The 55,159-nt window shown below is 73.3% G+C and carries 56 protein-coding genes (2 of these 56 only partly in view); 34 read left to right on the forward strand and 22 right to left on the reverse strand.

Going from position 1 to position 55,159, the window contains the following annotated elements; all coding sequences use genetic code 11:
* The 3 genes from ABZ479_RS07275 to ABZ479_RS07285 form a co-directional block, all read left to right on the forward strand.
* On the forward strand, nt 1-590 hold the end of the coding sequence (locus ABZ479_RS07275; RefSeq protein ID WP_500460486.1) for a cytochrome P450 family protein. Its footprint begins 622 nt before the window's first position; only the last 590 of its 1,212 coding nucleotides appear in the window; its start codon lies off the left edge, out of view; its stop codon occupies nt 588-590.
* Nucleotides 591-647: 57 nt separating this feature from the next.
* The gene (gene aroA, locus ABZ479_RS07280; protein ID WP_500460487.1) at nt 648-1,883 is read left to right on the forward strand and encodes a 3-phosphoshikimate 1-carboxyvinyltransferase; all 1,236 of its coding nucleotides are present in this window, start codon (nt 648-650) and stop codon (nt 1,881-1,883) included.
* A 223-nt stretch (nt 1,884-2,106) separates the two neighbouring features.
* Nucleotides 2,107-2,844: an SAM-dependent methyltransferase gene (locus ABZ479_RS07285; protein ID WP_500460488.1), complete on the forward strand. Its 738-nt coding sequence runs from the start codon at nt 2,107-2,109 to the stop codon at nt 2,842-2,844.
* Nucleotides 2,845-2,854: 10 nt separating this feature from the next.
* Here the strand turns inward: ABZ479_RS07285 and ABZ479_RS07290 are convergent, their stop codons facing one another.
* From ABZ479_RS07290 to ABZ479_RS07320, 7 genes are all read right to left on the reverse strand, one after another.
* The gene (locus tag ABZ479_RS07290) at nt 2,855-3,523 is read right to left on the reverse strand and encodes a hypothetical protein (protein ID WP_500460489.1); all 669 of its coding nucleotides are present in this window, start codon (nt 3,521-3,523) and stop codon (nt 2,855-2,857) included.
* Nucleotides 3,524-3,640: 117 nt separating this feature from the next.
* The gene (locus ABZ479_RS07295) at nt 3,641-4,678 is read right to left on the reverse strand and encodes a Gfo/Idh/MocA family protein (protein WP_500460577.1); all 1,038 of its coding nucleotides are present in this window, start codon (nt 4,676-4,678) and stop codon (nt 3,641-3,643) included.
* 106 nt (nt 4,679-4,784) lie between these two features.
* On the reverse strand, nt 4,785-5,804 hold the full coding sequence (locus ABZ479_RS07300; protein ID WP_499601447.1) for a Gfo/Idh/MocA family protein: 1,020 nt from the start codon (nt 5,802-5,804) through the stop codon (nt 4,785-4,787).
* A gap of 31 nt (nt 5,805-5,835) precedes the next feature.
* Nucleotides 5,836-6,747, reverse strand: coding sequence for a sugar phosphate isomerase/epimerase family protein (locus tag ABZ479_RS07305; protein ID WP_500460490.1), 912 nt, complete (start codon nt 6,745-6,747; stop codon nt 5,836-5,838).
* Nucleotides 6,748-6,941: 194 nt separating this feature from the next.
* A complete protein-coding gene (locus ABZ479_RS07310) occupies nt 6,942-7,820 on the reverse strand; it encodes an ATP-binding cassette domain-containing protein (protein ID WP_500460491.1) in 879 nt (292 codons plus the stop codon).
* 5 nt (nt 7,821-7,825) lie between these two features.
* Nucleotides 7,826-8,908 (reverse strand): ABC transporter permease, encoded by a 1,083-nt coding sequence (locus tag ABZ479_RS07315; protein ID WP_500460493.1) that lies wholly within the window; start codon nt 8,906-8,908, stop codon nt 7,826-7,828.
* The gene (locus ABZ479_RS07320; protein ID WP_500460494.1) at nt 8,905-9,918 is read right to left on the reverse strand and encodes a sugar ABC transporter substrate-binding protein; all 1,014 of its coding nucleotides are present in this window, start codon (nt 9,916-9,918) and stop codon (nt 8,905-8,907) included. The genes ABZ479_RS07315 and ABZ479_RS07320 overlap by 4 nt, the downstream gene beginning before the upstream one ends.
* A gap of 274 nt (nt 9,919-10,192) precedes the next feature.
* Here ABZ479_RS07320 and iolC point away from each other — a divergent pair, with 274 nt between their 5' ends.
* The 13 genes from iolC (at nt 10,193) to ABZ479_RS07385 (ending at nt 23,542) form a co-directional block, all read left to right on the forward strand.
* Nucleotides 10,193-11,140, forward strand: a complete 948-nt coding sequence (iolC, locus tag ABZ479_RS07325) for a 5-dehydro-2-deoxygluconokinase (RefSeq protein WP_500460495.1) — start codon at nt 10,193-10,195, stop codon at nt 11,138-11,140.
* A 32-nt stretch (nt 11,141-11,172) separates the two neighbouring features.
* Nucleotides 11,173-12,051, forward strand: coding sequence for a Cgl0159 family (beta/alpha)8-fold protein (locus ABZ479_RS07330; RefSeq protein ID WP_499601441.1), 879 nt, complete (start codon nt 11,173-11,175; stop codon nt 12,049-12,051).
* Between the two features lie 37 nt (nt 12,052-12,088).
* Entirely contained in the window at nt 12,089-12,994 is a 906-nt protein-coding gene (gene iolB, locus ABZ479_RS07335) for a 5-deoxy-glucuronate isomerase (protein ID WP_500460497.1), read from the forward strand.
* Nucleotides 12,994-14,865 (forward strand): 3D-(3,5/4)-trihydroxycyclohexane-1,2-dione acylhydrolase (decyclizing), encoded by a 1,872-nt coding sequence (gene iolD, locus ABZ479_RS07340; protein ID WP_500460498.1) that lies wholly within the window; start codon nt 12,994-12,996, stop codon nt 14,863-14,865. The genes iolB and iolD overlap by 1 nt, the downstream gene beginning before the upstream one ends.
* 192 nt (nt 14,866-15,057) lie before the next feature.
* On the forward strand, nt 15,058-15,777 hold the full coding sequence (locus ABZ479_RS07345) for a GntR family transcriptional regulator (protein WP_499601991.1): 720 nt from the start codon (nt 15,058-15,060) through the stop codon (nt 15,775-15,777).
* Nucleotides 15,778-15,911: 134 nt separating this feature from the next.
* Nucleotides 15,912-16,874 carry a sugar ABC transporter substrate-binding protein gene (locus tag ABZ479_RS07350; RefSeq protein WP_500460499.1) on the forward strand — a complete coding sequence of 321 codons (963 nt, stop codon included), beginning with the start codon at nt 15,912-15,914 and terminating at the stop codon, nt 16,872-16,874.
* Nucleotides 16,871-17,893, forward strand: coding sequence for an ABC transporter permease (locus ABZ479_RS07355; protein ID WP_500460500.1), 1,023 nt, complete (start codon nt 16,871-16,873; stop codon nt 17,891-17,893). Before ABZ479_RS07350 ends, ABZ479_RS07355 begins: the two co-directional genes overlap by 4 nt.
* The gene (locus ABZ479_RS07360) at nt 17,890-18,669 is read left to right on the forward strand and encodes an ATP-binding cassette domain-containing protein (RefSeq protein ID WP_500460501.1); all 780 of its coding nucleotides are present in this window, start codon (nt 17,890-17,892) and stop codon (nt 18,667-18,669) included. The genes ABZ479_RS07355 and ABZ479_RS07360 overlap by 4 nt, the downstream gene beginning before the upstream one ends.
* Nucleotides 18,670-18,867: 198 nt before the next feature.
* Complete coding sequence (locus tag ABZ479_RS07365) at nt 18,868-19,986, forward strand: ROK family glucokinase (RefSeq protein WP_499601435.1); 1,119 nt, start codon at nt 18,868-18,870, stop codon at nt 19,984-19,986.
* A 5-nt stretch (nt 19,987-19,991) separates the two neighbouring features.
* On the forward strand, nt 19,992-20,513 hold the full coding sequence (locus tag ABZ479_RS07370) for a hypothetical protein (RefSeq protein ID WP_500460578.1): 522 nt from the start codon (nt 19,992-19,994) through the stop codon (nt 20,511-20,513).
* 85 nt (nt 20,514-20,598) lie between these two features.
* Nucleotides 20,599-21,903: a bifunctional 3-oxoadipate enol-lactonase/4-carboxymuconolactone decarboxylase PcaDC gene (gene pcaDC / locus ABZ479_RS07375; protein WP_500460503.1), complete on the forward strand. Its 1,305-nt coding sequence runs from the start codon at nt 20,599-20,601 to the stop codon at nt 21,901-21,903.
* Nucleotides 21,904-22,030: 127 nt separating this feature from the next.
* Nucleotides 22,031-22,678, forward strand: a complete 648-nt coding sequence (locus ABZ479_RS07380; protein ID WP_500460504.1) for an MBL fold metallo-hydrolase — start codon at nt 22,031-22,033, stop codon at nt 22,676-22,678.
* Between the two features lie 84 nt (nt 22,679-22,762).
* A complete protein-coding gene (locus ABZ479_RS07385; RefSeq protein ID WP_500460505.1) occupies nt 22,763-23,542 on the forward strand; it encodes an exodeoxyribonuclease III in 780 nt (259 codons plus the stop codon).
* Here the strand turns inward: ABZ479_RS07385 and ABZ479_RS07390 are convergent.
* Nucleotides 23,467-24,324 carry a hypothetical protein gene (locus ABZ479_RS07390; protein WP_500460507.1) on the reverse strand — a complete coding sequence of 286 codons (858 nt, stop codon included), beginning with the start codon at nt 24,322-24,324 and terminating at the stop codon, nt 23,467-23,469. The two genes, ABZ479_RS07385 and ABZ479_RS07390, sit on opposite strands and share 76 nt — an antisense overlap.
* Before the next feature lie 108 nt (nt 24,325-24,432).
* Between ABZ479_RS07390 and ABZ479_RS07395 the strand changes: the two genes are divergently transcribed.
* On the forward strand, nt 24,433-24,771 hold the full coding sequence (locus ABZ479_RS07395; protein WP_500460509.1) for a cupin domain-containing protein: 339 nt from the start codon (nt 24,433-24,435) through the stop codon (nt 24,769-24,771).
* Between the two features lie 5 nt (nt 24,772-24,776).
* Entirely contained in the window at nt 24,777-25,217 is a 441-nt protein-coding gene (locus tag ABZ479_RS07400; RefSeq protein WP_499601428.1) for a DUF6278 family protein, read from the forward strand.
* Nucleotides 25,218-25,244: 27 nt separating this feature from the next.
* Here ABZ479_RS07400 and ABZ479_RS07405 read toward each other — a convergent pair whose 3' ends face one another.
* A complete protein-coding gene (locus tag ABZ479_RS07405; protein ID WP_500460510.1) occupies nt 25,245-26,102 on the reverse strand; it encodes a helix-turn-helix domain-containing protein in 858 nt (285 codons plus the stop codon).
* Nucleotides 26,103-26,243: 141 nt separating this feature from the next.
* On the opposite strand from ABZ479_RS07405, the gene ABZ479_RS07410 reads away from it, so the two are divergent.
* Both ABZ479_RS07410 and ABZ479_RS07415 read left to right on the forward strand, forming a co-directional pair.
* Nucleotides 26,244-26,765 (forward strand): ATP-binding protein, encoded by a 522-nt coding sequence (locus tag ABZ479_RS07410; protein ID WP_500460511.1) that lies wholly within the window; start codon nt 26,244-26,246, stop codon nt 26,763-26,765.
* Nucleotides 26,766-26,794: 29 nt separating this feature from the next.
* On the forward strand, nt 26,795-27,079 hold the full coding sequence (locus ABZ479_RS07415; RefSeq protein WP_326571765.1) for a TfoX/Sxy family DNA transformation protein: 285 nt from the start codon (nt 26,795-26,797) through the stop codon (nt 27,077-27,079).
* A 49-nt stretch (nt 27,080-27,128) separates the two neighbouring features.
* Here the strand turns inward: ABZ479_RS07415 and ABZ479_RS07420 are convergent, their stop codons facing one another.
* Nucleotides 27,129-27,875 carry a GntR family transcriptional regulator gene (locus ABZ479_RS07420; protein WP_500460513.1) on the reverse strand — a complete coding sequence of 249 codons (747 nt, stop codon included), beginning with the start codon at nt 27,873-27,875 and terminating at the stop codon, nt 27,129-27,131.
* Between the two features lie 75 nt (nt 27,876-27,950).
* The gene (locus ABZ479_RS07425) at nt 27,951-28,217 is read right to left on the reverse strand and encodes a CocE/NonD family hydrolase (protein ID WP_500460514.1); all 267 of its coding nucleotides are present in this window, start codon (nt 28,215-28,217) and stop codon (nt 27,951-27,953) included.
* Nucleotides 28,218-28,670: 453 nt separating this feature from the next.
* On the opposite strand from ABZ479_RS07425, the gene ABZ479_RS07430 reads away from it, so the two are divergent.
* Nucleotides 28,671-29,585, forward strand: coding sequence for an SGNH/GDSL hydrolase family protein (locus ABZ479_RS07430; RefSeq protein WP_500460516.1), 915 nt, complete (start codon nt 28,671-28,673; stop codon nt 29,583-29,585).
* A gap of 51 nt (nt 29,586-29,636) precedes the next feature.
* Here ABZ479_RS07430 and ABZ479_RS07435 read toward each other — a convergent pair whose 3' ends face one another.
* The gene (locus ABZ479_RS07435) at nt 29,637-30,392 is read right to left on the reverse strand and encodes a hypothetical protein (protein WP_500460517.1); all 756 of its coding nucleotides are present in this window, start codon (nt 30,390-30,392) and stop codon (nt 29,637-29,639) included.
* An 88-nt stretch (nt 30,393-30,480) separates the two neighbouring features.
* Here ABZ479_RS07435 and ggt point away from each other — a divergent pair, with 88 nt between their 5' ends.
* A complete protein-coding gene (gene ggt, locus ABZ479_RS07440) occupies nt 30,481-32,295 on the forward strand; it encodes a gamma-glutamyltransferase (protein ID WP_500460519.1) in 1,815 nt (604 codons plus the stop codon).
* Here ggt and ABZ479_RS07445 read toward each other — a convergent pair.
* Complete coding sequence (locus ABZ479_RS07445) at nt 32,277-33,023, reverse strand: metallophosphoesterase (protein ID WP_500460520.1); 747 nt, start codon at nt 33,021-33,023, stop codon at nt 32,277-32,279. The genes ggt and ABZ479_RS07445 overlap by 19 nt on opposite strands.
* 91 nt (nt 33,024-33,114) lie before the next feature.
* On the opposite strand from ABZ479_RS07445, the gene ABZ479_RS07450 reads away from it, so the two are divergent.
* The 4 genes from ABZ479_RS07450 to ABZ479_RS07465 all read left to right on the forward strand — a co-directional run bounded on the left by ABZ479_RS07450 (nt 33,115) and on the right by ABZ479_RS07465 (nt 37,550).
* Complete coding sequence (locus tag ABZ479_RS07450) at nt 33,115-33,708, forward strand: CGNR zinc finger domain-containing protein (protein WP_500460522.1); 594 nt, start codon at nt 33,115-33,117, stop codon at nt 33,706-33,708.
* Nucleotides 33,709-33,902: 194 nt separating this feature from the next.
* Entirely contained in the window at nt 33,903-35,258 is a 1,356-nt protein-coding gene (locus tag ABZ479_RS07455; RefSeq protein ID WP_500460523.1) for a hypothetical protein, read from the forward strand.
* Nucleotides 35,259-35,388: 130 nt separating this feature from the next.
* Entirely contained in the window at nt 35,389-36,234 is an 846-nt protein-coding gene (locus ABZ479_RS07460; protein ID WP_500460524.1) for a nitrilase-related carbon-nitrogen hydrolase, read from the forward strand.
* 8 nt (nt 36,235-36,242) lie between these two features.
* A complete protein-coding gene (locus ABZ479_RS07465; protein ID WP_500460525.1) occupies nt 36,243-37,550 on the forward strand; it encodes an aspartate aminotransferase family protein in 1,308 nt (435 codons plus the stop codon).
* 63 nt (nt 37,551-37,613) lie between these two features.
* Here ABZ479_RS07465 and ABZ479_RS07470 read toward each other — a convergent pair whose 3' ends face one another.
* Together ABZ479_RS07470 and ABZ479_RS07475 are read right to left on the reverse strand one after the other, a co-directional pair.
* Entirely contained in the window at nt 37,614-38,453 is an 840-nt protein-coding gene (locus ABZ479_RS07470) for an endonuclease/exonuclease/phosphatase family protein (RefSeq protein WP_500460527.1), read from the reverse strand.
* Complete coding sequence (locus ABZ479_RS07475) at nt 38,450-39,193, reverse strand: hypothetical protein (RefSeq protein ID WP_500460528.1); 744 nt, start codon at nt 39,191-39,193, stop codon at nt 38,450-38,452. Before ABZ479_RS07475 ends, ABZ479_RS07470 begins: the two co-directional genes overlap by 4 nt.
* A gap of 303 nt (nt 39,194-39,496) precedes the next feature.
* Here ABZ479_RS07475 and hydA point away from each other — a divergent pair, with 303 nt between their 5' ends.
* The 6 genes from hydA (at nt 39,497) to ABZ479_RS07505 (ending at nt 46,845) form a co-directional block, all read left to right on the forward strand.
* Nucleotides 39,497-40,903, forward strand: a complete 1,407-nt coding sequence (hydA, locus tag ABZ479_RS07480; RefSeq protein WP_500460529.1) for a dihydropyrimidinase — start codon at nt 39,497-39,499, stop codon at nt 40,901-40,903.
* 17 nt (nt 40,904-40,920) lie between these two features.
* A complete protein-coding gene (locus tag ABZ479_RS07485; RefSeq protein ID WP_500460530.1) occupies nt 40,921-41,940 on the forward strand; it encodes a TIGR03842 family LLM class F420-dependent oxidoreductase in 1,020 nt (339 codons plus the stop codon).
* A gap of 17 nt (nt 41,941-41,957) precedes the next feature.
* Nucleotides 41,958-43,496, forward strand: a complete 1,539-nt coding sequence (locus ABZ479_RS07490; protein WP_500460532.1) for an NCS1 family nucleobase:cation symporter-1 — start codon at nt 41,958-41,960, stop codon at nt 43,494-43,496.
* Between the two features lie 57 nt (nt 43,497-43,553).
* Entirely contained in the window at nt 43,554-44,372 is an 819-nt protein-coding gene (locus ABZ479_RS07495; RefSeq protein WP_500460533.1) for an inositol monophosphatase family protein, read from the forward strand.
* Nucleotides 44,369-45,799, forward strand: coding sequence for a phytoene desaturase family protein (locus tag ABZ479_RS07500; RefSeq protein WP_500460534.1), 1,431 nt, complete (start codon nt 44,369-44,371; stop codon nt 45,797-45,799). The genes ABZ479_RS07495 and ABZ479_RS07500 overlap by 4 nt, the downstream gene beginning before the upstream one ends.
* A 62-nt stretch (nt 45,800-45,861) precedes the next feature.
* On the forward strand, nt 45,862-46,845 hold the full coding sequence (locus ABZ479_RS07505; RefSeq protein WP_500460535.1) for an aldo/keto reductase: 984 nt from the start codon (nt 45,862-45,864) through the stop codon (nt 46,843-46,845).
* A gap of 60 nt (nt 46,846-46,905) precedes the next feature.
* Here ABZ479_RS07505 and ABZ479_RS07510 read toward each other — a convergent pair whose 3' ends face one another.
* Both ABZ479_RS07510 and ABZ479_RS07515 read right to left on the reverse strand, forming a co-directional pair.
* Nucleotides 46,906-47,652 carry an SIR2 family NAD-dependent protein deacylase gene (locus ABZ479_RS07510; protein ID WP_499601407.1) on the reverse strand — a complete coding sequence of 249 codons (747 nt, stop codon included), beginning with the start codon at nt 47,650-47,652 and terminating at the stop codon, nt 46,906-46,908.
* Between the two features lie 53 nt (nt 47,653-47,705).
* Entirely contained in the window at nt 47,706-48,485 is a 780-nt protein-coding gene (locus ABZ479_RS07515; protein WP_500460579.1) for a DUF4037 domain-containing protein, read from the reverse strand.
* Between the two features lie 80 nt (nt 48,486-48,565).
* On the opposite strand from ABZ479_RS07515, the gene ABZ479_RS07520 reads away from it, so the two are divergent.
* Nucleotides 48,566-50,365, forward strand: a complete 1,800-nt coding sequence (locus ABZ479_RS07520) for a gamma-glutamyltransferase family protein (protein ID WP_500460537.1) — start codon at nt 48,566-48,568, stop codon at nt 50,363-50,365.
* Nucleotides 50,366-50,406: 41 nt separating this feature from the next.
* Here the strand turns inward: ABZ479_RS07520 and ABZ479_RS07525 are convergent, their stop codons facing one another.
* Genes ABZ479_RS07525 through ABZ479_RS07535 form a run of 3 tightly spaced genes read right to left on the reverse strand, consistent with a single transcriptional unit; the run spans nt 50,407 to nt 52,971 of the window.
* Nucleotides 50,407-50,907, reverse strand: a complete 501-nt coding sequence (locus tag ABZ479_RS07525; RefSeq protein WP_499601405.1) for an NUDIX domain-containing protein — start codon at nt 50,905-50,907, stop codon at nt 50,407-50,409.
* Complete coding sequence (locus ABZ479_RS07530; RefSeq protein WP_500460539.1) at nt 50,904-51,896, reverse strand: ketopantoate reductase family protein; 993 nt, start codon at nt 51,894-51,896, stop codon at nt 50,904-50,906. Before ABZ479_RS07530 ends, ABZ479_RS07525 begins: the two co-directional genes overlap by 4 nt.
* Nucleotides 51,897-51,906: 10 nt before the next feature.
* Nucleotides 51,907-52,971 carry an ADP-ribosylglycohydrolase family protein gene (locus ABZ479_RS07535; protein WP_500460540.1) on the reverse strand — a complete coding sequence of 355 codons (1,065 nt, stop codon included), beginning with the start codon at nt 52,969-52,971 and terminating at the stop codon, nt 51,907-51,909.
* Nucleotides 52,972-53,065: 94 nt separating this feature from the next.
* Between ABZ479_RS07535 and ABZ479_RS07540 the strand changes: the two genes are divergently transcribed.
* Nucleotides 53,066-54,169 carry a glycerate kinase gene (locus ABZ479_RS07540; RefSeq protein WP_500460580.1) on the forward strand — a complete coding sequence of 368 codons (1,104 nt, stop codon included), beginning with the start codon at nt 53,066-53,068 and terminating at the stop codon, nt 54,167-54,169.
* Nucleotides 54,170-54,233: 64 nt separating this feature from the next.
* Here the strand turns inward: ABZ479_RS07540 and pssA are convergent, their stop codons facing one another.
* Together pssA and ABZ479_RS07550 are read right to left on the reverse strand one after the other, a co-directional pair.
* On the reverse strand, nt 54,234-55,085 hold the full coding sequence (pssA, locus tag ABZ479_RS07545; protein ID WP_499601402.1) for a CDP-alcohol phosphatidyltransferase family protein: 852 nt from the start codon (nt 55,083-55,085) through the stop codon (nt 54,234-54,236).
* Nucleotides 55,072-55,159: the final stretch of a phosphatidylserine decarboxylase gene (locus ABZ479_RS07550; RefSeq protein ID WP_499601401.1), read on the reverse strand. 569 nt of this gene lie beyond the right edge of the window; the window shows 88 of its 657 coding nt (coding positions 570-657); the start codon falls outside the window, past its right edge; its stop codon occupies nt 55,072-55,074. The genes pssA and ABZ479_RS07550 overlap by 14 nt, the downstream gene beginning before the upstream one ends.

Raw genomic sequence — 55,159 nt, forward strand, 5'->3', positions numbered from 1 at the left:
CCACCTCCGAGGACGGCGACCGGCTCTCGCGCCCCGAGCTCAGCGGCATGGCCTTCCTGCTGCTGATCGCCGGACACGAGACCACGGTCAACCTGATCTCCAACGGTGTCCGCGCACTGCTCACCCATCCGGACCAACTGGCGCTGTTGCGTGCCGACATGAGCCTCATCGACGGCGCCGTGGAGGAGATGCTCCGCTACGACGGCCCCGTCGAGACCGCCACCTTCCGCTTCACGACGGAACCGGTCGACGTCGCGGGCACCGTCATCCCGTCCCGCGAACCCGTCCTCGTCGCACTGGCCTCCGCCGACCGCGACCCCGGCCGCTTCGCCGAGGCGGACCGCTTCGACATCCGGCGCGACAGCCGGGGGCACGTCGCCTTCGGGCACGGTCTGCACTACTGCCTCGGCGCCCCGCTCGCCCGCCTCGAAGGACGCATCGCCGTCCGCGCGCTCCTGGAGCGCTGCCCCGACCTCGCCCTCGACGCCGATCCGGCGAAGCTGGACTGGCTCCCCGGCATGCTCATGCGCGGTGTGCGCCGCCTCCCCGTGCGCTTCACGCCCGCCGGGCCCGGCACGCCCGCCGCCTAGAATGGGCCTGCCCCTCACCAGGGCGTCCCCGCACGTCAGGCAGCACAGGAGAGCACCGTGACCGTCGTCGCCGTCCCCGGATCGAAGTCCGTCACCGCCCGGGCGCTGTTCCTGGCGGCGGCGGCCGAGGGGACGACGACACTGCGGCGGCCGCTGCTCTCCGACGACACCGACGGCTTCGCCGAAGGACTCGTCCGGCTCGGCTACCGCATGGACCGCGGCCCGCAGGAGTGGCGCGTCGAAGGACGCCCCGCCGGGCCCGCGCTCCCCGAGGCCGACGTCTACTGCCGCGACGCCGCCACCGCCGCCCGCTTCCTCCCGGCCCTCGCCGCGGCCGGGCACGGCACCTACCGCTTCGACGCCTCCGCCCAGATGCGCCGGCGTCCCCTCGCCCCGCTGACCACCGCGCTGCGGACGCTCGGTGTCGACCTGCGCCACGATGAGGCGGAGGGCCACCTGCCGCTGACCGTCACCGCCGACGGCATCGCGGGCGGCGCACTCGACCTCGACGCGAGCCTTTCCTCGCAGTTCCTCACGGCGCTGCTCCTCGCCGGCCCCCTCATGCGCGACGGACTGCGCATCAACGTCACGGGACTGGTCTCCGTCCCCTACGTCGAGATCACCATCGCCATGATGCGCTCCTTCGGCGTCGAGGTCGGCCGCGAGGGCGACGTGCTCGTCGTCCCGCCCGGCGGCTACCGCGCCGCGGACTACACCGTCGAGCCCGACGCCTCCACCGCCGGCTACTTCTTCGCCGCCGCCGCCCTGACCGGCCGCGAGGTCACCGTGCCCGGCCTGGGCACCGGCGCGCTCCAGGGCGACCTCGCCTTCGTGGACGTACTGCGCCGCATGGGCGCGCGCGTCGAGACCGGCACGGACGCCACCACCGTCTCCGGCACCGGCACGCTGCGCGGGATCACCACCACGATGCGGGACATCTCCGACACGATGCCCACGCTCGCGGCGATCGCGCCCTTCGCCGACGGCCCGGTGCGCATCGAGGATGTCTACAACACGCGGGTGAAGGAGTGCGACCGCCTCGAGGCCTGCGCCGCCAACCTGCGCCGCCAGGGCATCCGGGTGGAGACCGGCCGCGACTGGATCGAGATCCACCCCGGCACCCCCGCCCCGGTCGAGGTCGCCTGCCACGGCGACCACCGCATCGCGATGAGCTTCGCCGTCGCCGCACTCCGCACGGAGGGGGTCACCTTCGACGAGCCGGGCTGCGTGAAGAAGACCTTCCCCGAGTTCCACGAGGTGTTCGGCGAGCTGCGCGAGGAGTGGGGCCTGTAGGGCCGGGGCCGGAGAATACCGCCCCGCCGTCCCGACGATCGTCCTGTCCATGCCGTTCGTGTCCCTTCCCCCGGTGGTGTCCGTCGTGGCCGTGACGGCCCCGACGGCCGTGCTGCCTCGATGTCCCTTCGACCCGGGAAACCGCCACCGCCACCGATCGCGTTGCACGTCCGCGCCGAATTAACCGGATGCGGTGAACCCCCTGCCCTGCGAAGCTGCGCCGATGGAACGACGCCGCATCTCACGCATCGCGCACACCCACCACCCGATCGCCGCACCGCTCGACGACGCGGTGGTGCGCCACCTCCTCGGACGGGCGCTGCGCCGGGGGGACGAACGCGTCCTCGACCTCGGCTGCGGGGAGGGCGCCTGGCTGCTGCGGGCCCTCGACGGCCGCCCGAAGGTCACGGCGGAGGGCGTCGACCTGGACACCGGCGCACTGGAGAAGGCGGCCCGTGAGGCCACCGCGCTCGGCGTCGGCGACCGGCTGACCCTCCACGAAGGGGACGCCGGCGGCTTCGCCCCGCCGTACCTCTTCGACGTCGTCCTCAGCGTCGGCGCCGCACACGCCTTCGGCGGCCTCCTGCCGACCCTCGCCGCGGCCCGGGAGCACCTCGCCCCCGGCGGCACCGTGCTCATCGGCGACGGCTTCTGGGAGCGCGAACCCACCCAGGACGTCGTCGACATGCTGGGGGAGTACGAGGACCTGCCGAGCACCGTGGACCGGATCGTCGCGGACGGCTGGACCCCGGTCCTCGCCCACGTCAGCAGCATCCGTGAGTGGGACGACTACGAGTGGTCCTGGACCGGCTCCCTCGCCGAGTGGGCCCTGGACCACCCCGGCGACCCGGACAGCGGCGCCGCCCTCGAAGCCGCCGCCGTCCACCGCGCCGAGTGGCTGCACGGCTACCGCGGCACGTTCGGCTTCGTCACGCTGCTGCTGCGGCGCACGACCTCCTGACCGTCGGCGCTCAGCCGCCCGGAAGCCCCGTCGGACGGGAACGGAAGCTCGCCACCACGATGTGGAGGCTGACGACCAGCGCCCACAGCGGGAAGACCAGCTCGGCCAAGGGCACGTTCGGGACCACGAACAGCAGCGTGACGCCCACGAGGTAGCCCAGCAGCACCAGCCAGCGCGGGAAGGACCCCAGCCGCAGCCCGACGGTGGAGGCCGACAGCACGAACACCGCGGCCATCCGCATCGAGTACGTCGTCAGCAGGCTGTAGGTGAGGTGCTGGCCGAAGTAGGCCAGCTCGGTCCGCGGGGTCCCGGGCGAGGCTACCTGCGTGGTGGCCAGCAGGCTGCCGGCCGCCGCGGCGGCGCCGAAGAGCGTCGCGACGAACACCAGACCGCTGCCGAGGAACACCGTCGAGAGGAACTTGTCCTCGCCCGGGCCGACGTGCGCGCGCACCGCGCCGATGAACCACAGGAAGAAGATGCCGGCGAAGGGGATGAGGGCCAGTGCCGTCTGCACCCCGCTGCGCGAGGAGAGACTGAGCGGCGACTCGGTCAGCGCGCCCTCACCGCTGGGGATGGAGGCCCGGACCAGCACGATGGCGGCGCCGATCAGCACCGCGAACGCGATCCCCACGAGTCCCGCCGCACGCGGCGTGCGCAGCGCCTGGACCTTCATCGCCATGAAAGGTCCTTCCCTCGTGGACCGCCCGGACCGCCTCGTCCCAGCAAGCACCGCCCCGGGTGATCACGCCACCCGGGGCGGACCGCGGGGGTGACGTGCCCGCGGCGCCCCGCGGGGTCACCGCACGCGCGTGCCGGCGTGCTCCGCGACGTCGGCCATCTCGGCGACCGTGACCGGCCGCCGCTCCCGGCGCGAGACCTCGCACGCCTCCGCCACCAGCAGCGCGTCGAGCGCCTCGCGCCCGTCGCAGGGGTTCTCCGAACGACCCGTCACGACCTGCAGGAAGGCGTCGATCTCCGCCCGGTACGCGTCCCCGAAGCGGTCCACGAACCCGGTCCACGGGTCGGGCACGCCCGGGGCCGCGCCCGGTTCCACGGACGTGACCGGCGTACGGGGGCCGACGCCGACGGCGATCTGGTCCAGCGACCCGGCGAGTTCCATGCGGATGTCGTAGCCGGCGCCGTTGTAGCGGGTGGAGGTGGCGGTGGCGAGGGTTCCGTCGTCGAGGGTGAGGAGCGCCGCCGCGGTGTCCACGTCGCCCGCGTCGCGGAAGAAGGCGGCCCCGCCGTTGGCGCCCGTGGCGTAGACCTCGGCGACCTCACGGCCGGTCACCCACCGGACCGCGTCGAAGTCGTGGATCAGGCAGTCCCGGTAGAGCCCGCCGGACAGCGGCACGAACTCCGGCGGCGGGGGCGCCATGTCGGAGGTCAGCGCCCGCACGGTGTGCAGCCGCCCGAGCCGTCCGGCCCGGACGGCCTCCCGGGCGGCGCGGTAGCCGGGGTCGAAGCGGCGCTGGAAGCCCATCTGGAGGACGGCGCCGGCCTCCTCGACCTCGCGCAGCGCGGTGACCGTCGACTCCAGGTCGAGGGCGACCGGCTTCTCGCAGTAGACGGGGAGCCCGGCCCGCACCGCGCGGGAGATCAGCTCCGCGTGGGCGGAGGTCGCCGAGGCGATGACGACCGCGTCCGCGCCGCCGGCGAACGCCGCGTCGACGGAGGACGCGGCCCGCGCGCCGGCGCCCAGCCGCGCGGCGGCCCCGGCGGCCCGCGCGGCGTCGGCGTCCGCGAGGACCAGTTCGGAGACCTCGGGATGGGCGTGCAGGGTGGCCGCGTGGAAGGAACCGAGGCGCCCGACACCGAAGAGGACGACGCGCATGTACGGGGATGCCTTTCTCACGGATGCGGTGGAGGCGCGGGCGGGGCGGCCAGGGAGTAACCGTCCCACCCGCGCCGGATCCGGGGTGGCCGGGGACCTGCGTCCCTCAGCGGTAGAACGCCGGTCGGTCGGCCAGTTCGACCTCGACACGCCCGCCCGTCTCCTGGGAGCGGACACCGGCCTCGCAGACCGCGGCGGCGGCGTAGCCGTCCCAGACGCTGGGGCCGGTGACCTCTCCGCGCCGGGTGGCGTCGACCCATGCCTGGACCTCGCGGTCGTAGGCGTCGGCGAAGCGTTCCACGAAGTCCTGGGCGATCGTGCCGCCCCAACGGCCCGCGGTGTTGACGAGCAGGTCGTGCGCGTCGCCGATGCGGGCGCTGCCGCGCTCGCAGACCGCCTCGGCCTGCACCTGGTAGCCGAAGCCGCAGTTGAGGAAGACCTCGACGTCGACGACCGCTCCGCCGTCGGTCTCGAAGACCACGAACTGCGGGTCGTCCAGGCCCGCGGGCGCGTTCGCGGACGGGCGGGGGCGCAGCACGGTGACGGCGGTGATCTCCTGGCCGAGCAGCCAGCGGGTCACGTCCATCTCGTGCACGAGAGAGTCGTTGACGAGGTTGGCGTTGGTGAAGCCGGGCGGGATGCTCGCGTTGCGGTGCCGGTTGTGCAGCATCAGCGTCCGGCCCAGTTCACCGCTGTCCAGCAGGGCCTTGAGCTTGCCGTACTCCGCGTCGTAGCGCCGCATGAAGCCGACCTGCACCCGACGGTGGCCCAGGCGCTGCTCGGCCTCCATCACACGCAGCGCGGAGGCGGCGTCCGGCGTGAGCGGCTTCTCGCACAGCACCGGCAGGTCGTGCTCGAAGGCCGTGAGCAGCGCCGCCTCGTGGGCGGGGCCGGGCGAGGCGATGAGGACGGCGTCCACGTCGGCCGCGGCCATCGCCGCCGCGGGGTCGGTGTACGCCGTGCAGCCCTCGACGCCGTCGGCGACCGCCTTCACGCGTTCGGCGTCGACGTCGACGACGGCGGTCACCCGGGCGCCGCTCACCACGTCGTTGATGCGGCGTACGTGGTCGGCGCCCATCTTGCCGGTGCCGATGACGGCGACCCCGAGCGGTCCGTGCTGCGTCATGATGCGTGTCTTCCCTTTCGTGGGCGGTGCGTCAGGCACCGCAGGAGCGCAGGAACTTCCGGGTGCGCTGCGCGATGGGCAGCGGCCGCTCCGGCTCGCAGGGGTACATGTCCTGCTCGACGATCGCGAACAGGTCGACGCCCAGGCCCTGCGCGGCGGCCAGCACCGGCTCCAGGGCGGGCACGCCGCCCGGCGGCTCACACATGACGCCGCGCTGCACGGCCGGGCCGAAGGGGACCCCGTTCTTGACGACGTCGGCGAGGATCTCGGGGTCGACCTGCTTCAGGTGCAGGTAGCCGATCCGCTCCCCGTAGGTCTCGATCAGCTTGACGCTGTCGCCGCCGCAGTAGGCGTAGTGGCCGGTGTCCAGGCAGAGGTTGACCAGGTCCGGGTCGGTGGCGTCGAGGAAGCGCTCGACGTGCTCCTCGGTGTCGATGTGCGTGTCGGCGTGCGGGTGGACCACGATGTCCAGGCCGTAGGTGTCGCGGACCTGGCGGCCCAGGCGCTCCATGCCGGTGGCGAGGTGCCCCCACTGCTCGGCGGTGAGTTCGCGCGGCTCGATGATCTCGGCGGTCTTGTCGTCGCGCCAGAAGGACGGGATGACCACCAGGTGCCGGGCGTCCATGGCCCGGGCGAGGGCGGCGACCTGGCCGACGTGCTCCCAGGTGGCGTCCCACACCGAGGGGCCGCGGTGCAGGGAGGTGAAGACGGTGCCCGCGGAGACCTTCAGGCCCCGGCGCGCGGTCTCCTCGGTGAGCCGGGCCGGGTCGGTCGGCAGGTAGCCGTACGGGCCCAGCTCGATCCACTCGTAGCCCGACTGGGAGACCTCGTCCAGGAAGCGCTGCCAGGGCACCTGCTGGGGGTCGTCGGGGAACCAGACGCCCCACGAGTCGGGCGCGGAGCCGATCCGGATCCGGTCCAGAACGGGGGAGGGGGCAGTCATGAGGAGGGCTCCTCTCACCGGTCGCCGCGGACCGGTCGTGGTTCGGTAGGGCGGCCCGTCAGGGCGGTGGTACGGATGCCCGCGGAGCTCCGTGGTCCCGCTGGAAGCTTCGCCGTCCGGCCGGGCAGCCGTCAAGAGTTAGTCCTGACATACGGACGTCATGTCAGGGTCGGGGGGAAGGGCCGGACCGCCCCTCACGGGGAGGTGCGGCCCTCGGCCAGGTCCTCCGGACCGGGCAGTTCGTCCACGTCGACGCCGCGGACCTGGGCCAGTTCGTGCTTGAGCGCGGCCAGCTCCGTGCCGCCGGCCATGTGGTGGGTGAGCTCCTCCAAGGAGACCTCCTTCCGGGCCGCACTCAGTTCCAGGGTGCCCAGCCGCAGCACGGAGAAGTGATCGCCGACCATGAACGCGTGGTGCGGATTGTGGGTGATGAAGATGACGCCCAGACCCCGCTCGCGTGCGGCCGCGATGTACTTCAGGACGACGCCGGACTGCTTGACGCCCAGTGCCGCGGTGGGTTCGTCCAGGATCAGCACCCGTGCGCCGAAGTGGACCGCGCGGGCGATGGCCACGGACTGCCGCTGGCCGCCGGAGAGGGTGCCGATGGGCTGTTCGAGGTCGTCCAGGACGATGCCCATCGCCCGCAGCTCCTCGTCCGCGGTGCGTTTCATCCGGGCGATGTCCAGGCGGCGTACGGGCCATGGCCCGCGCGTCAGCTCGGAGCCGAGGAAGAAGTTCCGCCAGACCGGCATCAGCGGAACGGTCGCCAGGTCCTGGTAGACGGCCGCGATGCCGCGGTCCAGGGCCTCCCGCGGGGTGTTCAGCCGTACGGGCGCGCCGTCGATGCGGAACTCGCCCTCGGTGTGCCGGTGCAGGCCGGAGACGATCTTGATCAGGGTGGACTTGCCCGCGCCGTTGTCGCCGAGGACGCAGGTGACCTGCCCCGGCCGGACGGCCAGGTCGACGCCGTGCAGGGCGCGGACGTTGCCGTAGCTCTTGCCCACCCCGTCCAGTTCGACGAGGGGCTCGGGGGCGGCGGCGGTGCCGCCGGGGGCGGTGGTGGCGGTGGTCATCGGGCTCACCTCCGGGTCGCCGTGCGGCGGACCCACAGATTGACGAGGGTCGCGATCAGGAGCATCACGCCGAGGAAGAACTTGAACCAGTCGGGGTTCCAGTTGGCGTACACGATGCCCTGCGAGACCATCCCGAAGATGAAGGCGCCGATCACCGAGCCGATCGCCGAACCGTAGCCGCCGGTGAGCAGGCAGCCGCCGATGACCGCCGCGATGATGTACAGGAACTCGTTGCCTACGCCTTCGCCCGACTGCACGGCGTTGAACGAGAAGAGCAGGTGCATGCCGGTGAACCAGGCGCCGAAGCCCACGGCCATGAACAGCGCGATCTTGGTGAAGGCCACAGGTACGCCGACCGCCCGCGCGCTGTCCTTGTTGCCGCCGACCGCGAAGGTCCAGTTGCCGAACCGGGTGCGCAGCAGCACCCAGGTGGCGAGCGCCGCGAAGCCGAGCCACCACAGCACCGTCACCTTGAGCTGGACCCCGCCGACACCGATCTCCGAGGCGAACAGCGCGCGCGCCTGGCCGAAGCCGTCCATGTCGCTGATGGAGTCGGTGGCGACGTTGCCGGTGAAGATCTTGGTGACGGCCAGGTTGAGGCCCTGCAGCATCAGGAAGGTGGCCAGGGTGATGAGGAAGCTGGGCAGCCCCGTCTTCACCAGCAGGTAGCCGTTGAGCGCCCCGATGCCCAGGGACACCATCAGGGCGACGGCCACACCGGTCCACACGTTCATGCTGAGCTGGAAGCTGAACATGCTCGCGGTCAGCGCCGACGCGGTGACGGCGACGCCGGCCGAGAGGTCGAACTCGCCGCCGATCATCAGCAGGGCCACGGGCAGCGCCATGATGCCCATGACCGACGCCTGGTAGAGCACGGTCGCCAGCGATCCGGCCTCGCGGAAGGACGGCGCCACCGCGAAGAAGAAGAGGTAGACCGCGACGGCGGCGATCAGCGCGCCGATCTCCGGGCGGGCCAGTGTCCGGCGCAGCAGCGAGCGTTCGGCGGTGCGGCCGTCCGCCTCGGAGGCGGGTGCCGCGGGTGGTGAGGGGGACGCCGCGGGGGCGGCTGCCTGGGACACCGGGATCACCGGGTGCCCTTCGCGGCGAACGCGGCCACGGACTCGACGTTGTCCTTGTCGACGAAGGCCGGGCCGGTCAGGACCGGTGCCACGCCGCCGCCGCTGACGTTGCCGTTGGTCTTGTACAGCCACAGGGAGTCGACGGACAGGTAGCCCTGCAGGTACGGCTGCTGGTCGACGGCGAACTGCACCCCGCCGTCCTGGACGGCCTTGACCAGGTCCTTGTTGAGGTCGAAGGTGCCGACCTTCGCCTTGCTGCCGGCGTCCGCGACAGACTGGACGGCCGTCAGCGCGAAGGGCGCGCCCAGGGTGACGACGTAGTCGATGCCGGAGTCCTGCTTGAGCTTCGCCGTGATCGTGGACTTCACCGACGGCATGTCCGTGCCGTTGACGTAGAGGTTCTCGGTCTTCCCCTTGAACGTCTTCTTCACGCCGGCGCAGCGGGCCTCCAGGGCGACGTGGCCCTGTTCGTGGATCACGCAGACGTTGTGCTTGGCGCCCAGGTCGTTGAGCTTGTCGCCCAGCGCCTCGCCGGCGACGCTCTCGTCCTGTCCGAAGTACTCCAGCAGCCCCTGGTCCTTCCAGTCGTCCAGGCCCGCGTTGAAACCGACCACAGGGATGCCCGCGGCCTCCGCCTTGGCGACGACGTCCTTCATGGCGTCGGGCTTGGCCAGGGTGACGGCTATCCCGTCGACCTTCTGGTCGATCGCGTTCTGGATCAGGTTGGCCTGGGTCGCGGCGTTGGGGTCGTTGGAGTAGACCAGCTCCACGTTGTCCTTGGCGGCGGCGGCCTGGGCGCCCTTGCGGATCAGGTCCCAGAAGGTGTCGCCGGGGGCGGCATGGGTGACCATCGCGATCTTCATCCGCGGGGTGTCGGCCTTTCCCGCGGCGGGGGCGCCCGCCGACTCCTCGGCCTTCTTCCCGCCTGAGCTGCTGGAACAGCCGGCTGCGAGGAGGACGGCGGCGGTGGAGAGGGCCGCGACGGCGGAGATCCGACGGTATCTGCGAGAGCGTTCCATGTTCCTGCACCTCACTGCGGTGGGAGGGAGAAGGGGACGGACGTGTTCACATGGCCGGGTGCTGCACGGGAGCAAACCCCTCCCCGGGGTCCCTGTCAAGACTTTGTCAAGACATCAATTCATCTCGACGTAACGACAAGGTAACGAGCCGGTCGTCCGGCGGTCGGTACGTTCGTATGTAAGGACATAGTGTTGACAGCGCTCGGCCGGGCGGGCTAGACCTGACAGGGCCGCAGAGCGACCCCCCGGTGACGCACGACGAGGAGTCACGCCCATGACCGAGCCGTACGACCTGATCACGATGGGCCGGATCGGGGTGGACCTCTACCCGCTGCAGACCGGTGTCCCACTGCCCCAGGTCGAGACGTTCGGGAAGTTCCTCGGCGGCTCCGCCACCAACGTGGCGGTCGCCGCCGCCCGCCTCGGCCGCGCCACCGCCGTCATCACCCGCACCGGCGACGACCCCTTCGGCACGTACTGCCACCAGGCGCTCAAGGAGTTCGGCGTCGACGACCGCTACGTCACGTCGGTCGCCGCGTACCCGACACCGGTCACCTTCTGCGAGATCTTCCCGCCGGACGACTTCCCGCTCTACTTCTACCGGCTCCCCAAGGCCCCCGACCTGGAGATCCACGCCGGCGAACTGGACCTCGACGCGATCCGGGCCGCCCGCATCTTCTGGATGACCGGGACCGGCCTGTGCGCGGAGCCCAGCCGCACCGCCACCCTCACCGCCCTCGAGGCCAGGGCCCGCCGCGGCACCACCGTCTTCGACCTCGACTGGCGCCCCATGTTCTGGAAGGACCCCGACGAGGCCCGCCCCTACTACGCGCGGGCGCTGGCCTCGGCCACCGTCGCCGTCGGCAACCTCGACGAGTGCGAGATCGCCACCGGGGTGCGCGCACCGCGCGCCGCCGCCGAGGCGCTGCTCGCCGCCGGGGTCGAACTCGCCGTCGTCAAGCAGGGCCCCAAGGGCGTCCTCGCCGTCCACCGCGACGGCACCACCGCCGAGGTGCCGCCGGTACCCGTCGACGTGGTCAACGGGCTCGGCGCGGGCGACGCCTTCGGCGGCTCCCTCTGCCACGGGCTGCTCGCCGGCTGGGACCTGGAACGGATCATGCGCCACGCCAACGCCGCGGGCGCGATCGTGGCCTCCCGCCTCGCCTGCTCCTCCGCGATGCCCACCGCGACGGAGGTCCAGGACCTCCTCGGCCGCGGCTGACGGTCCGTCCCCTGCCCGAAAGTGAGCTCCTCTTGAGCATCAGCATCTCCGACCTGGTGAAGGTGCGGACCCACCATCCCGAGGCGATCGCCGAGGCCGCAGCCCGCCGCGTGCGCCGTCCACTCGTCGGTGACAGCGGCCGGCTGATGATCCTCGCCGCGGACCACCCCGCGCGGGGCGCGTTCGCCGTGGGGGACCGGGAGTTCGCCATGGCCAACCGCGTGGACCTGCTGGAGCGGCTGTGCACCGCGCTCTCCCGTCCCGGCGTCGACGGTGTGCTCGGCACCGCGGACATCCTGGAGGACCTGCTGCTGCTCGGCGCGCTCGAGGGCAAGGTGGTCATGGGGTCGATGAACCGCGGCGGCCTGGCCGGGGCCTCCTTCGAGCTCGACGACCGCTTCACCGGCCACCGCGCCCAGGACATAGCCCGGCTCGGCTTCGACGCGGGCAAGCTGCTGCTGCGCATCAGCTACGAGGACAGCGGCTCGCTGAGCACCATGGTCGCCACCGCCCGCGCCATCGACGAGATGGCCGAGCACCGGCTCCCGGTCTTCGTCGAGCCGTTCATATCCCGTCGCGTCGACGGCAGGGTCCGCAACGACCTCAGCGCGGAGGCGGTCACCAAGTCCATCGCCATCGCCTCGGGGCTCGCCGGGACCTCCGCCTACACCTGGCTCAAGGTGCCCGTCACCGAGGACGTCGACGACATGGCGACCGTCATGGAGACCTCCACGCTCCCCGCCGTCCTGCTGGGGGGCGAGGTGGGCAGGGAACAGGAGGCGGTCTACGAGAAGTGGCGCAAGGCGCTGCGCCTGCCCACCGTCCAGGGCCTGGTCGTCGGCCGCACCCTGCTCTACCCGGCGGAGGGCAGCGTGGAGACCGCCGTCGACACCGCCGTCGGTCTGCTGTGACGTCCCGGTCGAACCGCGAGAAGTGCGAGGCCCACACATGAACGGCACCGAGGAGCACCTGCCCGCCGGGAAGGCCGCCGCCGGCCCCTACGCCGTCGACGTCGACCCCGGCCGGGCCGGCTGGGAGCACTCCTCCCTGCGGGTCGTGGAACTCCCGCCCGGCGGACGGCACGAGTTCGCCACCGGCGACAGCGAGTGGATCGTGCTGCCGCTCTCCGGCGGCTGCGAGGTCTCCGCCCAGGGGGAGACCTTCCGGCTCACCGGGCGCGAGAGCGTGTTCACGGCGGTCAGCGACTTCGCGTACGTGCCGCGCGACGAGACCGTCACCGTCACCACCGCCTCCGGGGGCCGCTTCGCCCTGACCGGCGCCCGCTGCGAGCGGCGGCTTCCCGCCCGCTACGGACCGGCCTCCGCCGTCCCCGTCGAGCTGCGGGGCAGCGGCAGCTGCAGCCGCCAGGTCAACAACTTCGGCGCCGCAGGGGTCTTCGAGTGCGACCGCCTGATCGCGGTGGAGGTACTCACCCCCGCCGGCAACTGGTCGTCCTTCCCGCCGCACAAGCACGACGAGGACCGCGAGGGCGAATCGCGCCTGGAGGAGATCTACTACTTCGAGATCGCCCCGGCGCACGGCAAGGACGGCATCGGCTACCAGCGCGTCTCGCCCTCCGGCAACGGCCGGGGCACCGACGTCCTCGCCGAGGTCCGCAGCGGCGACGTCGTCCTCATCCCCGACGGCTGGCACGGTCCCTCGATGGCCGTGCCCGGCCACGACATGTACTACCTCAACGTCATGGCGGGTCCGGGGGAGGAGCGCGCCTGGCTGATCTGCGACCACCCCGACCACGCCTGGATCCGCGACACCTGGCCGGACCAGCCGGCCGACCCGCGCCTGCCCCTGTACACCGCCCCCGCCGCCACCGGCGAAGCCCCCGAGAGGTCCTGATGAGCAGCCAGTCCGTACGCCGCCTCACGGTCGCCCAGGCGCTGGCGCGGTTCCTGTCCGCGCAGTACACCGAGCGCGACGGGGTCCGCCGCCGGCTCGTCGCCGGCACCTGGGGCATCTTCGGCCACGGCAACGTCGCCGGCATCGGCCAGGCGCTGGTGGAGTACCGGGAGGAGATGCCCTACCACCAGGGCCGCAACGAGCAGGCCATGGTGCACGCCGCCGTCGGCTACGCCCGGCAGCTCAACCGGCTGTCCGCGCAGGCCGTCACCACCTCCATCGGCCCCGGCGCCACCAACCTCGTCACCGGCGCCGCGCTCGCCACCGTCAACCGGCTGCCGGTGCTGCTGCTCCCCGGCGACTCCTTCGCCAACCGCGTGCCCGACCCGGTGCTCCAGCAGCTGGAGCACACCCAGTACGGCGACGTCACCGTCAACGACGCGCTGCGGCCGGTCTCCCGCTGGTTCGACCGGGTCACCCGGCCCGAGGCACTGATCCCGTCCGCGCTCCAGGCGATGCGGGTGCTGGCCGACCCCGCCGAGACCGGGGCCGTCACGCTCGCCCTCCCGCAGGACGTCCAGGCCGAGGCGTACGACTGGCCCGAGGAGTTCTTCGCCGAGCGTGTCTGGCACGTACGCCGCCCGGCTCCCGAGGCCGCCGAACTGGCCGCCGCCGCGGAGGCGGTGCGCGCCGCGCGGCGTCCGCTGATCATCGCGGGCGGCGGTGTCCACCACAGCGAGGCCGAGGCCGCCCTCCTGGCACTGGCCGAGGCGACCGGCATCCCTGTGGCCTCCACCCAGGCGGGCAAGGGCTCGCTGCGTCACGACCACCCGGCCGACCTCGGCGGCGTCGGCCACACCGGCACCGCCGTCGCCGACGACATCGCGCGCACCGCCGACCTGGTCATCGGCGTGGGCACCCGCTACACCGACTTCACCACCGCCTCCTCCACCCTCTTCGCCGCCCCCGGGGTGCGTTTCCTCAACCTCAACGTCACGGGCTTCGACGCCCACAAGCTCGGCGCCCGCACCCTGGTCGGCGACGCCCGAGCGAGCCTGGAAGCCCTGGCGCAGGCCGTGGCGGGACACCGCATCGCGCCGGAGTACGAGGCCGAGTACACCGCCGGCAAGGAGCGCTGGGAGCGCGTCGTCGACGCCGCGTACGCCGCGGACGACACCGACCGCCCCACCCAGACCCAGGTGCTCGGTGCCCTCGACTCGGTGGTCGGCGACGACGACGTGCTGATCAACGCCGCCGGCTCCCTCCCCGGCGACCTGCACAAGCTCTGGCGCGCCCGCAGCCCGCGCCAGTACCACCTGGAGTACGGCTACTCCTGCATGGGCTACGAGATCCCGGCCTCCATCGGCGTGCGCATGGCGGCGCCCGACCGGCCCGTCTGGGCGCTCGTCGGGGACGGCACCTACCTGATGATGCCGACGGAGATCGTGACCGCCGTGCAGGAGGGCGTGAACGTCAACCTCCTCCTGATCCAGAACCACGGCTACGCCTCCATCGGCGGGCTGTCCGCCGACGTGGGCGGCGAGCGCTACGGCACCGCCTACCGCTACCGCGCCGCCGACGGCTCCTTCACCGGCGACCCGCTCCCGGTGGACCTCGCCGCCAACGCCGCCAGCCTCGGGATGGACGTGCTGCGCGCCGCGACGGTGCGCGAGCTGCGCGAGGCGCTGGCCACCGCCCGCGCCTCCGACCGTCCGACCTGCGTGTACGTGGAGACCGACCCCACGCCGACGGCACCCGCCGCCCAGGCCTGGTGGGACGTGCCGGTCGCCGAGACCGCCTCCCGAGAGGCGGCCGTCGAGGCCCGCAAGTCCTATGAGCGGCACCTGGGCGACCGCCGCCGCCACCTGTGAGGCGGCCCCCCGGACCGTTCGCGGAACCCGCACCACCGACCGCACCACCGACCGCACCGGCCCGTCCGCGGGCCCTGGAGAAGGCGTGGATCCACATGTTCGGACAATGTGATGTCAGAGTTTCCTGAGATCGATACCGGCGGATACGCTCCCCCTGTGTCCAAAGCAGAGTCCGCGCCGCTCGAGTTCGAGGTGGACCGCTCCAGCCCGGTGCCGCTGTACTACCAGCTCGCGCAGCAGCTGGAAGGTGCCATCGAGCACGGCAGGCTCGCTCCCGGAAGCCTCCTGGGCAACGAGATCGAACTCGCGGGACGGCTCGGCCTCTCCCGGCCGACCGTCCGGCAGGCCATCCAGTCCCTGGTGGACAAGGGCCTGCTGGTGCGCCGGCGCGGCGTGGGCACCCAGGTCGTGCACAGCCAGGTCAAGCGGCCACTGGAGCTGAGCAGCCTCTTCGACGACCTCCAGGCCGCCGGGCAGAGCCCCGCCACCCGGGTGCTGCGCAACGAGACCGAGCCGGCCTCCGCCGAGGTCGCCGCGGCGCTCGGCATCGCCGAGGGCAGTGACGTCGTCGTCCTGCAGCGGCTGCGCTTCACCCACGGCGAGCCGATGGCCCACATGTGCAACTACCTGCCGCCCGGACTCCTCCCGCTGGACGACGCCAAACTGGAGTCCACCGGCCTGTACCGCATGATGCGCGCCGCCGGGATCACCCTGCACAGCGCCCGCCAGTCGGTCGGCGCCCGCTGCGCCACCGAGGCGGAGGGCGAGCTGCTCGCGGAGGAGCCGGGGGCGGCGCTCCTCACCATGAGCCGGACGACCTACGACGACACGGGGCGGGCCGTCGAGTACGGCAGCCACATCTATCGCGCGTCCCGCTACGCCTTCGAGTTCCAGCTGCTCGTGAGGGCCTGAGCGGCCGCGGAACCCCCCCTTCCACGAGCATCGCACCCTGTGACGGATACTTGGTCGGTTCCAAGACCAGCAGGGAAAGGCACGACGTGGAGAGCGCGAACAGGGGAAGGCGTGCGCTCGGTGCGCTACTGACAGTGGTCATCGGTGTGGCGCTGGCGGGCTGCAGCAGCACCGGAGGCCTGCGCGCCGAGCAGCGGGCCAAGGAGGCTCAGGCCAACGGTTCGGCCGTCGACACACCGAGGTGGACGGTCGCCATGGTCACCCACGCCGGCGCCGGCGACAGCTTCTGGGACATCGTCCAGAAGGGCGCCCGGCAGGCCGCCGCCAAGGACAACATCAAGTTCCTGTACTCCAACAGCGACCAGGGCAAGGACCAGGCGCAGCTGGTGCAGACGGCCATCGACCAGAAGGTCGACGGCCTGGTCGTCACGCTCGCCAAGCCAGAGGCGATGAAGGACGTCGTCCTGAAGGCGGAGAAGGCCGGCATCCCGGTCATCACCATCAACTCGGGGTCCGCCCAGTCCAAGGAGTTCGGCGCCCTGGCCCACATCGGCCAGGACGAGACCATCGCCGGCGAGGCCGTCGGCGGCGAGCTCACGGAGCGCGGCAGGAAGCACGTCCTGTGCGTGCTGCACGAGCAGGGCAACGTCGGCCACGAGCAGCGCTGCGGGGGAGTGAAGAACACCTTCGAGGGCACGACGGAGAACCTCTACGTCAACGGCACCAACATGCCCGACGTCCAGTCCGCCCTCCAGGCCAAGCTGGCCGCCGACCCGTCCATCGACGCCGTCGTGACCCTCGGCGCGCCCTACGCCGCCACCGCCGTCAAGGCGAAGGAGCAGGCGGGCAGCAAGGCCGAGGTCGACACCTTCGACCTCAACGGCCAGGTCGCGGGCGCGCTGGAGGCAGGCACCCTCGGCTTCGCCGTGGACCAGCAGCCCTACCTGCAGGGCTACGAGGCCGTGGACCTGCTGTGGCTCTACCGCTACAACGCCGACGTCCTCGGCGGCGGCGGCCCGGTGCTCACCGGCCCGCAGATCGTCACCAAGGACGACGCGGCCGCGCTGAAGGACTACGCGAAGCGGGGCACCCGATGACCGCGGACAGCCTCGCGCCCCCGAGGGGGCTCGGGAACCGCCTGTTCAGCCGCCCCGAGCTGGGCGCCGTCGTCGGCGCCGTGGCCGTCTTCGTCTTCTTCTCCGTGGCGGCCGACTCCTTCCTGCGGCCGGCGAGCCTCGGGACCGTCCTGTACGCGGCGTCCACCATCGGGATCATGGCGGTGCCGGTGGCGCTGCTGATGATCGGCGGCGAGTTCGACCTGTCGGCGGGCGTCCTGGTGACGTCCTCCGCCCTGGTGTCGTCGATGTTCAGCTACCAGATGACGGCCAACGTCTGGGTCGGTGTCGGCGTCTCGCTGCTCGTCACCCTCGCCATCGGCTTCTTCAACGGCATCATGCTGGCCCGCACCAAGCTGCCGAGCTTCATCATCACGCTGGGCACCTTCCTGATGCTCACCGGGCTCAACCTGGGCTTCACCAAGCTCATCGACGGCACGGTCAGCACGAAGTCCATCGCCGACATGGAGGGCTTCCGCTCGGCGCGTGCGCTGTTCGCCTCGCACCTGACGATCGGCGGCGTCGACCTCCAGGTGACCATCCTGTGGTGGATCGCCCTGGTCGCCGTCGCGACCTGGGTGCTGCTGCGGACCCGCGCCGGCAACTGGATCTTCGCGTCCGGCGGCGGCCCCGACGCGGCCCGCGCTGTCGGCGTCCCCGTCACCCGTACGAAGACGGGCCTCTACATGGCCGTCGCCTTCTGCGCGTGGATCTCCGGACAGCACCTGCTGTTCTCCTTCGACGTGGTGCAGTCGGGAGAGGGCATCGGCAACGAGTTCCTGTACATCATCGCCGCGGTGATCGGCGGCTGTCTGATGACCGGCGGCTACGGCTCGGCCATCGGCTCCGCGGTCGGCGCGTTCATCTTCGGCATGACCAGCAAGGGCATCGTCTACGCCGAGTGGAACCCGGACTGGTTCAAGTTCTTCCTGGGCGCCATGCTGCTGCTGGCCACACTGCTCAACGCCTGGGTGCGCAAGCGGGCGGAGGCGGCGAAGTGACGGCCCTGGTGAGGCTGACCGACGTCAGCAAGGCGTACGGGCACGTGCGGGCCCTGGAGGACGTCTCCCTGGAGGTGCACGCGGGGGAGATCACCTGCGTCCTCGGTGACAACGGCGCCGGGAAGTCCACCCTCATCAAGATCATCGCGGGGCTGCACCAGCACGACCGGGGCAGCTACGAGATCGAGGGCGTGCCCGTGCGCCACGCGTCGCCCCGTGAGGCACTCGACCACGGCATCGCCACCGTCTACCAGGACCTGGCCGTCGTCCCGCTGATGCCGGTCTGGCGGAACTTCTTCCTCGGTTCCGAGCCGCGCAGGGGCCGGGGCCCCTTCAAGCGCCTGGACGTCGCCCTGATGCGGGAGACCACGCGCACGGCGCTGCGTGACATGGGCATCGACCTGAGCGACGTGGACCGGCCCATCGGCACCCTGTCGGGCGGGCAGCGCCAGTGCGTCGCCATCGCCCGCGCCGTGCACTTCGGGGCCAAGGTGCTCGTCCTCGACGAGCCCACGGCGGCGCTCGGCGTCCGGCAGTCCGGCGTCGTGCTGAAGTACGTCGCCGCGGCACGGGACGCCGGCCTCGGCGTGGTCCTCATCACGCACAACCCCCACCACGCCCACCTCGTCGGCGACCGCTTCGTCCTGCTGCGCCGCGGCACGATGACCGGCACCTACACCAGGGAGGGGATCACGGTGGACGAGCTCACCCGGGAAATGGCCGGGGGCACGGACCTGGAGACCCTCGCCCACGAGCTGCGCCGCCCGGCACCGTGACGGCGGGCGGGCGGCCCCGGCCGCCCGCCCCGCGCACCCACTCGCCGTCGCCCGGGACCGGGGGCCACGCCCCCGCGATCCCGGGCACTTAGAATCACTCGGAGAACCGCCCCCGACCCCGGAGAGACGAGCCTTGCGAGCGACGACCGAGCAGCAGTTCGGGACCGAGTCCGGGATCGGATCCACGGGGGTGAACCGATGAGCATGTACCGGGGTGCCGCCCGCTCCTCCAGCAGTTCCACGCTCCTGAGCACGGTGGGCCGCCGCGAGCGCCGCTCGCACCTCACCGCGCCCCGCGTCCCCACCGTCGGCATCGACATCGGCGGCACCAAGGTGATGGCCGGCGTGGTCGACGCGGACGGCAACATCCTGGAGAAGCTGCGCACCGAGACGCCGGACAAGAGCAAGAGCCCGAAGGTGGTGGAGGACACCATCACCGAGCTCGTCCTCGACCTGTCCGAGCGCCACGACGTGCACGCCGTCGGCATCGGCGCGGCCGGCTGGGTGGACGCCGACCGCTCCCGGGTGCTCTTCGCCCCGCACCTGTCCTGGCGTGACGAGCCGCTGAAGGCCCGTCTCACCGAGCGCCTGCGGGTGCCGGTCATGGTCGACAACGACGCGAACACCGCCGCCTGGGCGGAGTGGCGCTTCGGCGCCGGCCGCGGCGAGAGCGACCTCGTGATGATCACGCTCGGCACCGGCATCGGCGGCGCCATCCTGGAGGACGGCCACGTCAAGCGGGGCCGCTTCGGTGTCGCCGGCGAGTTCGGCCACATGCAGGTCGTGCCCGGTGGGCACCGCTGCGCCTGCGGCAACCGCGGCTGCTGGGAGCAGTACAGCTCGGGCAACGCCCTGGTGCGCGAGGCCCGCGAACTCGCGGCGGCGGATTCCCCGGTCGCGTACGGGATCATCGACCGGGTCGACGGCCAGGTACGGGAGATCACCGGTCCGCTCATCACGGAGCTCGCTCGTGAGGGTGACGCGATGTGCGTCGAGCTCTTCCAGGACATCGGCCAGTGGCTGGGCGTCGGCATCGCCAATCTCGCCGCGGCCCTGGACCCTTCCTGCTTCGTCATCGGCGGCGGCGTCAGCGCGGCCGACGACCTGCTGATCGCCCCGGCCCGCGACGCCTTCCGGCGCCATCTGACCGGGCGCGGGTACCGGCCCGAGGCGCGTATCGTCAAGGCGCAGCTCGGCCCCGAGGCCGGGATGGTCGGCGCCGCGGATCTGGCGCGGCTGGTCGCGCGCCGCTTCCGGCGGGCCAACCGGCGGCGGGTCGAGCGGTACGAGCGCTACGCGAAGGTTGTCGGCAAGTGAGTGCCATGCCCCCGAGGAAGCCGCCGCGCTGGGTGCAGTGGACGGTCGTCCCGCTGCTGATCCTGGTGCCGATCGGCTACGTGATCATCTCCGCGGAGCAGAGCCGGGACAGCGGCGAGGAGAAGCAGGAGCAGGCGGCCGTCACCACGCTCACCTACCTGTGGCCCACGAAGGTGCAGCGGCGCATCTACGAGGTGACGATCCCGTCCGGTTCGGCGCCGGTGGCGTACCTGGAGACCAACAACTGGGCCGCCAGCTCCTTCTACGTGCAGTTCCGCACCAACCAGGGCGGCCTGGACACCTTCCTCGCCCAGTACGGCCGGAGCCGCTCCGCCCTCCGGGACGGCGACGTGACCGTGAGTCCGAAGCAGGCCCGTGCCGTGCGCTGGGACTTCGGCGCGTCCGGCAAGTGGGCCGGCCTGAAGCTCAAGAAGCACGGTGACAAGCCGGACCACAACATCACGGTCGACTTCTCCAACACGGACCACCCTGTGGTCTATGTCGTGTCCACGATAAACTTCCGCTGACCGGCGCCCAGGCGCCCCAAGGCCGCCCACGCCGTCGCGGGGCCCGGCCGTCCCCGCCCGCGAACGCCTCGATAGCGTGGAGCGAGTGAGCGACGAGCAGAGCACGCAGACCCTCCAGCACCGCGTCGACGGGCCGCAGGACGCGCCGGTCCTGGTCCTCGGCCCCTCACTGGGCACGACGTGGCACATGTGGGACCGGCAGATACCCGAGCTGACCCGCCAGTGGCGGGTGCTGCGGTACGACCTCCCCGGGCACGGCGGGGCACCCGCCGACGCCTCGGTGTCCACCGCCGAACTGGCCGACCGCCTGCTGCGCACCCTGGACGAGGCCGGCATCGAGCGCTTCGGCTACGCCGGCTGCGCCTTCGGCGGTGCCGTCGGCACCCAGCTGGCACTGCGTGCCCCGCAGCGCGTCGCCTCGCTCGCCCTGGTCTCCTCGGCAGCCCGCTTCGGGACGCCCGACGCCTGGCGGCAGCTCGGAGTGGTCGTCCGCGCCAACGGCCTGGAGCAGATCGCGCTCAGCGCCCCCGAGCGCTGGTTCGCCCCCGCCTTCCGTGCCGCCCAGGCCGCCATCGTGGACTGGTCCGTCCAGATGGCCCGGGCCGTCGACCCGGAGTGCTACGTCGCCGCCTGTGAGGCGCTGGCCTCCCACGACGTGCGCGCCGAGCTGGGCCGGATCACCGTGCCGACGCTGGTCCTGGGGGGCGCCGAGGACCAGGTGACACCGCCCGCCGACGCCCGGGCCCTGGTCGCCGGGATACCGGACGCGCGGCTCGCCGTCGTCCCCGGAGCCTCGCACCTGGTGCCGGTCGAGCAGCCCGCGGCCGTCGGCGAGCTCCTCGTACGCCACTTCGAGGCCACCTGGACCGAGCAGCCCGTCGTCGTGGCCGCGCCCGTTCAGCCCGCGCCCGTGCAGCCCGCGGCCGTCGCCCCGGAGCCCGCACCGGCGGTCGCGACCCCCGTACGGCCCGGGCCGCAGCACCAGGGAGGCGTCGCGCCCGGCCGCGTCGACCCGTACGCCGAGGGCGACCGCACCCGGCGCGAGCTCCTGGGCGACGCGCACGTCGACCGGGTGGAGGCCGAGGAGGCCGACGAGCCCGCCGGGGCCTTCGAGGAGTTCGTCACCCGCTACGCCTGGGGCGAGCTCTGGAACCGGCCCGGGCTCGACCGGCGGACCCGTAGCGTCATCACCCTGACCGCACTCGTCGCGGGCGGCCACCACACGGAACTGGCCGCGCACACCCGGGCGGCGCTGCGCGGCGGCCTCACCCCGGCCGAGATCGAGGAGGTGCTGCTGCACGCCGCCGTCTACCTCGGGGTGCCCGCCGCCACCTCCGCCCACGCGGTGGCGCGGCGCGTCATCCGGGAGGAGACTCGGCCAGGGGAGTGAGCCCGCGCGCAGGGCGGCAGCGTCGTCCCGCCGGCCCATCGGCGCCACCACCTGGATGCGGCGTGTGCGGCGCGCACGGCCTGGGCCATGATGGCCACGCAAAGGATCACCGCTCCGGAGGAGAGTCATGAAGCTGACGAAGAGGGGCCACGCCTGCGTCCGCCTGGAGAAGGACGGGCGCGTGCTCGTCATCGATCCCGGAGGCTTCACCGAGCCGGACGCCGCGGTGGGGGCGGATGCGGTCCTCGTCACGCACGAGCACGCGGACCACTTCAGCGAGCAGCAGTTGCGCGCCGCCCTGGAGGCCGACCCCGCCGCCGAGATCTGGACCCTCAAGAGCGTCGCCGACCAGGTCTCGGCCGCCTTCCCGGGCCGGGTCCACACCGTGGGCGAGGGCGACACCTTCAGCGCGGCCGGCTTCGACGTCGAGGTGCACGGCCAGATGCACGCCGTGATCCACCCCGACATCCCGCGCATCACCAACGTCGGCTTCCTCGTCGACGGCTCCGTCTTCCACCCCGGCGACGCGCTCACCGTGCCCGGCCGGTCCGTCGAGACGCTGCTGCTGCCCGTGCACGCCCCCTGGAACAAGGTCTCCGAGGTCATCGACTACCTCCGCGAGGTGAAGCCGGCCCGCGCCATCGACGTGCACGACGGGCTCCTCAACGACCTCGCCCGCACCCTGTACGACCGGCTGCTCGGCCCCGACGGGCCCGGTGTCGGCGGCGCGGAGCACGGCAGGCTGGCCTCCGGCGACAGCACCGACCTGGGCTGACGCCCCGGCCGCACGACCTGCCGCAGACGGCCGCCGGGAACGCCCCGGGACCGGTTGTCGGAGGCGGGCGGTACATTCGGGTCCATGCGCATCGCCACCTGGAACGTCAACTCGATCACCGCCCGCCTGCCGCGGCTGCTGGCCTGGCTGGAGAAGAACAGCCCGGACGTGCTGTGCATCCAGGAGACCAAGTGCACCGAGGAGCAGTTCCCGTTCGAGGAACTGCGCGCCCTCGGCTACGAGACCGCCGTCAACGCCACCGGCCGGTGGAACGGCGTCGCCCTCCTGTCCAAGGTGGGCCTCGAGGACGTCGTCGTCGGCCTGCCCGGCGGCCCGCTGTACGAGGAGGTCGACGAGCCCCGCGCGGTCTCGGCGACCTGCGGCCCGGTCCGGGTCTGGTCGGTGTACGTGCCCAACGGCCGTGAGGTCGGCCACGAGCACTACGCGTACAAACTGCGCTGGTTCCAGGCGCTGAGCGCGGCGGTCGCGGAGGACGCGGCGGGCGAGCGCCCCTTCGCCGTCCTCGGCGACTACAACGTGGCGCCCACCGACGAGGACGTGTGGGACCCCACGGTCTTCGAGGGGATGACGCACGTCACCCCCGCCGAGCGCGAGGCGCTGGCACACCTGCGCGAGGCCGGGCTCAGCGACGTGGTGCCCCGCCCGCTGAAGTACGACCGTCCCTACACCTACTGGGACTACCGCCAGCTGGCCTTCCCCAAGAACCGCGGCATGCGGATCGACCTGGTCTACGCGAACCAGCCCTTCAGCAAGGCGGTCGGCGACGCCTACGTCGACCGCGAGGAGCGCAAGGGCAAGGGCGCTTCCGACCACGCCCCCGTCGTGGTCGACCTGGACGTCTGACCGGTCCTGGGCAGGCCCAGCGCGAAGCGCCCCCCGGCCCTGCGCTGGAACTCGACATGGCCACGGAGCCCCGGCGGGCAGGGCAGGTGCAGGGTCGCCGGGTGCGCCACCTCGCGCAGGTCCACCACCAGGGCGTCGTCCGGCAGTCCGGTCAGCGCGGCGGCCAGCTCCGGGTCCGCCGCCGGGCGGGCCTGTCCCACCGGGGTGCCCCGCAGGTCGGGGCGGTAGGAGAAGACGTTCGAGGTCTCGGCGAGCCGTTCCAGCACCGCGGCGTGGTCCGGGACCGAGGCGTCGGCCCGGGCCGCCCCCGGCTCCGCATCGGGGGTCAGGCGTTCCAGGGCCGCGAGCCCCGCCCGGGCCAGCAGGGTGACCCAGTCGACCAGCGAGGGCGCGACGTACGCCCAGGTGTCGGGGAAGACCCCGGTCGCCGCGAACACCCGGCCCCAGGCGCCGGTGCCCCCGTCCACGTCGACGAAGAGCGTGTCCCCGCCCGACTCGTGCAGCAGGTGCGCGGAGCCGGGTGGCCCCACGGCCCAGCCGCCGGGGTGCAGACCCCGCTCGGGGGCGAGCCGGTACTCCTCCAGGCCGCCGATGCGGATCGACCGCACCCTGCCGACCAGGCGCCGCACCTCGCCGGGGAGCTGCACGCCCCACGCCGCGATCTCTGCGTCCTCCGCGCCGGTTGCGAGCCGGACGGTGCCCGGGGCCCGCGCCGCCAGTTCCTCCAGCAGCCGCCAGGCGCGGTCCGCCGCCCGCCCCCCGGCTTCCCGTTCATCCCGCATTGAGTGGCCCTTCTCGCGCCGGGCAGCCTTACGTCACGTATTGTGCGGCAACGGAACGTATACAACGTGTCGTTACCGTTGGCATACGCCCGCGCGTACGCTCCGGCCATGAAGAGCTTCTCCGTCGACATCGCCGCCGCCGTGCTCGAACCCGAACCCCTGGACGCGGGACAGATCGTCTCCGGCTCCCCCGAGGTCACCGGGAAGGTGCTGTGGCGGTCGGCCGACGGCACCCGCTCCAGGGGGATCTGGCAGATCACCCCGGGCGTGGTGACCGACACCGAGGCGGACGAGATGTTCGTGGTCGTCAGCGGACGCGCCACTGTTGCGGTGGTGGGCGGGCCGACCCTGGAGCTCGGTCCGGGAGAGGTCTGCGTCCTCCGCGAAGGAGACCGCACGACATGGACCGTCCACGAGACACTCCGCAAGGCCTACGCCATAGGCTGATGCCCATGGACATCTCCTTCCTGGACAGGTGGCGCAAACGGTACGGCGAGGTCCGCGGCGCGGCCGTACCGGAGTCCCTCGCCGAGGACCAGGAAGGAGTCGCCGAACTGCTCTCGGAGTGCGAGCTGCTGCGCGCCAGGGCCGAGGCCGAGGGCGTCGAACTGGACGACACTGCCCTCTCGTTGGAGCGCCTGGACCAGTTGGTGCCGCGCTGGCGCGACGACCCGGACGAGCTGTCCTGGCTCGGCAACGACGCCGGGCTCTACCTCGGCACGGTCGTGGTGCGCACCGTCCCGGGCGCGAGCTGGCAGATCTGGCCCAACGGACGGCCCGTCATCCAGCTGGCCTCCGGCCGTGAACTCGACGTCGTCGAGGCGGGCCACGAGTGGGCGGAGAGCGGTACCCCGGAGCTGTCCCAGGTCTACGCCGAGGCCTCCGAGGTCTGATCGCCCGCCGGGCCCGCGACGGGCACCCTAGATGACGCGTTCGGCCTCGCCGAGCATGGCCTCGAACCAGCGCTCGAAGCCGTAGAGCACCGAACCGGGCGGGGTGGTGGCGAGCCGGTAGACCAGCGAGCCCCGCGGGTCGGCCGGTGGTCCGATGACGGAGACGAAGGTGGCGCCGTCGAGGCGCACCAGCCTCCACACCGGTGGGGTGCGGTAGCGGTAGACCTCGAGCCGAATCGTTCCTTCTTCGGCGAGGGCACCGAGCATGTCCTCCGCGAAGCGGAGGCTCGAGGAGAAGAAGCGCGGTGTCTCGCCGACCTCCTCCGCGATCCGGGCCACCGCCGGGCTCTCCGGGTGCAGCAACAGCAGCCGCATGCGGGCGGTCCCGGTCCGGTCCCGGCGGGTCAGCGGCCCGCGCAGCAGCGAGTCGCCGAGCGCCAGCAGGCCGAGGGCGCGTACGCCCACCACGTCCACCGCATCGGCGCTCGCCGCCACCTCACGGATCTCCGCGGCGGCCTCGGGCTTGGTCAGCGCGACCGCGGCCACCTGCGGATGGTCCATCAGGTCCCGGACGCCGTAGGAGCGCAGGCGGCGCGGTGCGAGCCCCATGAGCAGCCGTGCGTGGTCCGGCATGCGCAGTCCCTGCGCGATGCGCTCGAACACGTCGAACCGCACCACCGAACGGCGGCCCCGCACGATCTCGTTGACCCGGCCCTGCAGCAGCCCCGTCGCGGCCGCGATGCGCGACTGGCTCGCGCCGCCGTACTGCTGCGCGAACCGCAGGATGGCCCCGGCGTCGCGGGCCCGCAGGGCCTCCCGAATCTCCTCGCGCTCCCAGGCCCACGCGGGGATCTCGACGGCATCACCGGAAACCGGTCCCGACATCCACGACTCCCGTCCACCCCGGCGGCGGTCCACCGGCGTTACCAGCGGGTATGTCGTGGTGAGAATAGCGCGGGGGTATCGCGTGCACAGGTGCTTCGCGGGAATGCTCGGCGCCACCTACGACACCTGTGAGGTGGTCACATGGGGGACAACCTGGCCGCACGGCCGCCGTTCCGGCGCGCCGCCCCCGGCGCCGGCCGCGGCGCGGGCGACGACTCGCCCCCGGACACCCTCCATACCCACGATCCGGCGGCCGAACCCGTCCCGTCCCCGCCCGCCACCGTGTTGCTGGGCGAGGTCTTCCTGCCCTCCGACGACCTGGCGCCCGCTCAGGCGCGGCGCGTCCTGGCGGCGACCCTGGACGCGTGGGACCTCGGGTACCTGCTGGACACCGCGGGCATCGTGCTCGCCGAGCTCGTCTCCAACGCGGTGCGCCACGCCGGGGGCCGGCGGGTGGGCGTCACGTTGTCCCGGCGGCTGACGCTGGTGCACATGTCGGTCCGCGACGGCTCCCGCACTCCGCCATGCCTGGTACTGACCGGCCGGGTCCCCGACACGACCGGGAGCACCCGCGGTCTGCAGGTCGTTTCGGCCCTGACCTACCGCTGGGGGACAGAACTCCTGCCGGGCGGCAAGCGTGTCTGGGCCGAGATCGCCGTCTGACGGGGCGTCGGGAGGTGCATGATGGGGGCATGGACTCCCTGCAGCAGATGCCCAACATCGGCGCGGTCCTGGCCGAGCGCCTCCGCAGCGCCGGCGTGCCGGACGCCGACGAGCTGCGCCGCCTCGGATCCGGAGGGGCCTTCGCGATGATCCGCGAGGGGCTTCCCGAGGACGCCTGCACCCACACCCTGCTCGCCCTCGAGGGCGCGATCCGCGGTACCCGCTGGACCGCCATCCCCAAGGCGGACCGCGACGCGCTGGTCGGCCGGGTGCTCGGCGAGGGCCACGCGGGCGCGGCCGCCGGAGGCCGATGACGACCGGCCGCCGTCACCGGCCGGTGGGGCGCGCCCCCGCCGGGGCCGGTCAGGACGAGAAGTCGATGCTGTAGGCCACGCGCCAGCGGTCGGCGCGGATCACCGTGTCCGAGGTCTCGACGGCGCGGTCGTCGGCGTCGAAGTACGTGCGCTGGACCGCCGTCACGCACTGACCGTGCGCGCAGCCGAGCGTCTGCGCCTCCCAGCCGGTGGCCGGCCGCGACTCCAGGACCTCGCGGGCCCGCACCACCCGTACCCCGATCGCGGCCAGTCGCCCCCGCACCCCGCGGCGGGCGTAGGGGCCGCGCTCGGGGTGCGCGACGTCCGTGCCGTCGGTGACGGCCAGCGGCTCCCAGCTGGTGGCGAGCTGCACGGGCCGGCGGTCGGCCAGGTACTCGTAACGGGTCATCACCACCGGGTCGCCGGTGACGATGCCGAGCCGCTCGGCGATGGCCGGCGGGGCGGTGGTGGTGACGGTCGAGGCTTCCCAGTCCACGGTCGCGGTGTCCCCGGCGACCCGGGTGGCGAAGGGCGAGTCCACGGCGCCCGTGCCGCGGTCGAGCGTCCCCAGGCCGGACCGGTCGACGACGAACACCCCCCGCCCGAACTGACCTTCGACGTAGCCTGCCGCCTTCAGCACGCGCACGGCGCGGTCGACGGTCTGGTCGCTCGCCCGGTAGGTCTCCTTGAGCCGGGAGCGGGAGGGGATGCGGCACCCGGGCTTGAGGAGTCCCTCGTCGATCCGCCGCATGAGGTCGTCGGCGATCCACTGGTACACCGGCCCCGGCTCGGCCATCCCCGCCCGTCCTCTCTCCCGCTCCTGGCACGACGTTAGGTACGCAGGCCACGGCTGCGTACCGAGGTACGCACGCTACGGGAGTGACGGTCGGCGAAGCGGTACGGAGAGCCGCGACGGGTCCGCCGCCGGGGACTGCAGGTGCCGGGTGCGGCCGCCGTCGATGGATTCGGTCAGGTCCGACCAGCCGCTGAGCGCCGTTACGGCCTCGACGCGCGGGTCGTGCGCGGCCCCCATGAGGGTCGGCCCGGCGCCGTAGGAGACGCTCGCCATGTCGATCCGGCCGGGATCGGCGGGGGTATTGGCGAGGGTCCGGTCGACGACCTCGGAGACGTCGGCCACGTCGAGCGGCCCGCACCTGACCGCCGGTGCCGTTCACACCCGATGGGGTGAAGAGGTTGCCCTTGAGGGTGATCCCACCGGCTCCCGGGATGTCGGCGAAGCGGACGGAGGGAGCGGTGGAGCCGCCGGCCGCGGGGTTCGCGCCGGCCGTCGCGGCCCGTGCGGCGGGGGCCGCGATGCGCAGTGCCGTGGTGGCGAGCAGGAGTGCGGACAACGTTCCCGCGGCGGTGCGAGTCGTCCTCATGGCGGCTCCACATGTCCCCGGGACGAAGTGCCCGGAGAGTGACCAGGGCGACTTACCTCAGGTAATGGGGCTGCATGTTGCGCGCCGGTAATGATTGCGGTGAGCTGAGGGAACGTCAGTCCATCGAGCGAACTTGCGACGCATCCATTGACTTGGGCCACGCGGGGCGCCGAATCTGAACCCGTCAGCGTCGACAGGGGGAGGGCCCGATGGGTGTCGGACGTGCATCGATCCTGGGAGCGGCCGCGGCGTCGGCCGCGATCCTGCTCAGCGCGGTGAGCGCGGTCCCGGCCACCGCGCATTCGCGCGACGGCCGGCACCACGGCCATGGTCACGGCAACGGTCACCGGGACGCGTACGTCGCGCTCGGGGACTCGTACACGTCGGGACCGCTCATCCCCGACCAGGTGGACGCCAACTGCGCCCGGTCGAACCGGAACTACCCCTCGCTCGTGGCGCAGCGGCTCAGGGGCACCACCCTCACCGACGTGAGCTGCGGCGGGGCCACCACCGCCGAGATGTGGAAGGCGCAGGGCAGCAACCCGCCCCAGCTGGACGCGCTCAACCGGCGCACCTCGCTGGTCACCCTGCAGATCGGCGGCAACGACGTCGGTTTCGGCAGCATCATCCGCACCTGCGCCGGCGCCGCGCTCTCCGACCCGACCGGCAATCCCTGCGAGAAGTACTACACGGCCGGCGGGACCGACCAGTTGCGGACCGCGGTCGAGCAGACGGCCCCGAAGATCGACGCCGTGCTCGACGCCATCCGGCACCGCGCACCGCGGGCCCGTGTCGTGGTCGTCGGCTACCCGGCGCTGCTCCCCGACAGCGGCGTCGGCTGCCGCCCGGCCGTGCCCTTCGCGGACAAGGACTTCGCCTACCTCCGGGACACCGAGAAGCGGCTCAACGCCATGCTGGCCCGTCGTGCCAAGGCCGCCCACGCGACCTACGTCGACACCTACACCCCGACCGTGGGCCACGACATGTGCACGGCCCCCGGCGTCCGCTGGATCGAGCCGCTCACGCCCGCCGCTCCGGCAGCGCCCGCCCACCCCAACGCGCTGGGCGAGAAGGCCATGGCCGCCGCCGTCCTGGACCGGCTCTGCGTACGCGGCCGCATATGACGGGGCCGCGGGGTGCCCTGCCCCCGCGGCCGCCCGCCTCGTCCCGGGCCGTCACTCCGCGGTGACGGCCACCGGGAGGGCGGGGGCTGTCCTGGCCTCGCGGGTGACGTCGGCGACGACCTCCACCACGTCGGGTCCGTAGGCGTCGGAGTTGACGACCTTCAGCAGCAGGCAGAAGGTGCCGTCCACCCCGTACTTGCGGGACAGCCGCTGGTGGTGACGGGCGAGGTAGCGCACGGCGGCCTGGTTGGTCACCCCGCGCTGGCCGGAGGCGAGGAAGACCGGGCGGTTGTTCCCGGTGTTCTCGTCGGCGGCCAGCCGGGCCAGGAAGACGTACTCCACCTTGCCCTTCTCCATACGGTAGGTCTCGCCGCCCACGGTCAGCGCGCCCTGGTCCTCGACGGGCCCGGTGAAGTCCTTGACCTGGAAACCGGGCAGCATGGAGCGCAGGTGCGCAGCCATGCGGTGGTTGGATATCGGGCCGCCGATGCAGAACTCCGTGCGGGCGCCGAAGCCCTGCCAGGCGGTGTCGTGGGGCAGGATCTCGGCGTGCGCGCCGCACTCCTTGATCAGCGCGGACAGTTCGATCAGCGCGAAGACGTCATGGCGTGCCACGCTCCATCCCCGCGTCGAGCCCGGGTCGCGGTTGATCACCATCAGGCACTCCGAGCCGGTGGGCAGCCCGAAGAAACGCTGCTTGCGGCGCAGCTTGCGCCGCCACAGGTACGTGCGGACGAACCAGCCCAGCACGGCGCTGATACCGCTCGCGGCCAGTCCCAGCACGATATTGCGCACGTCGTCGCTCATGGGCCGGGATCGTAGTTGAGGCGTTCCTGACGAGGAAGGCAGGGTGGGGTTAGGCTGCCCGGACGGTCGCCCCAGTGGAGGTCCACGTATGCGTCGTCACGCTGTACGGAGTCTGTCGCTGCTCGCCGTAACCGCCACCGCCGCGCTGTCGGTGGCCGCGGCACCGCCGGGGGCGGACGCCCCGGCCCGGGACGCGACGCCCGCCAAGGTCCCGCTCGCCGTCGGCTACGGAGGCGCGGTCTCCAGCGTCGACCCCGACGCCTCCGCCGCCGGCATCGAGGTGCTGCGGCGCGGGGGGAACGCCGTGGACGCCGCGGTGGCCACCGCGGCCGCCCTGGGCGTCACCGAGCCCTATTCCTCGGGCATCGGCGGCGGCGGTTACTTCGTCTACTACGACGCCGGGCAGCGCAAGGTCCACACCATCGACGGCCGTGAGACGGCCCCCAAGAGCGCCACCGACAAGCTCTTCGTCGAGAACGGCCAGCCACTGCCCTTCAACGACGCCGTCACCAGCGGCCTGAGCGTCGGCGTCCCCGGCACGCCCGCGACCTGGGACACCGCCCTGAGGTCCTGGGGCAGCCGGAGCCTGCGCGACGTGCTGCGGCCCGCCGAGCGCCTCGCGCACGACGGCTTCACCGTGGACGCCACCTTCCGCAGCCAGACGGAGGCCAACCAGGCGCGTTTCAAGGACTTCCCGGCCACCGCCGCGCTCTTCCTGCCCGGTGGGCAACTGCCGGCCGTCGGTTCCACCCTCAAGAACCCCGACCTCGCCCGCACCTACTCCGAGCTGGGCCGCAAGGGCGTCTCCGCCGTCTACAGCGGGGGCATAGGCGCCGACATCGTGAACACCGTGCGCAAGCCGCCGGTGGACCCGGCCGCCACGCGGGTCGTCCGCCCCGGCGACCTCACGACGGCCGACCTGAAGGCCTACAAGGCCAAGCCGCAGAGCCCCACCCGGGTGTCGTACCGCGGGCTGGACGTCTACGGCATGGCCCCCTCCTCCTCCGGCGGCACCACCGTCGGTGAGGCGCTGAACATCCTGGAGCGGACGGGCCGGCTCTCCCGCCTGTCCGAGGCCCAGTACCTGCACCGCTTCCTCGAGGCGAGCCGGATCTCCTTCGCCGACCGCGGGCGCTGGGTCGGCGACCCTGCCTTCGAGAAGGTCCCGACCGCGGGGCTGCTGTCCCAGTCCTTCGCCGACTCCCGGGCCTGCCTGATCAAGGACGACGCGGTGCTGACCAGCCCGGTCGCCCCGGGGGACCCGTACCACCCGGCGCGCTGCTCCAGCGGCGGCAAGGCCGCCCCCACGACCTACGAGGGCGACAGCACCACGCACCTCACGGTCGCCGACAAGTGGGGCAACGTCGTCGCGTACACGCTGACCATCGAGCAGACCGGGGGCAGCGCCATCACCGTGCCCGGCCGCGGTTTCCTGCTCAACAACGAGCTGACCGACTTCTCGTTCGTCCCGGCCAGTGCCTCGGTCCACGACCCCAACCTGCCGGGACCCGGGAAGCGGCCGCGCTCCTCGATGTCGCCGACGATCGTGCTGAAGGACGGCCGTGTGGACTTCGCGCTCGGCTCGCCCGGCGGCGCCACGATCATCACCACCGTGCTGCAGGTGCTGACCGAGCACGTCGACCGCGGCCTGCCCCTGGTGGACGCGATCGCCGCGCCGCGCGCCAGCCAGCGCAACGCCGCGGCCACGCAGGTCGAGCCAGGCTTCCTCGCGAGCGACGTGGCGGCGGAGCTGAAGGACATCGGGCACAGCTTCGCCGACGCGGGCGAGATCGGCGCCACGACGGGCGTCCAGCGGTTGCGGGACGGCCGCTGGCTCGCCGCCGCCGAGACGGTGCGCCGCGGCGGCGGCTCGGCGATGGTGGTTCAGAGCACCACGCGGTAGTGGGTCGTCAGGCGCCGCTCGTCGTCCAGCACGTGGAAGGCGACGCCGGGCGGCGCCGTACGGTCGGCCACCGAGCCGTCCGGTTCGCCCTCCCACGGCATGCGCAGCGTCCACGTCACCCCGGGTGCCGCGATCAGCGGCCGTCCGGCGAAGGTGGTGGCTGCGGGCGTGTGGGCGTGGCCGGTGAGGACGGCGATCACCTCGGGGTGCGCGCCCAGCAGTTCCTCCAGGGCGGCGGGCCGGCCGAGCCGGTAGCCGTCGGGCAGCGGGTGGTGCAGCGCGACGGGCGGATGGTGGAAGGCCACCAGGGCCGGGGTGCCGGGGGTCAGCCCGTCCAGCGCGGCCGACAGCCATCCCAGCGTCTCCTCGTCGAGGAGGCCGTCGTCCTCGCCCGGGATCGTCGAGTCGCACATCAGGACCGCGGTTCCGGCGACGAGGTGCGCCCGGTTCACCGGTCCCGTCCCTTCGGCCTCGCCCAGCAGCGCCTTGCGGTAGGCGGCGCGCCGGTCGTGGTTGCCCGGGCAGGGGAGGACCGGGAACGGCGCGTCGAGGATCCGGGCCGCATCCTCGTACTCGGCCGGGGCGCCGTGGTCGGCGATGTCCCCGGTGACCAGCAGCGCGTCGGGCGGGCTCGGCAGCCCGCGCAGGTAGGACATGACGCGGCCGGCGCGCTCCGTCGAGCGTTCGGTGCCGTCGAGATGCAGATCGCTGATGTGAGCCAGCAGCATGGGCCGCTCCCCTCCAGGCTTAATGATTAATCTGACCTTTGACGTTAGAACGGTAGAGTGCCGCCGGCGGACGATCAAGAGGAGGGGCGCCGTGGAGCGCTGCCTGGCCCTGGAACTGGTGAGCACGATCCGGCACGACGGCGACGGAGGGGTCGCCGACGACCTGGGCGACCCCTCCGCGCTCACGGCCTGGGTCCGCGAACACCTCCCGCAGGACGGCGGCTTCGTCGCGGACGGCACCGCGCTCGCCGAGGTGCTCGCGCTCCGCCGCGCCGTACGCGCACTCTTCGCCCGTGCCGTGGCGCCCGGACCGGCCAGCCCGGCCGACGCCGGACGCCTGATGCCCGCCGAGCAGGCCCTCGCGCACCTCAACGCCGCGGCGGCGCGGGTCCCCGTCGTCCCGCGGCTGGTGTGGGAGGCGCAGGACGCGCCCGTGGCCCGGCCGGCGCCCGCCGTGGAGCCGGCCGATCCGACCGCGCGGATCGTCGCCGAACTCGCCCGCGCCGCCGTCGACTTCCTCGCCGGCCCCGATCGCGCGAGGCTGCGCGCCTGTGCCGCGCCACGGTGCGTCCGCTACTTCGTCAAGTCCCACGGCCGCCAGGAGTGGTGCAAGCCCTCGTGCGGCAACCGCGCTCGTGTGGCCCGCCATTACCGCCGCCACCGCCCGGAGGCGGCCCAGTCCTGAGCGGCGGGACACGGCGGTGGCAGCCGTCCGTCCGCGGGGGCGCGCCGCCGTGCCTCCGCGCGGGGCCCGGGCGCCCGTGCAGTCGCCGCCCCCTGCGTGAAAACTCTCCGTAGCGCCGCTGTAACACGACGGGTGTCGAATGCCGTGCGGACCACACGCTTCCGCCGCCGGGCGGCGGGCAGGGAGGAGCGAGAGTGGAACGCGGGGTGCGCAGCCAGGTCGCCGACCCGGTCGGTGAGTTCGCCCGGTACCTGCGGGGGCTGGTCGGTGCGGCGGGCGGCACGCACGGCTGGTACGCGGTCTTCGCCGAACGCGATCCCGCGGGTGTGCGGGCCTGGCTCGACGGCACCGACGTCCCGCCGTGGGACGTCGTCCACGCCCTCCTCCAGGACGTGGCCGCCGCCCAGGGCACCCACCGGGCCCAGGAGACCGCCCGGCCCGCCCGCGGCCTGCACGCCGCCGCCGTTGCCGCCCACGACGCCGCACCGGGCGGCGAGGCGGCGCTCAGCGCACGGCTGGACGCCTTGCTCGGGGAACGCCGGCACGTGGTGCTGCACGAACGCGCGGTCGCCGCCGCGCTGCGCGGCGCAGCCACACCCGCCGAGGCCGAGCGCCTCGGCAACGAACTCGCCTGGGCCCGCGACGACCGCGAACGGGCCGTCGCACGCTGTGCGGAGCTCCGGACGCGCCTGGACGCGGTGCGCTCACGCCCCGCCGTGCCCGAGGGGTGGTTACGCCCGCGGGCGGAACCGGACCCGCCGCCGGAGGGCGGCGGTCGTGCCACCGCCCCCGCCACCCGAGGCCGGGAGCGCCCCCGCGGCGGAGCACGCTACGGCGGGGCCCGCTTCGCCGGGGCACCCGAGGCCGAGGTGGTCCCGCCGCCCGTCGTCGCGGCACCGGAGGACGGCGCCGGTGCCGCACCCCGCGGGGCCCGGTTCGCCGGCGCGGCGGGCCACGACGCCCCCGACGGCCACGAGCCAGGGCAGGACCGCGGCGACGTCCGTACGACCACTCCCGCCCGCGGGCAGGCCGCGCGGGCGACCGCGGCGCGCATGGCGGAACTGCGCCGCACCGGCCGCACCGGTGAGGCGTACGTGCTGATGAGCGAGGCCGTGGCGGGCCCGCCCGAGGACGTCCCCGAGCTCGCGGCCGCGCTGGAGCGCTGCGGACTGGCCGCGGACGTGGCCACCCTGCTCTGGGAGCTGGCAGCGCAGCCCCCGCACCGTCTGGCGGCCGCCGCGGCCGCCCTGGACTCCGCCGGCCGCGGCGACGACCGCCGGACCCTGCTGCACCAGGCCGCCGCCCGGCCCGCCGCCGAGGTGGCCGGGACCGCCGGGGCCCTCCTCGACGCCGGCCACCGGGACGCGGCACTGAGCCTGCTGGCCGCCCTCGTCGGCGCCCGCAGCCCGGAGGCGGCCGCCGGCATCGCCCACGAGGGTCCGGGGCTCGTCGGCCCGCTCCTGGACGCGGCCGGGCTGGTGTCGGCGTCCAAACGCCGCGACGTGGCCGCCGCACTGCGCCGAGCGGGTCTGCCGGGCCGTGAAACCTGATCGGCTTCGTTGAGTAAAGGCGCCGGTATTGCCACAGTGGGCTGTGGGCTCTTACGTTCGTCCCAGCGCCGGATCTACGTGCGTAGACCAGCCCGCCGTTCCGGCGTGACCTCGCGTCAAAGGAGCTGTCATGCCCAATGTCGTACGCGCCGCGCTCGTCCAGGCGACGTGGACCGGTGACACCGAGTCGATGATCGCGAAGCACGAGGAGCACGCCCGCGAGGCGGCCGCGCAGGGCGCCCGGGTGATCGGCTTCCAGGAGGTGTTCAACGCCCCGTACTTCTGCCAGGTACAGGAGGCCGAGAACTACCGGTGGGCCGAACGGGTGCCGGACGGCCCGACCGTGCAGCGCATGCAGGCCCTCGCCCGGGAGACGGGCATGGTGACGGTGGTGCCGGTCTACGAGATCGAGCAGGACGGCTTCTACTACAACACCGCCGCCGTGATCGACGCCGACGGCAGCTACCTGGGCAAGTACCGCAAGCACCACATCCCGCAGGTCAAGGGCTTCTGGGAGAAGTACTACTTCAAGCCCGGCAACCTGGGCTGGCCGGTCTTCGACACGGCCGTCGGCAAGGTCGGCGTCTACATCTGCTACGACCGCCACTTCCCCGAGGGCTGGCGGGCGCTCGGCCTGGCCGGCGCGCAACTGGTCTACAACCCCTCGGCGACCCACCGCGGGCTCTCCTCGTACCTGTGGCAACTGGAGCAGCCGGCCGCCGCCGTCGCCAACGAGTACTACGTCGCCGCCATCAACCGGGTCGGCCAGGAACCGGCCTACGGCGACAACGACTTCTACGGCACGTCCTACTTCGTCGACCCGCGCGGCCAGTTCGTGGGCGACGTCGCCTCCGACAAGGAGGAACAGTTGATCGTGCGCGACCTGGACTTCGACCTGATCCCCGCGGTGCGCCAGCAGTGGGCCTTCTACCGGGACCGCCGCCCTGACGCCTACGGCACCCTGACGGAGGCGTGAACACGTCCATGACCATCACCGAGAACCCGCACGCCACGCTCCACTCCCGCCACCGGGCCGTGATGCCGCAGTGGCTCGCGACGTACTACCGGGAGCCCATCGAGATCACCCACGGCGAGGGCCGCCACGTCTGGGACGCCGAGGGGCGGCAGTACCTCGACTTCTTCGGCGGCATCCTCACCACCATGACCGCCCACGCCCTGCCGGAGGTCACCGCCGCGATCCGCGAGCAGGCCGGCAGGATCCTGCACTCCTCCACGCTCTACCTCAGCTCGCAGGCCGTCGACCTCGCCGAGCGCATCGCCCGCCTGTCGGGCATCCCGGACGCCCGGGTCTTCTTCACCACCTCCGGCACGGAGGCGAACGACACCGCGCTGCTGCTCGCCACCACCTACCGGAAGTCCAACCAGATCCTGGCGCTGCGCAACAGCTACCACGGGCGTTCCTTCTCCGCGATCGGCATCACCGGCAACACCTCCTGGTCGCCGACGAGCCTGTCACCGCTGCAGACGCTGTACGTGCACGGCGGCGTCCGCCACCGCGGCCCCTACGCGCACCTGTCCGACGCCGAGTTCACGGCCGCGTGCGTGGCGGACCTGGAGGACATCCTCGGCCAGGCCAACGGCCAGGTCGCCGCCCTGATCGCCGAACCGGTGCAGGGCGTCGGGGGCTTCACCTCGGGCCCCGACGGGCTGCTGGCCGCCTTCAAGGAGGTCCTCGACCGGCACGGCATCCTGTGGATCAGCGACGAGGTGCAGACCGGCTGGGGCCGGACCGGTGAGCACTTCTGGGGCTGGCAGGCGCACGAGGGCTCCGGCCCGCCGGACGTCCTGACCTTCGCCAAGGGTGTCGGCAACGGCATGTCGATGGGCGGCGTCGTCGCCCGCGCCGAGGTGATGAACTGCCTCTCCGCCAACTCCATCTCCACGTTCGGCGGCAGCCCCATCACCACGGCCGGCGCGCTGGCCAACCTGCAGTACCTCCTCGACCACGACCTGCAGGGCAACGCCCGGCGCGTGGGAGGCCTGCTCAAGTCGCGGCTGGAGGCCATCTCCGCCGGACTGCCGGTGGTGCGCGAGGTGCGCGGCCGCGGGCTGATGCTGGGCGTCGAGCTGGCCACGCCGGCCGCCGCGGGCCTGGTCCTCGAAGCGGCGCGCGAGGGCGGCCTGCTGATCGGCAAGGGCGGCCGGGCCGGCGACGCGCTGCGCATCGCCCCGCCGCTCTCCCTGACCGTCGCCGAGGCGGAGGAAGGCGCCTCGATCCTGGAGTCGGCGCTCAAGCAGGCGCAGAGCGAACTGGGCGACGGACCCGCCTGACGGCACGGCACGACACGGTGCGCCACGGGCGCGGGGCGCCGCCCCGCGCCCGCCGCACCGCCGTCAGGGCTCCAGGTCGACGACGAGCGGCCGGTGGTCCGAGACCGGTACGGCCGGCGCCCGCGCGGAGCGCACGGCGGCCCGCCCGACCCCGGCCGCCAGCACATGGTCGAACTGCACCACGGGACGGTGCGAGGGGTAGGTACGCCTCCGGGCCAGCGTCCGCCAGGCACCGCCCAGCACCAGCGGCGGCACCGGTCCCACCAGGTTGAGGTCGCCCAGCAGCAGGTGCGGCCGGGGCAGCCCGGAGATCCAGCGGCGGACCGCCACCAACTGGCCCACGTTCCAGCCGGGGACGAACGACAGGTGCACCGCGACCACCGTGAACGGGCCGCGCGCACCCTCCAGGACGGCTGCCAGAGCGCAGCGCGGCTGGTCGGACATCATCCGCAGCCCTGCGACCCCGGGCACCCGCAGGGGCAGCCCCACGGGCGAGGGGGACAGCCGACGGGCCCGCCACTCCCGTACGGGAAGCCGGGTGACCAGGGCGATCCCGTGCGACGGCGGGCCGTCGCCTTGGGCGGCGTCCCGCGGCCCGTACACGTGCAGTCCCGGCTCGGCCGGATCGGGCACCCATCCCGTGCCCGGCACCGAGCGGCCGTGCACCGCGGACGCGTAACGCCAGTCCCGGGCGCCCGACGCCGCCGCGGCCACCGCGGCCTGGTCCAGCCCGCCGGACCGTTCCTGGAAGCGGTCCAGCTCCTGCAGCGCGAGGACGTCGGCGTCCAGCGACGCGACGGCCCGGGCGAGCGGCTCCCCGGCGGCCGTCCCGCCGGGGAAGGGGACCGGCCTGCCGTCGGTGATCGGCCGGCCGTGGAGCACGTTGAACGTCGCGAACCTCATGGGTGTGCCGCCCGCGGCCCGGTGGAAGCGGGGGAGGGCACGCCGCCCCGGCGCGGACGGCCCGGCCGGCGGAAGTGGGCGTACGGCGGGTACGCCGTGAAAGCGACGTCGAGCTCGGGCCCGCGCCCGCGGCCCGTGTGCTCCAGCAGCGGTGTGAGCTGCTCGACCACGGCCATGCGGCCCTTCACCACGCCCTTCTGACGCGGTCCCTGGCCGGCCGCCCACGCCAGCTGCGTCGCGGCGGAGGAGAACGTGCCGCGGCTGCCGACGAGGAACAGCGTCCGGGCGTGGCTGACCGGCCGCAGCCGGTCGCGGGCGTCCGCGTGCCCGTGCCGCCTCCACCAGGCGTCGGCGTCGCGTTCCGTGCGCGCCTCGTCCGTACGGGCCGTCAGGGGGACGCCGCCGGTGAGCATGCGGCGCAGCCGGACCCACTCGCTCACCCGCAGGCCCAGCGAGTGGTGGAGCAGGACGAGGTCCACGCGGCCGCCGCACGCGTCCACGAACGCCTCATCGCCCAGGGGGACGCCGTCGCGCAGCGGCACGTGCACGAGGGTCCGCCGCGAGCAGGCCGCGAAGGAGAACAGCCCGGCGAGGGCCGAGAGTCCCGCGTGGTCGCCGACCAGGAAGCCGTAACCGGTGGGATCGGTGAGCGCCGTGTGGCGCGGTGGATGCCACGGCTGCACGATCCGGTGCTCCACCGGGCCGGTACGCGGACGGAAGTGACGCAGCCTCAGCCGCATACGGATGCCTCCATCCGCCCATCGTCGCGGCGCGGACGTGGCGGGGGCAATGCGATTTCGCACCTCGTCGCCTACAGACCCGAACGCCCGGTTCGTGGCATATTGTGAGCGTTCGCCGTACGGCGGCGTGGAGGAGGAGCGATCGTCCCCGTCGATCCCGTCGATGGAGAGCAGCGGTATTGCCACCGTGGGTGACCGGTCATACGTTCTCCACCATGGCGGGGTCTACGTGCGTAGAGCCGTTCCGACATGGCATCGAGGTTTCCGGGGACCCCGCCCTCAGCCGTTGGAAGGAGTGGGAGCATGAGCCGCATCGTCATCCGGGGCGGACTGGTCGTCACGGCCGCGGAGGAGGTCCACGCCGACGTCCTCGTCGAGGGTGGCCGGGTCGCCGCCCTCGCGACGCACGACTCCGACCCGGCGCAGGGCTGGACCGCGTCGGCCGACCGCGTCATCGACGCCTCCGGGAAGTACGTCATTCCGGGCGGTGTCGACGCGCACACCCACATGGAGCTGCCTTTCGGTGGCACCTTCGCCTCGGACACCTTCGAGACCGGTACGCGGGCCGCCGCCTGGGGCGGGACGACGACGATCGTGGACTTCGCGGTGCAGTCGGTGGGCGAGTCGCTGCGCTCCGGCCTCGACACCTGGCACGCCAAGGCCGACGCCCAGTGCGCCATCGACTACGGCTTCCACATGATCCTCTCCGACGTCAACGAGGACACCCTCAAGGAGATGGACATCCTCGTCGAGGAGGGCGTCACCAGCTTCAAGTTGTTCATGGCGTATCCCGGTGTGTTCTACAGCGACGACGGCAGGATCCTGCGGGCGATGCAGCGGGGTGCCGGCAACGGTGGCCTGGTGATGATGCACGCGGAGAACGGGATCGCCATCGACGTGCTGGTCGAGCAGGCGCTGGCGGCGGGGAGGACCGATCCCCGCTACCACGGTGAGGTGCGGCGGGAGTTGCTGGAGGCCGAGGCGACCCACCGCGCGATCCGGCTCGCCCAGGTCGCGGGGTCCCCGCTCTACGTCGTGCACGTCTCCGCCCGGCAGGCCGTCGAGCAGATCGCCCTCGCCCGGGACGAGGGGCTGAACGTGTTCGGTGAGACGTGCCCGCAGTACTTGTTCCTGTCGACGGACAACCTGGCGGAGCCGGACTTCGAGGGTGCGAAGTACGTGTGTTCGACGCCGTTGCGTCCGAAGGAGCACCAGGCGGTGTTGTGGAGGGGGTTGCGGACGAACGATCTGCAGGTGGTGTCGACGGATCACTGCCCGTTCTGCTTCGTGGGGCAGAAGGAGCTGGGGCGGGGTGACTTCTCGAAGATCCCCAATGGTCTGCCGGGGGTGGAGAACCGGATGGACCTGTTGCACCAGGCGGTGGTGGACGGGCACATCAGCCGTCGCCGGTGGATCGAGATCGCGTGTGCGACACCGGCGCGGATGTTCGGTCTGTATCCGCGCAAGGGGACGATCGCGCCGGGTGCGGACGCCGACATCGTGGTCTACGACCCGGACGCGGAACAGGTCATCTCCGCGGCCACCCACCACATGAACGTCGACTACTCGGCCTACGAGGGCAAGCGGGTCACCGGACGCGTGGAGACCGTCCTGTCCCGCGGCGAGCCCGTCATCGAAGGCCGGGAGTACGTCGGACGGGCGGGACACGGCCAGTACACCCCGCGCGGAACCTGCCAGTACCTCGTCTGAGAAAGGCGCGTGGACCCATGGACTTCGGACTCGTCCTGCAGACGGACCCGCCCGCCGAGCGGGTCGTGGAGCTGATGCGGCGCGCCGAGCGCAACGGCTTCAGCCACGGCTGGACCTTCGACTCGGTCGTGCTGTGGCAGGAGCCGTTCGTCATCTACAGCCAGATCCTGGCGCGGACCGAGCGGATGGTCGTCGGCTCCATGGTCACCAATCCGGGGACGCGGACCTGGGAGGTGACGGCGTCGACCTTCGCGACGCTGAACGAGATGTTCGGCAACCGCACGATCTGCGGCATCGGCCGGGGCGACTCGGCGATGCGGGTGGCGGGCCGCAGGCCCAACACCCTCGCCCGCATCGAGGAGGCGATGCACGTCATCCGTGAGCTCGCCGAGGGCCGCGAGGCCGACCTCGGCGGCACGACCGTCCGCATCCCCTGGATCAAGGAGGGGGCGGAACTGCCGGTGTGGATGGCGGCGTACGGGCCGAAGGCGCTGGCGGTCGCCGGGGCGAAGGCGGACGGGTTCATCCTGCAGCTCGCCGACGTCTATCTGACGGAGTGGATGGTCAAGGCGGTCAAGGACGCTGCGGTCGCCGCCGGCCGCGACCCGGCCGAGGTGAAGGTGTGCGTGGCGGCTCCGGCGTACGTCACCGAGGACGACTCCCCGCAGGCGCTGGCCCATGCCCGCGAGCAGTGCCGCTGGTTCGGCGGCATGGTCGGCAACCACGTCGCCGACCTCGTGTCCAAGTACGGCGAGCACTCCGCCTCCGTGCCCGGGGAACTCACCGACTACATCGCGTCCCGTCAGGGCTACGACTACTCGCACCACGGCCGCACCGGCAACCCCGACACCGCGTTCGTCCCCGACGAGATCGTCGACCGCTTCTGCCTCATCGGCACCGCCGAGCAGCACGTCGAGAAGCTGCGCGCCCTGCAGGCCCTCGGCGTCGACCAGTTCGCGGTCTACGACATGCACGACGCCAAGGAGTCCACCATCGACGCCTACGGCTCCACCGTCATCCCCGCGCTCCGCGGCTGAGGGGGAGCACCCCGCCGATGCCGGCCCCCACACCGCCCGCCCAGATCACGCACCCCGACGGCCGCGTCGAGCTCCGCCTCGACGCGGCCGCGCCGCACGGCCGGTACGCCAACCGGGACCTCCTGCCGATCCCCATCGCAGAACGGCACTGGACCACCTACAACTTCACCGCCCTGTGGATCGGGATGGCGCACAACATCCCCTCCTGGACCCTCGCCTCCGGTCTGGTCGCCCTCGGCATGGACTGGAAGCAGGCGGTGTTCACCATCGCCCTCGCCAACGTCCTCGTGCTGGTGCCGATGCTGCTCACCGGGCACGCGGGCCCCAAGTACGGCATCCCGTTCCCGGTGCTGGCGCGTTCCTCGTTCGGGGTGCGCGGCGCCAACCTCCCGGCGATGCTGCGCGCCGCCGTGGCCTGCGCCTGGTTCGGCATCCAGACGTGGATCGGCGGACAGGGCATCTTCGTCCTGCTCGGCAAGATCTGGGGCGGCTGGGCGGGCGCCGCGCACGTGGCGGGCTACCCGTGGACCCTGTGGGTCTGCTTCCTCGCCTTCTGGGTGCTGGAACTCGCCATCATCTACCGGGGCATGGAGACGCTGCGCCGCTTCGAGAACTGGGCCGCGCCCTTCGTCCTCGTCGGGGCCGTCGTCCTGCTGGTCTGGATCACGAACAAGGCCGGCGGCCTCGGCCACCTGCTGGACCAGCCCTCGCGACTGGGCTGGGGCGGCGACTTCTGGAAGGTCTTCTTCCCCGCCCTCATGGGCATGATCGGCTTCTGGTCGACGCTCTCCCTCAACATCCCCGACTTCACCCGCTTCGGGGCCGGACAGCGCGCCCAGGTCTGGGGCCAGTCGCTCGGCCTGCCCACGACGATGACCCTCTTCGCCGTCCTGTCGGTGCTCGTCACCTCCGGATCCCAGGCGGTGTACGGCGAGGCCATCTGGGACCCGGTCGAGCTGGCCGGCAAGACCGACAACGTCGTCGGCCTGCTCTACGCCCTGGTCACGGTGCTGGTGGCCACCCTCAGCGTCAACATCGCGGCCAACGTGGTCTCCCCGGCGTACGACCTGTCCAACCTCGCGCCCCGGCACGTCGACTTCCGCACCGGCGCCCTGATCACCGGCGTCGTCGGGGTGCTGATCTTCCCCTGGAAACTGACCTCCACCCCCGAGCTGTACATCTTCACCTGGCTGGGTGTCGTCGGCGGCGTCCTCGGCACCGTGGCCGGCGTGCTCATCGCCGACTACTGGCTCGTCCGGCGCACGCACCTGGCGCTGGCCGAGCTGTACGAGGCGGGCGCCGGACGCTACTGGTACCACCGCGGCTGGAACTGGCGGGCGGTGCTCGCCCTCGTCGTCGGCGGCCTGCTGGCGGTCGGCGGTTCGTACTCCACCGTCGACGCCGAGGGCCACAGACAGGGCCCGTTCCCCGTCGACGGCCTGATCCCGCCGCTGAAGCCGCTCGCGGACTACGGCTGGGCGGTCGGCCTGGTCACCTCGTTCGTGCTGTACGCCGCCCTGATGCGGAAGGCGGGGCCCGCCGCGCGGACGGCGTGAACCCGCCAAAGCCACGGCGGGTGCGCGTCGCCGCGGCCGATCTGGTCTGATGGAGGAGTGATCGATGACGCACTCTTCAAGGCGGTCGAGGACACGGTGCGCGCGGCCGCCGAGGCGGAGGTCGTGCCGCGCTGGAGGCAGCTGGGCGCCGCCGACATCAGCCACAAGACCGGACCGGGGGACCTGGTCACCGTCGCCGACCGCGAGGCGGAACTACGGCTCGCGCAGGAGCTGCCGGCGCTGCTGCCCGGTTCCGTCGTGGTGGGGGAGGAGGCCGTGCACGCCGACCCCGGCATTCTGCGCCGCATCGGCGGCGACGCCCCGGTGTGGATCGTCGACCCCGTCGACGGCACCGCCAACTTCGTCGCCGGCAGGCCCGAGTTCGCCACGCTGGTCGCGCTCGCCCGCGGCGGCGAGGTGCACGCCTCCTGGACGTACGTGCCGCGCCTGGGCCTGATGGCCACGGCCCGGCTCGGCGGCGGGGCGCTCCTCAACGGCGAGCCGATCCGCACCGCGCGCGACGTCGACGGGTCCGCGCTCAAGGTGGCCACCTCGCAGTTCGCCTTCCTCGACGAACAGGAGCGGCGCCGCTTCGAGGGCCTCGGCACTGACGGCCTCGAGACCCGCCAGTGCACCTGCGCCGGGCTGGACTACCTGGAGGTGGCCCGGGGCGCCATCGACGCCGTCGCCTTCACCTGGGAGTCGCCCTGGGACCACGCGGCCGGCGTGCTGCTGGTCGCCGAGGCGGGCGGGGCCAGCGTCACCGCCGAGGGCGTGCCCTTCCGGATCGGCGGCGGCAACGCCTTCCCCTTCTCCGTGGCGCGCGACGAGGCGACCGCGCGACGGGTCGTCGGCCTCATGGCGGGTGACCGATGAGCAGGACCCGCGTCACGGACGTCATCGTCGTCGGCGCCGGCCCCAACGGCCTGACCGCCGCGGTCGAACTCGCCCGCGCCGGCCACTCGGTGGAGCTCTTCGAGGCCGCCGACCAGGTCGGCGGCGGCGCCCGCACCGAGGAACTGACCCTGCCGGGCTTCCGCCACGACCCCTGCTCCGCCGTGCACCCGTTCGGCGCCGGCTCGCCCGCGTTCAACGCCATGCCGCTCGCCGAGCACGGACTGCGGTGGCTCCACCCCGAGCTGCCGCTCGCCCACCCCTTCGACGACGGCACCGCGGCGGTGCTGGCCCGCACCGTCGGCGCGACCGCCGCCTCGCTCGGGCCGCGCGACGCGGGCACCTACCGCCGGCTCCTGGCCCCGTACGTCGGCCGCTGGCCGACCCTCGCCCACGACTTCCTGCGCCCCCAGTGGCGGGGACTGCCCCGCGACCCGCTGCGCTTCGCGAGCTTCGGGCTGACCGGGCTCCCGCCGGTGGCCGTGCTCGCCCGGCTGTTCCGCGACGAGAAGGCGCGCGGGCTGCTGGCCGGTCTCGCCGCCCACGCCATCGCGCCGCTGACCAGCCCGCTCACCGGCGCGACGGCGCTGATGTTCGCCGTCGCCGGCCACGACGTCGGCTGGCCGGTGCCGCGCGGCGGCTCCCAGGCGATCGCCGACGCCCTCGCCTCCTACCTGCGGCTGCTCGGCGGCACGATCCACACGGGCGTCATGGTCCGCAAGCTCGACGAGCTGCCGCCGGCGCGCGCGTACGTCTTCGACACCTCGCCGACCGCGCTGGCGCGCATCGCCGGGCTCGGCGACGCGTACCGGAACTACCGCTACGGACCGGCCGTCTGGAAGATCGACTACGCGCTGGACGGCCCGGTGCCCTGGACCGCCGCCGACGCCCGGCGGGCCGGCACCGTGCACATCGGGCCCACCTTCGGCGAGATCGGCGACGCCCTGAACCGGGCGGTGCGCGGCCGGCCGCCGCAGACCCCGTTCCTGATCGCCGCCCAGCCCAGCGTCGTCGACCCCGGGCGCGCCCCCGAGGGCAAGCACGTCTTCTGGGTGTACGGGCACGTGCCCAACGGCTGGAGCGGCGACGCCACCGAGGCCGTCGAGCGGCAGATCGAGCGCTTCGCGCCCGGCTTCCGGGACCTCGTCCTCGCCCGGGCGGTCAGCGGACCGGCCGAGCTCGCCGCCCGCAACCCCAACTACATCGGCGGCGACATCGGCAGCGGGGCCTTCGCCGGCCTGCAGACGGCCTTCCGCCCCAGGCCCAAGTGGAACCCGTACAGCACCTCGCGCCCGGGGGTCTTCCTCTGCTCCTCGGCCAGCCCGCCCGGCCCCGGTGTCCACGGCATGTCCGGCCACCACGCGGCCCGCGCCGTGCGCCGTCACCTGGAGGGGGCCGCCCGCCGGTAGTGCCCGGCGCCGGCCCCGCCCCGTCGGTCGCGGCCGGCGGGGCAGCGACTAGCATCGAGGGCATGGAGCAGCGCGTATTGGGCAGGACGGGCCGCAAGGTGTCCGTCGTGGGTCTCGGCACCTGGCAGCTGGGCGCCGACTGGGGCGAGGTCCGCGAGGAGGACGCACTCGCCGTCCTGGACGCGGCCGTGGCGGAGGGCGTGACCCTCTTCGACACCGCGGACGTCTACGGCGACGGACGCAGCGAGCAGCTGATCGGCCGCTACCTGCGGGAGCGCCCGGACGCCGGGATCTTCGTCGCCACGAAGATGGGACGCCGGGTCGCCCAGGTCCCCGAGAACTACGTCCTCGACAACTTCCGCGCCTGGAACGACCGTTCCCGGGCCAACCTGGGCGTCGACACCCTCGACCTCGTGCAGCTGCACTGCCCGCCGACCGCCGTCTACTCCTCGGACGCCGTCTTCGACGCCCTCGACACCCTCGTCGAGGAGCAGCGCATCGCGGCCTACGCCGTCAGCGTCGAGACCTGCGAGGAGGCGCTGACGGCGATCGCCCGCCCGGGCGTCGCGAGCGTGCAGATCATCCTCAACGCCTTCCGGCTCAAGCCCCTGGAGCAGGTGCTGCCGGCCGCCGCCGAGGCCGGGGTGGGCATCATCGCCCGCGTGCCCCTCGCCTCCGGCCTGCTGTCCGGCCGCTACACCAAGGACACCGTCTTCCCCGCCGACGACCACCGCACCTACAACCGGCACGGCGAGTCCTTCGACCAGGGCGAGACCTTCTCCGGCGTCGACTACGCGACCGGCCTGGAGGCCGCCGCCGAGTTCACCGCCCTCTCCCCGGAGGGCGCCACCCCGGCCCAGACCGCGCTGCGCTGGATCATCCAGCAGCCCGGCGTCACCACCGTGATCCCCGGTGCCCGCTCCGTCGAGCAGGCCCGCGCCAACGCCGAGGCCGCCGCCCTGCCGGCGCTGCCGCAGAGCACGCTGGACGCCGTGCGGGACCTGTACGACCGGAGCATCCGCGCCCAGGTCCACCACCGCTGGTAGACCCGCGGCGGAGCCGTCACAGCCGTGCCCCCGGACGCTCGCCGTCCGGGGGCACGCGTGTCAGCCCGCCGCGGCCTCGCGGGCGATCCCGTCCAGGAGCGCGGGCAGCGAGCTCCCGATCGGCTCGCGCACCAGCTCGTCCGCGATCGCGTCGTACGGTGTCGGCTCGGCGTTGACGATCACCAGTCGCGCGCCGTGTTCCGCCGCCATCCCGGCGAGCGACGCGGCCGGCTGCACCTGCAGGCTGGTGCCGACCGCGACGAGGACCGTGCATCCCTTGGCGATGGTCATCGCGTTGCCCAGGACCACCGGGTCCAGCCGCTGCCCGAACATGACGGTCGCCGACTTCAGGATCCCGCCGCACTCCCCGCACGCCGGGTCCGGCTCGCCCGCCCGGACCCGCGCCAGCGCCGCGTCCATGGACGTCCGGTCGTGGCACCGCGTGCACACCACGGCCCGGGCCGTGCCGTGCAGCTCCAGCACCTTGCGCTCGGGCAGGCCCGCCATCTGGTGCAGTCCGTCGACGTTCTGCGTGATCACGCGCACCGGCACGCCCGACCGCTCCAGCCGGACGATCGCCTCGTGCGCGGCATTGGGCCGCGCCTCCAGCGCCGGGCCCTCCATGCGCATCAGCCACGACCTGCGGCGCACCTCGGGATCGGCCATGTAGTGCTCGTACGTCACGAGCTTCTCGGCCTCGGGGTCGCGCCGCCACAGCCCGTTCGGGCCGCGGTAGTCGGGGATGCCGGAATCGGTGGAGATGCCCGCGCCGCTGAGGATCGCGACAAGCGGCTTCTTCGCGCTCATGCCGCGAGGTTACGCAGACCGGGAAGGCCGCGGCCATCGGGTTTTCCCGCCGGTCAGGCCAGCGCCGCGCGCACCCGTGCGACCATGGCCGAGGCGTCCTCCACCGCGGCCACCGGGTCGCCGAGGCCGGCCAGCACCGCCTCGGCGCGGGCGCGGAAGCCCGCCGGGGTGTCCGGGAGGGCGTCCGCCGCGGCGAGGGCCCCCTTCTCGTTGAGGCACCACACGCGGTGGTGGGCGTGGAGCGACTGCGCCAGCACCCCGACCGCCCGGGACAGGCACAGCGCCGCGTGCAGGACGTCCCCGGCGCCCGCGGACTTGCGGGCGTTCGCGACGAGGAAGTCCGCCTCCCAGGAGGCCCCGACGAGCGCCCGGCGCAGCGGTTCGGGGTAGACCCGCGCTGCCTCGCGCAGCGCGGTCAGCTCGCCCCCCGGGTCGGCCAGGACCCTGCCGAGGGCGACCTCCCCGGCGTACACCGGGGACCAGAAGCCCAGCGGATGGCCGGCCTGGACGCCCACCTCGTAGCGGCCGGCGCGGCAGTCGTCCCACACCCGCCGCACACGGTCGAGGTCCCGCAGGATCCAGTCGACCTGCACGCCGTCGACGCGCAACCACGCCCCGCCGTTCACCCAGGGCCCCCAGCCGCCGGGGCCGGCGACCTCGACCGGGGCGCCCGTCGCCTCGGCGGCGAGGGCGGCCAGCGCCGCCACGTCCGGTTCGCCGCGGTAGTAGACGCCGAGGTCCCAGTCGGAGTCGGGGCGGTGCGCACCGCGTGCCCGGCTGCCGCCGAGCATCACCCCGACCACACCGGGGACGCGGGCGAGCGACCGCGCCATGGAGGCGACGGGGGGTGCGTGTTCGGTTTCGTGGGACACCGTGCGAGTGTAGGAGCACCCCCGGCGCGAGGAGCACTGCATTGTTCACGACCCGCCCCACCCTTCAGGGCACCTTCGGAATGGCCTCCTCCACGCACTGGCTCGCCTCGCAGTCGGCGATGGCCGTGCTGGAGAGCGGCGGCAACGCCTACGACGCGGCGGTGGCCGCCGGGTTCGTCCTGCACGTGGTGGAGCCGCACCTCAACGGCCCCGCCGGAGAGGTCCCGATCATCGTCGCGCCCGCCGGCGGCCCGGTGCGCGTGCTCTGCGGCCAGGGCCCCGCCCCCGCCGGGGCGAGCGTCGACCACTACCGCGCGCTGGGCCTGGAGTTCGTCCCCGGCACCGGTCCGCTCGCGGCCGCCGTGCCCGGCGCCTTCGACGCGTGGATGGTGCTGCTGCGCGACCACGGCACCAAGCCGCTCGCGGACGTCCTCTCCTACGCCATCGGCTACGCCGAGCAGGGCCACCCCGCGGTCGAGGCGGTCGGCGCCACGGTCGGCTCCGTCCAGGCGCTGTTCGAGACGGAGTGGACCACCTCGGCCGAGCTGTACCTGGCCGGTGGACGTCCACCCCGGGCCGGGGCCCTGCTGCGCAACCCCGCTCTCGCCGCCACCTGGCGGCGGCTGCTGCGCGAGGCGGAGGCCGCCGGCAGCGGCCGGGAGGCGCAGATCGAGGCGGCCCGCAAGGTGTGGCGCGAGGGCTTCATCGGCGAGGCCCTGGCGGCCTTCGCCGCCCGTCCCGCGATGGACACCACCGGCGAGCGCCACGCCTCCACCCTGACCGGTGACGACCTCGTCGCGTACGAGGCCCGCCACGAGGACCCGGTCACCCTCGACTGGAACGGCTGGACGGTCTGCAAGGCGGGACCCTGGAGCCAGGGCCCGTCCTTCCTGCAGCAACTGGCCCTGCTGCCGCCGGACTCGGCCGACCTGGAGTACGGCACCGCCGACTACGTGCACACCCTGGTCGAGGGCACCAAGCTCGCGATGGCCGACCGCGAGGCCTGGTACGGCGACGCCGAGGACGACGTCCCCCTCGCGGAACTGCTGTCCCCCGCCTACAACGACGCGCGGCGCGCCCTGGTCGACCGCGCCAAGGCCTCCCACGAGCTGCGCCCCGGCAGTCCCGGTGGCCGCACGCCGCGGCTTCCCCGCTTCCCGCTCCACGACCCGGCGGCGGCACCGGACTTCGACGCCATGGGGGTCGGGGAGCCGACCGTCGCCCACGACGGCGCGACCCGCGGCGACACCTGCCACCTCGACGTCGTCGACCGCTGGGGCAACATGGTCGCCGCCACCCCCAGCGGCGGCTGGCTCCAGTCCAACCCGGTCGTCCCCGGGCTCGGTTTCCCGCTCGGCACCCGCCTGCAGATGACCTGGCTGGAGCCCGGACTGCCCAACTCCCTCACCCCGGGCCGCCGTCCGCGCACCACGCTCACCCCCTCGCTCGCGCTGCGCGACGGGGTGCCGGTGATGGCCTTCGGCACCCCCGGCGGCGACCAGCAGGACCAGTGGTCGCTGCACTTCTTCCTGGGCGTCGCCCTGCGCGCCCCCGTCCGGGGCGGTCTCGACCTCCAGGGCGCCATCGACGCGCCCAACTGGCACAACGACAGCTTCCCGAGCTCCTTCCACCCCCGGGAGATGCGCCCGGGCAGCCTCACCGTGGAGAGCCGCTTCGAGGAGTCCGTCATCGCCGGGCTCCGCGGCCGCGGCCACGACGTGACCGTCGGCGCCCCCTGGTCCGAGGGCCGCCTGTGCGCCGTGGCCCGCGACCCGGAGACCGGCGTGCTGTCCTCCGCGGCGAACCCGCGTGGGATGCAGGGCTACGCGGTGGGCCGCTGACCGGCCCGCCGGGGACGGTCAGCGGCGGGCGGCACGCGGTACTACGCCGGGGGACGCCCGTTGACCAGCTCGACGGGGAACGCGCCGTCCTCCAGCGCCGCCAGGGCGGCGCGGACGCGGCGGTAGAGGCCGGCGGAGAGGTACTCCTCGGCCTCCTCGGGCGTCGCCATGCGCCAGGCGGACAACTCCTCCTCCTGCAGCACGATCGCGCCCAGCGCGGCCTCGTCGAGCACCCCGCCGTCGTACATGTACGAGGCGAGCGGCGGCCGTCCGGACGGCCCCTGCACCCAGTCCACGGTGAGGAGGGCGCCCGGTTCGACGTCGAGCCCGACCTCCTCCAGGGTCTCCCGGCGTGCCGCCTCGCGGGGCGTCTCCCCGTCGGCCGACTCGATGGTGCCGCCGGGCAGCACCCACTTGCCGTCCTCGCGGTAGGTGGTCTCGGCGATCAGGATGCGGCCCTCGGCGTCGCGGAAGAGCGTGCTGGCCCCGGCGAGGATCTTCGGCAGGCTGTCGATGTACGCGGAGAATTCGGTGGTCGTCACGGGCCCCAACCTACGGGTTCGCGGCCCTCGACGGCGGCGGCCACCTGCGCCGCCTCCAGGCTTCCGGGGGCGCGACGGTCGCGCGCCGCACCGTTCGCGAGCCGCCGCAGCGTCTCGTTGACCGGCACGGGTATCCCGTGGAGCCGCCCCAGCAGCACGATCTCGCCGTTGAGCCAGTCCGCCTCGACGCTGCCGGTGCCCCGGGTCAGGCTCTGCCAGGACGAGCCGCCGCCCCGGGCGAAGCCCTCGACCGGCCGCAGGCTCACCCGGTCCCCGCGGACCGTCGCCTGCTCCTCCACGCCCGCGTACGGGACGCCCGCGGCGTCGAGCACCGCCGCACCCTCGGCCCGGGCCCGCTCCAGGAGCGCGGCCGCCGTGTCGTCCACGCCGCCGCACAGGGCCTCGACGGCGTTGCCCAGGTTCGACAGCAGCTTGGCGTACTTCCAGCGCATCACGTCGGGCACGACCGGGGCGGCGAACGAGGACTTCTCCAGGTCCGCGGAGACCGCCCGGGCGAGGTCGTCCGTTCCGTGCGGGTAGCGGCCCAGGTGGAGGATGCCGGTCAGCGGCCCGCACGGGGCGACGACCTCACCGGGCTCCAGGTGGGTCGACGGCAGCCACACGCACATCCCGTACACGTCGCGGAAGCGGCGCAGGGCCATGCGTTCGTTGGCGACGCCGTTCTGGGCGCAGACCAGCGGCAGACGGTCCGCCACCGGGGCCCAGGCGTCGAGGGCCGCCTGCGTGTCCTGCGTCTTCACCGCCAGCACCAGCACGTCGTCCTCGCGCAGCGTCAGCTCCTCCGGGCCGCCGGCCACCGGGACGGGCAGCGTCATCGTCCCGTCCGGCGTCCGCAGGGTCAGCCCGCGCTCGCGCAGCGCCTCCAGGTGCGCTCCCCGCGCGACCAGGACGACCTCGTGCCCGCTCCCGTACAGCCGGCCGCCGATCGTCGCGCCGACCGCGCCCGCTCCCACCACGATGTATCGCACAGGCGGGACCCTACGGCACCAGGAGAGCGGTGCGGCGGGCCAGCTCGCTGATCGCCGCCCCGTCGAAGCCGAACACCGCGCTGCGCACCCGGTCCTCCAGCGGCCCGGTCCACTGCGGCGGGATCGCCGACGCGCCGCAGAGCACCCCGGCGACCGAACCCGCCGTCGCCCCACCGGAGTCGGTGTCCAGGCCGCCGCGTACGGTCAGCGCGATCGTGGCGGTGAAGTCGCCCGCGCCGTAGAGCAACCCGGCGGTGACGAGCGCGGCGTTGGGGACGGTGTGGATCCAGTGCAGCCCGCGGTTCTCCTCGTCCAGCTCCGCCATGGTGCCCGCCCAGTCCAGCCCCGCCTCGTGCAGCGCCATGGTCCGGCGCACCGTGCGGGCCAGCCGGCAGCCCGGCGGCACGTGCTGCAGCGCCGACTCCAGCGCGGCCCGCGCGCCGGGCGCCGTGAACGCCGACGCGATCAGCGCCGCCGCCCACATCGCCCCGTACACCCCGTTGCCCGTGTGGGACAGCACCGCGTCCCGGCGGGCGAGGGAGGCGGCCCGCCGGGGGTCGCCGGGAGAGGTCCAGCCGTACACGTCGGCGCGGATCAGCGCCCCGATCCACTCCTGGTACGGGTTGTCGGCCGTGGCCGTCAGCGGCGGCCTCAGCCCCTTGGCGAGGTTGCGGTACGCCGCCCGCTCGGCGGTGAAGGTCTGCAGGTAGGGGAGGCGCAGCAGCCACAGCTCGCCGACCTGCTCGGTGGTGAACTCCGGGCCGTACGTCTCCAGCAGGTCGAGTCCGAGGATCGCGTAGTCCACGTCGTCGTCCCGCGCGCTGCCGTGGATGTTGCCGCGGGTGCACTGCGGCCACTCCGGGCGCAGCGCGAACTCGGCCGGGTCCGGCGGCGGGTCCAGCGCCGGGATGTAGTCGGTCAGCGGCAGCGCCCCGGCACGGCGCAGGTAGCGGTCGATCCGGTCGCGCGTCCAGTGGTCGCCACGTTCGACGGGCTTGCCGAGCATGTTGCCGGCGATCCGGCCGAGCCAGCCGCCGAGGACGCGGTCGTCGAGGGAGAGGGCGGAGAAGGCCATGCCTCCGGTGTACCGCCCCGCGCCCCGGGATAGGGTCCAAGCGGCGCGACCTGCCGAAAGGGAGATCAAAGTGACGGACGCACGGCCAGTGCGGGTGCTCATAGCGGCGGACAAGTTCAAGGGTTCGCTCACCGCCGTCGAGGTGGCGGAGCGGCTCGGGTCGGGACTGCGGCGGGCCGCCCCCGGTCTCGTCGTCGAGTCCGTGCCGGTGGCCGACGGCGGGGACGGCACGGTGGACGCCGCCGTCGCCGCGGGCTTCGAACGGAGGCTGGTGGAGGTCACCGGCCCGCTGGGGGAGACGGTCACCGCCGCGTACGCGCTGCGCGGGGGCACCGCCGTGGTGGAGATGGCCGAGGCCTCGGGGCTCCGGCACCTGCCGCCGGACGTCTTCGCTCCGCTGACGGCGACCACACGCGGCACCGGTGAACTGCTGAGGGCGGCGCTCGACGCGGGGGCCCGGTCCATCGTGCTCGGCGTCGGCGGCAGCGCGACCAACGACGGCGGCGCGGGCATGCTCGTCGCGCTCGGCGCCCGCCTGCTGGACGGCCGCGGCGAACCGGTCGGCCCGGGTGGTGCGGCGCTCGCCGGGCTGGCCTCGGCGGACCTGTCCGGGCTCGACCCCCGGCTCGCCGCGACCGAGGTCGTCCTCGCCAGCGACGTCGACAACCCGCTGCTCGGCCCCAAGGGCGCCGCCGCCGTCTACGGCCCCCAGAAGGGCGCCACACCGGAGGACGTCGCGACGCTCGACGCGGCCCTGGCCCACTACGCGGAGGTGCTGGGGGCCGGTGCGGCCGCCGAGGCCCCGGGCGCGGGTGCGGCCGGCGGGGTCGGCTTCGGCGCGCTGGTGGGGCTGCGCGCCTCCTTCCGGCCCGGCGTCCAGGTGCTCCTGGAGATGCTCGGCTTCGCGGCGGCCCTGGAGCGGGCCGACCTGGTGATCACCGGTGAGGGTTCGCTGGACGAGCAGACCCTGCACGGCAAGGCCCCGGCCGGTGTGGCGGCCGCCGCCCGCGCCAAGGACGTGGACGTGGTCGCCGTCTGCGGCCGTCTCACGCTGTCCGGGGAAGCCCTGGGCGCGGCCGGCATCCGGCGGGCGTACGCCCTGACCGACCTCGAGCCGGACCCGGTGCGCTGCATGGCCGAGGCCGGGCCGCTGCTGGAACGCCTCGCCGGGGACATCGCGCGCGACCTCCCGGCCTGACCGGGCGAACGCCAGGGGCCCCGAGCCTTCCCGGCTCGGGGCCCCTGGCACGTACCTCGTACGGCTACGGAAGCTGCGCCGTACGCGCCTCACGGCGGTTGTTGCGGATCGTGTTGACCCGGCGGGTCGTCGCGAACAGCGGGATCACCGCCGCGGCGCAGATCTGCAGGGCCGCGCCCGTCTGCAGCAGCACGTCACCGCCGGGGACGGCGAACGCCCAGCAGACCAGGCAGCCCATGCTCAGCACGATCCAGGCGAGCGTGATCGTCGCGAGCCGGCCACGCGGCTTCGGGTACTCGACCCGGCTGACCATCAGCCACGCCACGCCGACGATGGCCAGCACCGTCGGGATGAAGGGCAACTCCAGCAGCACGACCGAGATGACCGTCATGGCCCCGAAGGGGCTCGGCATGCCCTGGAAGATCCCCTCCCGCACCGTCGTGCAGGAGAAGCGGGCCAGGCGCAGGACGACCGCCAGCAGCACCACGACCGCCGCCACGGCCGACAGCTTGCCGTAGGCGTCGTCCGAGATCAGGCCCCAGACGACCACGAAGTAGGCGGGGGCCAGGCCGAAGCTGATCAGGTCGGAGAGGTTGTCCAGCTCCGCACCCATCGCCGAGCTGCGCAGCTTGCGCGCCACCAGCCCGTCGAAGAGGTCGAAGACCGAGGCCATGAGCATCAGCAGCACGGCCGTGGCGGCGCTGTGCCGCGTCATGCCGCCGTCGGTGTTGCCCATCAGGTGCGGGACGAGCACCCCGGTGGTGGTGAAGTACACCGCCATGAACCCGCAGATCGCGTTGCCGAGGGTCAGGCCGTCCGCTATCGACAGGCGCGTCGACAGCGGCATGTCATCGTCGTCGTCCTCGTCCACCGAGGCGACCCACGGTGCCTGGGTGTCGGGATCAATCACGGTCAAGGCGCGTCACCCCAGCCACGGTGGTCTGGCCGACCTCGACGGCGGGCTCGACGCCCTCCGGCAGGTAGATGTCC

The sequence above is a fragment of the Streptomyces sp. NPDC005722 genome (assembly GCF_040630935.1).
Classification (GTDB): Bacteria; Actinomycetota; Actinomycetes; order Streptomycetales; family Streptomycetaceae; genus Actinacidiphila.

Bases quoted from the DNA above. Each gene is read 5' to 3' on its own strand.
- ABZ479_RS07285 (WP_500460488.1), top strand. From the start codon at position 2,107: ATGGAACGACGCCGCATCTCACGCATCGCGCACACCCACCACCCGATC.
- ABZ479_RS07290 (WP_500460489.1), bottom strand. From the start codon at position 3,523: ATGGCGATGAAGGTCCAGGCGCTGCGCACGCCGCGTGCGGCGGGACTC.
- ABZ479_RS07295 (WP_500460577.1), bottom strand. From the start codon at position 4,678: ATGCGCGTCGTCCTCTTCGGTGTCGGGCGCCTCGGTTCCTTCCACGCG.
- ABZ479_RS07300 (WP_499601447.1), bottom strand. From the start codon at position 5,804: ATGACGCAGCACGGACCGCTCGGGGTCGCCGTCATCGGCACCGGCAAG.
- ABZ479_RS07305 (WP_500460490.1), bottom strand. From the start codon at position 6,747: ATGACTGCCCCCTCCCCCGTTCTGGACCGGATCCGGATCGGCTCCGCG.
- ABZ479_RS07310 (WP_500460491.1), bottom strand. From the start codon at position 7,820: ATGACCACCGCCACCACCGCCCCCGGCGGCACCGCCGCCGCCCCCGAG.
- ABZ479_RS07320 (WP_500460494.1), bottom strand. From the start codon at position 9,918: ATGGAACGCTCTCGCAGATACCGTCGGATCTCCGCCGTCGCGGCCCTC.
- iolC (WP_500460495.1), top strand. From the start codon at position 10,193: ATGACCGAGCCGTACGACCTGATCACGATGGGCCGGATCGGGGTGGAC.
- iolB (WP_500460497.1), top strand. From the start codon at position 12,089: ATGAACGGCACCGAGGAGCACCTGCCCGCCGGGAAGGCCGCCGCCGGC.
- iolD (WP_500460498.1), top strand. From the start codon at position 12,994: ATGAGCAGCCAGTCCGTACGCCGCCTCACGGTCGCCCAGGCGCTGGCG.
- ABZ479_RS07355 (WP_500460500.1), top strand. From the start codon at position 16,871: ATGACCGCGGACAGCCTCGCGCCCCCGAGGGGGCTCGGGAACCGCCTG.
- ABZ479_RS07365 (WP_499601435.1), top strand. From the start codon at position 18,868: ATGAGCATGTACCGGGGTGCCGCCCGCTCCTCCAGCAGTTCCACGCTC.
- ABZ479_RS07370 (WP_500460578.1), top strand. From the start codon at position 19,992: ATGCCCCCGAGGAAGCCGCCGCGCTGGGTGCAGTGGACGGTCGTCCCG.
- ABZ479_RS07380 (WP_500460504.1), top strand. From the start codon at position 22,031: ATGAAGCTGACGAAGAGGGGCCACGCCTGCGTCCGCCTGGAGAAGGAC.
- ABZ479_RS07385 (WP_500460505.1), top strand. From the start codon at position 22,763: ATGCGCATCGCCACCTGGAACGTCAACTCGATCACCGCCCGCCTGCCG.
- ABZ479_RS07390 (WP_500460507.1), bottom strand. From the start codon at position 24,324: ATGCGGGATGAACGGGAAGCCGGGGGGCGGGCGGCGGACCGCGCCTGG.
- ABZ479_RS07395 (WP_500460509.1), top strand. From the start codon at position 24,433: ATGAAGAGCTTCTCCGTCGACATCGCCGCCGCCGTGCTCGAACCCGAA.
- ABZ479_RS07400 (WP_499601428.1), top strand. From the start codon at position 24,777: ATGGACATCTCCTTCCTGGACAGGTGGCGCAAACGGTACGGCGAGGTC.
- ABZ479_RS07405 (WP_500460510.1), bottom strand. From the start codon at position 26,102: ATGTCGGGACCGGTTTCCGGTGATGCCGTCGAGATCCCCGCGTGGGCC.
- ABZ479_RS07410 (WP_500460511.1), top strand. From the start codon at position 26,244: ATGGGGGACAACCTGGCCGCACGGCCGCCGTTCCGGCGCGCCGCCCCC.
- ABZ479_RS07415 (WP_326571765.1), top strand. From the start codon at position 26,795: ATGGACTCCCTGCAGCAGATGCCCAACATCGGCGCGGTCCTGGCCGAG.
- ABZ479_RS07420 (WP_500460513.1), bottom strand. From the start codon at position 27,875: ATGGCCGAGCCGGGGCCGGTGTACCAGTGGATCGCCGACGACCTCATG.
- ABZ479_RS07430 (WP_500460516.1), top strand. From the start codon at position 28,671: ATGGGTGTCGGACGTGCATCGATCCTGGGAGCGGCCGCGGCGTCGGCC.
- ABZ479_RS07435 (WP_500460517.1), bottom strand. From the start codon at position 30,392: ATGAGCGACGACGTGCGCAATATCGTGCTGGGACTGGCCGCGAGCGGT.
- ggt (WP_500460519.1), top strand. From the start codon at position 30,481: ATGCGTCGTCACGCTGTACGGAGTCTGTCGCTGCTCGCCGTAACCGCC.
- ABZ479_RS07445 (WP_500460520.1), bottom strand. From the start codon at position 33,023: ATGCTGCTGGCTCACATCAGCGATCTGCATCTCGACGGCACCGAACGC.
- ABZ479_RS07460 (WP_500460524.1), top strand. From the start codon at position 35,389: ATGCCCAATGTCGTACGCGCCGCGCTCGTCCAGGCGACGTGGACCGGT.
- ABZ479_RS07465 (WP_500460525.1), top strand. From the start codon at position 36,243: ATGACCATCACCGAGAACCCGCACGCCACGCTCCACTCCCGCCACCGG.
- ABZ479_RS07470 (WP_500460527.1), bottom strand. From the start codon at position 38,453: ATGAGGTTCGCGACGTTCAACGTGCTCCACGGCCGGCCGATCACCGAC.
- ABZ479_RS07475 (WP_500460528.1), bottom strand. From the start codon at position 39,193: ATGCGGCTGAGGCTGCGTCACTTCCGTCCGCGTACCGGCCCGGTGGAG.
- hydA (WP_500460529.1), top strand. From the start codon at position 39,497: ATGAGCCGCATCGTCATCCGGGGCGGACTGGTCGTCACGGCCGCGGAG.
- ABZ479_RS07485 (WP_500460530.1), top strand. From the start codon at position 40,921: ATGGACTTCGGACTCGTCCTGCAGACGGACCCGCCCGCCGAGCGGGTC.
- ABZ479_RS07490 (WP_500460532.1), top strand. From the start codon at position 41,958: ATGCCGGCCCCCACACCGCCCGCCCAGATCACGCACCCCGACGGCCGC.
- ABZ479_RS07500 (WP_500460534.1), top strand. From the start codon at position 44,369: ATGAGCAGGACCCGCGTCACGGACGTCATCGTCGTCGGCGCCGGCCCC.
- ABZ479_RS07505 (WP_500460535.1), top strand. From the start codon at position 45,862: ATGGAGCAGCGCGTATTGGGCAGGACGGGCCGCAAGGTGTCCGTCGTG.
- ABZ479_RS07510 (WP_499601407.1), bottom strand. From the start codon at position 47,652: ATGAGCGCGAAGAAGCCGCTTGTCGCGATCCTCAGCGGCGCGGGCATC.
- ABZ479_RS07515 (WP_500460579.1), bottom strand. From the start codon at position 48,485: ATGGCGCGGTCGCTCGCCCGCGTCCCCGGTGTGGTCGGGGTGATGCTC.
- ABZ479_RS07535 (WP_500460540.1), bottom strand. From the start codon at position 52,971: ATGGCCTTCTCCGCCCTCTCCCTCGACGACCGCGTCCTCGGCGGCTGG.